The organism is Streptomyces sp. NRRL S-1022, assembly GCF_000720135.1.
GTDB lineage: Bacteria > Actinomycetota > Actinomycetes > Streptomycetales > Streptomycetaceae > Streptomyces.
Window position 1 is genome coordinate 1 of the sequence record NZ_JOIU01000040.1, and the last position, 53,350, is coordinate 53,350.

Below are 53,350 nucleotides of genomic sequence, written 5' to 3' on the forward strand. Positions count from 1 at the left end.
CAGCTCGCCGACCGGCTCGGCGAAGCCGATGAAGTCGGCCGGGATCAGCTTGGTGCCCTGGTGGATCAACTGGTAGTAGGCGTGCTGCCCGTTGGTGCCCGGGGTGCCCCAGACGACCGGGCCGGTCTGCCACTCCACCGGGGTGCCGTCGCGCTGCACCGACTTGCCGTTGGACTCCATGTCGAGCTGCTGGAGGTAGGCGGTGAACTTGGAGAGGTAGTGGCTGTACGGCAGCACCGCGTGGGTCTGGGCGTCGTGGAAGTTGCCGTACCAGATGCCCAGCAGCTCTTGGACGCCACGATGAACAGCGTCTGAGCCGGGTCCAGGTCGCGGATCGCCTCGTGCAGGTCGGCGCCGTCCACGTTCGACACGAACCGGAACGTCAACTCCCGTGCGGTGAACGGGCGCAGCGCCTCGTAGGCCATCGCGGGGCCGAGGTCGGAGCCGCCGATGCCGATGTTGACGACGTTCCTGATGCGCCGGCCGGTGTGGCCGGTCCACTCGCCGGAGCGGACCCGCTCGGCGAAGCCGGCCATCTTGGCGAGCACGGCGTGCACCTTCGGCACCACGTTCTCGCCGTCGACCTCGACCACTGCGTCCCGCGGGGCACGCAGCGCGGTGTGCAGCACGGCCCGGTCCTCGGTGAGGTTGATCCGCTCCCCGCGGAACATGGCGTCACGCAGCGTGAACACGCCGGTGGCGGCGGCGAGTTCCCGCAGCAGGGCCAGGGTCTCGTCGGTGATCAGGTGCTTGCTGTAGTCGATGTGCAGGTCGCCGACCCGCACGACGTACCGTTCGGCGCGGCCGGGGTCCGACGCGAACAGCTCGCGCAGCTGCGGCCGGCCCTGGGCGCGGTGGCCGGCGAGCGCGGTCCACTCGGGACGGTGGGTGAGCTTCGGGGACTTGGCCATGTCAGGCGTTCTCCTTGGCGGCCTCGCCCTGCAGGGCGATGGCGTACATCTCGTCGGCGTCGAGGCGGCGCAGCTCCTCGGCGATCAGTTCGGAGGTGGGGCGGACCTTCAGCGCGAGGGTGCGCGGCGGCTGGCCCGGCAGGGTCAGCGTGGCCAGCGGGCCCTCGGGGCGGTCGACGACGATGTCGCCGTTCGGGGTGGAGAGGCGGACGGCCGTCACGAACGGGCCGGGGCTCTGCACCCGCTCCACCGGGACGCCCAGACGGGCCTGGAGCCAGCGGGCGAGCAGCTCGGCGCTGGGGTTGTCGGTCTCGGCCTCGACGGCCGCCGAGGCCACCTTCACCCGGGCCTGGTCCAGGGCCGCGGCCAGCATCGACCGCCACAGGGTCAGCCGGGTCCAGGCGAGGTCGGTGTCGCCGGGCGCGTAGGTGCGGGCCCGGGCGTTCAGCACCTCCAGCGGCCGCTCGACGGCGTACAGGTCGGTGATCCGGCGCTGGGCGAGGGCGCCCAGCGGGTCCTCGGCGGGGGCCTCGGGGGCGTCCCCGGGCCACCACACGACCACCGGGGCGTCCGGCAGCAGCAGCGGCAGCACCACCGAGTCGGCGTGGTCGGACACCTCGCCGTAGGTGCGCAGCACGACCGTCTCGCCGGTGCCCGCCTCGGAGCCGACCCGGACCTCGGCGTCGAGCCGGGAGTGGGTGCGGTCGCGCAGGGTGCGGGCCTGGCGCCGGATGACGACCAGGGTGCGCGAGGGGTGCTCGTGCGAGGCATCCCCGGCCGCCTTCAGCGAGTCGTAGGCGTTCTCCTCGTCCGTGACGATGACCATCGTCAGGACCATGCCCACCGCGGGCGTGCCGATGGCGCGGCGGCCCTGCACCAACGCCTTGTTGATCTTGCTTGCCGTGGTGTCGGTCAGGTCGATCTTCATGGCCTGCGCCAGCTCCGTCCGTCTCGTGCGAGCATCTCGTCGGCTTCCCTCGGTCCCCAGCTGCCCGACGCGTACTGGGCCGGCCTGCCGTGCGCCGCCCAGTACTCCTCGATGGGGTCGAGGATCTTCCAGGACTCTTCCACTTCCTGGTGGCGGGGGAACAGGTTGGCGTCGCCGAGCAGTACGTCCAGGATGAGCCGCTCGTACGCCTCCGGGCTCGACTCGGTGAACGACTCGCCGTAGGCGAAGTCCATCGACACGTCCCGGATCTCCATCGAGGTGCCCGGCACCTTCGAGCCGAACCGCACGGTCATGCCCTCGTCCGGCTGGACGCGGACGACGATCGCGTTCTGGCCGAGCTCCTCGGTGGCGGTGGAGTCGAACGGGGAGTGCGGGGCCCGCTTGAAGACCACCGCGATCTCGGTGACCCGGCGGCCCAGCCGCTTGCCGGTGCGCAGGTAGAAGGGGACGCCCGCCCAGCGGCGGTTGTCGATGCCCAGCTTGATCGCGGCGAAGGTGTCGGTCTTCGACCTGGGGTCGATGCCGTCCTCCTCCAGGTAGCCGACGACCTTCTCGCCGCCCTGCCAGCCGGCGGCGTACTGGCCGCGCACGGTGTGCCGGCCCAGGTCCTCCGGCAGGCGCACCGACTTGAGCACCTTCAGCTTCTCGGTGAGCAGTGCCTCCGCGTCGAACGCGATCGGCTCCTCCATGGCGGTGAGCGCCATGAGCTGGAGCAGGTGGTTCTGGATGACGTCGCGGGCGGCGCCGATGCCGTCGTAGTAGCCGGCCCGGCCGCCGATGCCGATGTCCTCGGCCATGGTGATCTGCACGTGGTCGACGTACGACCGGTTCCAGATCGGTTCGTACATCTGGTTGGCGAAGCGCAGCGCCAGGATGTTCTGGACGGTCTCCTTGCCGAGGTAGTGGTCGATGCGGAACACCTGGTCCGGCTCGAACACCTCGTGCACGATCTTGTTCAGTGCGATGGCGCTGGCCAGGTCGTGGCCGAACGGCTTCTCGATGACCGCGCGGCGCCAGGAGCCCTGCGGCGGGGCGGCCAGGCCGTGCTTCTTCAGCTGCTGCACGACCTTCGGGAAGAACTTCGGCGGCACCGAGAGGTAGAAGGCGAAGTTGCCGCCGGTGCCGCGGGAGGCGTCCAGCTCGTCGACGGCGTCCTTGAGCTGCTTGAACGCGGTGTCGTCGTCGAAGTCGCCGGGGATGAACCGCATGCCCTCGGCGAGCTGCTGCCACACCTCCTCGCGGAACGGGGTGCGGGAGTGCTCGCGCACCGCGTCGTGCACGACCTGCGCGAAGTCCTGGTCCTCCCAGTCCCGCCGGGCGAACCCGACCAGGGAGAAGCCCGGCGGCAGCAGACCGCGGTTGGCCAGGTCGTAGACGGCCGGCATCAGCTTCTTGCGGGACAGGTCACCGGTGACTCCGAAGATGACCAGGCCCGAGGGACCGGCGATCCGGGGGAGCCGGCGGTCGCGGGCGTCCCGCAGCGGGTTCTCCCAGCCGGCGGCCGGGGCCACCGGCACCCGGACCGTCTGCGGTGCGGACTCCCGGTCGGGTGCGTTGTCGGTCATCGGGCGTCAACTCCCTTGCTCTTCAGGGACGTCGCCACGGCGTCCAGGAGGTCCTGCCAGGCCACCTCGAACTTGGCGACACCCTCGTCCTCCAGCTGCCGGACGACCTCGTCGTAGCCGATGCCGAGCCGTTCGAGGGCGGCCAGGTCCGCGCGGGCCTGCGCATAGCCGCCGGTCACCGTGTCACCGGTGATCTCGCCGTGGTCGGCGACCGCGTTCAGCGTGGCCTCGGGCATCGTGTTGACGGTGCCCGGTGCGACCAGTTCGTCCACGTACAGGGTGTCCTTGTACGCGGGATCCTTCACCCCGGTGGACGCCCACAGCGGACGCTGCTTGTTCGCCCGGTCGCCGGCGAGCGCCAGCCAGCGGCCGGAGGCGAAGACCTCCTCGTACGCCTCGTAGGCCAGCCGGGCGTTGGCGAGGGCCGCGCGGCCCTTGAGGGCGAGTGCCTCGCCCGTGCCGAGGGCGGTCAGCCGCTTGTCGATCTCGGAGTCCACGCGGGAGACGAAGAAGGACGCCACCGAGTGGATCGTGGACAGGTCGATGCCCCGCTCACGGGCCTTCTCCAGACCGGCCAGGTAGGCGTCCATGACCGCGCGGTAGCGCTCCAGGGAGAAGATCAGGGTCACGTTGACGCTGATGCCGAGGCCGATGACCTCGGTGATGGCCGGCAGGCCCGCCTCGGTCGCCGGGATCTTGATCATCACATTGGGGCGGTCGACCAGCCAGGCCAGCTGCTTGGCCTCGGCGACCGTCGCCTCGGTGTGGTGGGCCAGCCGGGGGTCGACCTCGATGGAGACCCGGCCGTCGCGGCCATCGGTGGCGGTGTATACGGGATCCAGTATGTCGGCGGCAGCCCGCACGTCGGCGGTCGTCATCATCCGCACCGCCTCCTCGACCGTCACCCCGCGCACCGCGAGGTCGGCCAGCTGCTCCTCGTAGCCCTCTCCGGAGCCGATGGCGGCCTGGAAGATGGACGGGTTGGTGGTGACACCGACGGCGCTGCCGCTCGCCACCAGCTCGGCGAGGCCGCCCGAGGTGATCCGCTTGCGGGACAGGTCGTCCAGCCAGATCGACACGCCCTCGTCGGCGAGGCGCTTGAGGGCTCCCGGGGTCGCGATTGCTTCGGTCACTGTGATCATCTTTCTTTCGCGTCGGTGGGGACGTCGGTGTCAGGCGCGCGCGGCGGCGAGCGACTCGCGGGCCGCCGCGGCGACGTTCTCGGGGGTGAAGCCGAACTCGGCGAAGAGGGTCCCGGCGTCCGCGGAGGCACCGAAGTGCTCCAGCGAGACGATGCGTCCCGCGTCGCCCACGAACCGGTACCAGGTCAGACCGATCCCGGCCTCGACGGCGACCCGGGCCTTCACGGCCGGCGGCAGCACCCGCTCGCGGTAGGCGCGCGGCTGCTCCTCGAACCACTCCACGGACGGCATGGACACCACCCGGGTGCCGGTCCCCTCGGCCTCCAGCCGCTCCCGCGCGGCCACGGCCAGCTGCACCTCGGAACCCGTCGCGATGATGATCACCTCCGGGACCTCGGTCGAGGACTCGCGCAGGACGTAGCCGCCCTTGGCCGCGTCCTCGTTCGGCGCGTACACCGGCACGCCCTGGCGGGTGAGCGCGAGCCCGTGCGGGGCGGGGTGCGTGGCGTGCCTCTTCAGGATCTCGGCCCAGGCGATCGCGGTCTCGTTGGCGTCCGCCGGGCGGACGACGTTCAGACCGGGGATGGCGCGCAGCGAGGCCAGGTGCTCGACCGGCTGGTGGGTGGGGCCGTCCTCGCCGAGGCCGATGGAGTCGTGCGTCCACACGTACGTCACCGGCAGCTGCATCAGCGCCGACATCCGCACGGCGTTGCGCATGTAGTCGGAGAAGACGAGGAAGGTGCCGCCGTAGACGCGGGTGTTGCCGTGCAGGGCGATGCCGTTCATCTCCGCGGCCATGGAGAACTCGCGGATCCCGAAGTGCACGGTACGGCCGTACGGGTCGGCCTCCGGCAGCGGGTTGCCCGCCGGCAGGAAGGAGCTGGTCTTGTCGATGGTGGTGTTGTTCGAGCCGGCCAGGTCGGCGGAGCCGCCCCACAGCTCGGGCAGCACCGGGCCGAGTGCCTGGAGGACCTTGCCCGAGGCGGCGCGGGTGGCGACCGACTTGCCCTCCTCGAAGACCGGGATGCCTTGCTCCCAGCCCGCGGGCAGCTCGCCCTTGCTCACGCGGTCGAACAGCTCGGCCCGCTCCGGCTGGGCGGCGCGCCACTCGGCGATCCGCTTGTCCCAGGCGGCGTGCGCCTCGGCGCCCCGGTCCAGGGCCCGCCGGGTGTGCTCCAGGACCTCGTCGGCGACCTCGAAGGTCCGCTCCGGGTCGAAGCCGAGCAGGCGCTTGGTGGCGGCGATCTCCTCCTCGCCGAGCGCGGAGCCGTGGGAGGCCTCGGTGTTCCGGGCGTTCGGGGCAGGCCAGGCGATGATCGTGCGCATCGCGATGATCGACGGCCGCCCGGTCTCGGCCTGGGCCGCCTTCAGCGCCCGGTACAGGGCGGGGGCGTCGATGTCGCCCTCGGCGGTGGGCTCGACGCGCTGGACGTGCCAGCCGTAGGCCTCGTACCGGCCCAGCACGTCCTCGGAGAACGCGGTCGCGGTGTCGCCCTCGATGGAGATGTGGTTGTCGTCGTAGAGGAAGACCAGGTTGCCGAGCTTCTGGTGGCCGGCGAGGGAGGAGGCCTCGGCGGAGACGCCCTCCTCCAGGTCGCCGTCGGAGACGATCGCCCAGATCGTGTGGTCGAACGGGGAGGTGCCCGCGGGGGCGGCGGGGTCGAACAGGCCGCGTTCGTAGCGGGCGGCCATCGCCATGCCCACGGCGTTGGCGACGCCCTGGCCGAGCGGGCCGGTGGTGGTCTCCACGCCGGCGGTGTGCCCGTACTCGGGGTGGCCCGGCGTCTTCGAGCCGTGGGTGCGGAACGCCTTCAGGTCGTCCAGCTCCAGCTCGTACCCGGCGAGGTACAGCTGCGTGTAGAGGGTCAGCGAGGTGTGGCCGGGGGAGAGGACGAACCGGTCACGGCCGGCCCACTCGGGATCGGCCGGGTCGTGTCGCATCACCTTCTGAAAGATCGTGTACGCGGCGGGGGCCAGGCTCATCGCGGTGCCCGGGTGTCCATTGCCCACCTTCTGCACCGCGTCGGCCGCCAGAATCCGGGCCGTGTCCACGGCACGCCGGTCCAGGTCGGTCCACTCGAAGCCGTCGGAAGTCTGTGTCCTCATCTTCAAGAAATCCTCGTTCAGTGCGCAGTGGCCAGCCGGACGCGTTCAAACTTAAAAGTCTGACTTTTTCGAAGAAAGGTCGGGGTGTGTCAGCCTGTGGTGAATCTGGGACAGTGATCGCGGAACAGGGACGGCACGAAAAGGACATGGCAGCCATAAGAGACGAAGCCGAGGGTGACGGGATCAGAACCTTCCCCTTCCCGGCCGAACTGGCCGTCGGCGGCGTGGGCATGCAGATCGGACCCATGGGCACCGAGCGCCGCTGGCACGCCGACGCCCCCCTGCACCGTGTCCACCGCATCGACTTCCACGTGGTCATGCTCTTCACCGACGGCCCCGTACGACACATGATCGACTTCGCCGAGTACGAGGCCGACGCCGGCGACCTGCTGTGGATCCGCCCCGGACAGGTCCACCGGTTCTCCCGCGGATCCGTGTACCGCGGAACCGTGCTGACCATGCAGCCCGGCTTCCTGCCCCGCGCCACCGTCGAGGCCACCGGCCTGTACCGCTACGACCTGCCACCGCTGCTGCACCCCGCCCCGGCCCAGCTCACCGCACTCAGGTCGGCCCTCGACCAGCTGCGCCGCGAGTACGAGGACACCGCCACACTCCCGCTCAGCCTGCACACGGCCGTCCTGCGGCACACCCTGACCGCCTGTCTGCTGCGCCTGGCCCATCTCGCCGCCAGCTCGGCCGAGACCTCCGAGCCGGCCGCCGACAGCACCTTCACCCGCTTCCGGGACGCCGTCGAGCAGGGCTTCGCCACCAACCACAGCGTCAGCGCCTACGCCGACGCCCTCGGGTACTCCCGCCGCACCCTGGTCCGCGCCGTCCGCGCGGCCACCGGCGAGACCCCCAAGGGCTTCATCGACAAGCGTGTCGTCCTGGAGGCCAAACGCCTCCTCGCCCACACCGATCTGCCCATCGGCCGCGTCGGGGCGGCCGTCGGCTTCCCCGACGCGGCGAACTTCTCCAAGTTCTTCCACCTGCACACCGGCCACACGCCGGTGGCCTTCCGGGCGGAACTGCGCTAGACCGCACCGGCCGGTCCCGCCGGCCCGTCGGCCAGCCACGGCATCCGGCGCACCAGCGTGTCCCGCATCCGGGTCAGCGCCTCGATCCGCTCCCCCAGTTCGGCCACCCGGCGCGCGCCCACCTCGTAGTGGCCCGCGCAGGACTCGGCGTACGCGAACACCTCCGGCAGGTCGCTGTCGAGGTACCGGACGAAGGACTTGACGTTCTCCACCGTGAACCCGGACACGAGCAGGTCCCGCACGTTGCGGACCCGGACGACGGCCTCCGGCCCGTACACCCGGTACCCGGCCGCGGTCCGCCGGCACTCCAGCAGGCCCTCCTCCTCGTAGTAGCGCAGGGTACGGGTCGTCGTGCCCGTCGCGGAGGCGAGTTCACCGATCAGCATCACGGTCGCCCTCAACACCCAGGCGGACCACGGTCTTCCCGGTGTACCGGCCGCGCACCAGGTCGGTCAGCGCGGCCGGGGCGCTGCGCAGGCCGTCGACCACCGTCTCGTCGTACACGATCGAGCCGTCCCGCAGCCAGCCGCGGAACCGCTCCCCGAACTCCGCTGCCCGGTCGAGGTGTTCGCGGATCGTGAAGCCGCGCAGGGTCAGCCGCTTGGCGATGATCCGCATGGTGTCCCCGGGCCCGGGATCGGGCCGGCCCGTGGACTGCCGGTGCAGCGCTCCGCACAGGGCGATCCGGCCGTGCGGGTTCATCACCTCGATCGCGGCCCGCAGCTGCTCGCCGCCGACGTTGTCGAAGTAGACGTCGATGCCGTCGGGCGCGGCCTCGCGGAGCCGGTCCAGGACCGGGCCGTCGTGGTGGTCGAAGGCCGCGTCGAAGCCGAGCCGTCCGGTCAGATGCGCCGTCTTCGCCGCCGAGCCGGCGCTGCCGATCACCCGCCGGGCCCCCGACAGCCGGGCGATCTGCCCGGCCAGGGAGCCGATCGCGCCGGCCGCGCTGGAGACGAACACCGTGTCGCCGGGCCTCAGTCGGGCCACCTCCAGCAGGCCCACGTAGGCGACGAGCCCGAAGCCGAGGTGCAGGGACGGGCTCGGGTAGGCGTCCCGGTCGACCCGCCGGAACGCCTCCGCCCCGGCCACCGCGTACTCCCGCCAGCCGAGCCGGTGCACCACCAGGTCCCCCGGCGAGAGCGAGGGATGCGCGGAGAGAAGGACCTCACCGACCGCGTCCCCGTGCATCGGCGCGCCGATCTCGTAGCGCGGCAGCGGCAACCGGGCCTCTTCCGCCATCAGCAGCAGCATGCCCGGGTCGAGGGAGAGGAACAGGTTGCGGACGAGGACCTGGCCGGGCGCCGGATCCGGTACGGCCACCTCGGCGATCTCCATGTCGCCGGGGGCGGGCAGCCCGTGCGGGCGGGCGGCGAGGCGGGCCTCAAGTCCGGTGCGGGCAGGGGCAGGGGTCGGTGTGGACGTCATGGCGGCGACGCTAAGGGTTGACGTATGCGTGAAGGTCAACTCCCCGGCGCCGCCGCCCGGTCGCCGGTCAGTGCCCGAAGTCGAACCAGTTCACGTTCACGAAGTCGGCCGGCTGGCCGCTGGTGAAGGTGAGGTAGACGTCGTGCGTGCCGGTCACCGCGCCGATGTTGGCCGGGACCGTCCGCCAGGACTGCCAGCCCCCGGTGTTCCCGACGGCGAAGCTGCCGACGGGCGCGTTGGCACGGCTGTCCAGGCGCACCTCGACCAGCCCGCTGACCCCGCCCGCGGCACCGCTCGCCACCCGCGCGTAGAACTGCCTGGCCGCCGAGGAACCGAAGTCGACGCCCTTGTACAGCGCCCAGTCGCCGTTCGCGAGGGAGCCGATGTCCTGGCCGCCGCCGGTGTCCGTGGTGGCCTCCGGGACGACACCGGACTGGCTGTCGTAGGACTCCGCCTGGATGGCGCTGTAGGCGTTCCGGTTGCCGGTCGGCGGGGGAGTGGTGGTGCCGCCGGAGGACTGCAGGACCTGCACGTAGTCGACGGTCAACGGGTGTCCGGGCTCCGTGCCGGCGTCCGGGCCGCCGCCGAACGCGTCGGGGAAGCCGCCGCCCATCGCGACGTTCAGGATGAGGAAGTAGCCGTGGTTGGTGGCGTTGGCCCAGGTGGCCGCGTCGACCTGGTTCGCCCGCACGGTGTGGAAGCCGACGCCGTCGAGGTAGAAGCGGATCTCCTCGGGGCTGGTCGAGCGGTCCCACTCCATCGCGTAGGTGTGGAAGCCGCCCTGACAGGTGGTGCCGGTGCAGGAGGTGGAGTTGCCGATGCCGGTGGTCTCGTTGCACGGGCCGCCCGGGTTGGTGCCGCAGTGCATCGTGGCCCAGTCGGTGTTCAGGCCCTGGACGTTCTCCATGACGTCCAGCTCGCCGATGCCCGGCCAGTTCCAGTAGTTGCCGCGGAACGGCGCGCCGAGCATCCAGAACGCCGGCCAGTAGCCCTTGGCGGCCGCACCGGTGACGGCGGGCAGCTGGATCCGGGCCTGCACCCGCAGCTTCCCGCCGGCCGGGGGCTGGAAGTCGGTGCGGTTGGTCTCGATCCGGCCCGAGGTCCAGTGGCCCGAGGCGTCGCGGCGCGGGGTGATGAGCAGGTTGCCGTTGCCGTCCAGCGCGACGTTGTCCGTGCTCGACGTCATCGTCTCGACCTCGCCGGTGCCCCAGTTGGCGGCGCCGCCCGGGTAGGACGTCCCGGTGTCGTACCGCCAGTCGGCGGTGTTGACGCCGGAGCCGGCCGCGCCGTTGAAGTCGTCCACGAAGACCTGCGTCCAGCCGGACGGCGGGGTGGGCGCGGAGGCGCTGGCGGGCGCGGTGGCGGCGGTGGCGACGGCCGCGGCCAGGCCGAGTGCGGCGGCGACGGCGACCAGCGCGCGCCGCAGGGGGCGGGGTCTGGGTGTGCCGGAGGTTGTGCTCATGGGGGGCCTTTCGGGTACGGGGAGTGTGCGGGGGTGTGAGAGCGCTCCCATGAGTGCTTGAGAGCGCTCTCAGGTGCCGCCAATGTGCTCTCCGGGCCCGAGACCGTCAAGACTTGAAACAGAGAAAGTCCTTGCGGGGCGGGGGAGTTCATCGGGTGAAGTCGACCGTATGGGGTCGTCCGCCCGTATGTGGTCGCCCGTATGCGGTCTTCCTTATGCGGTCGTCCGTATCCAGTGGCCTGCATTCGGTCGTCCGTATCCGGTCGCCTGTATCCGGGCAGATGGCGCCGGCGGGTCGCGCGCGGGCCGCGCGGGCTGCCGGCCGGTGTCGTGCCGGTGCTCCTCGTGGGACGGAGGTCTGCGGTCTGCTAGAAGGGTGCAGGCGCGGAAGGAAGGTGTGGGTGTGAAGCTGACGATTCTGGGTGGCGGGGGGTTCCGGGTTCCCCTTGTGTACGGCGCGCTGCTGACCGACCGTGCCGCGGGGCGGGTCACGGAAGTCGTTCTGCAGGATCCGGACGACCGCCGACTGTATGCGGTAACCCGTGTACTGGCGGAACAGTCCGCCGGTGTCCCCGACGCCCCGGCGGTGACCGCCACCACCGATCTGGACGAGGCCCTGCGGGGCGCCGACTTCGTCTTCTCCGCGATCCGCGTCGGCGGCCTGGAGGGCCGGGCGGACGACGAACGGGTCGCGCTCGCGGAAGGCGTGCTGGGCCAGGAGACCGTCGGCGCGGGCGGGATCGCCTACGGTCTGCGCACGGTCCCCGTCGCCGTCGACATCGCCCGCCGCGTGGGCCGCCTCGCCCCGGACGCCTGGGTCATCAACTTCACCAACCCGGCCGGCCTGGTCACCGAGGCCATGTCCCGTCACCTCGGCGACCGCGTCATCGGCATCTGCGACTCCCCGGTCGGCCTGGGCCGCCGTATCGCCCGCGTCCTCGGCGCCGACCCGAAGGAGGCCTTCGTCGACTACGTCGGCCTCAACCACCTCGGCTGGGTGCGCGCCCTGCGGGTCGCCGGGCGCGACGAACTGCCGCGCCTGCTGGGCGATCCCGCGCTGCTCGGCTCCTTCGAGGAGGGCCGGCTGTTCGGCGCCGACTGGCTGCGCTCGCTCGGCGCGGTGCCCAACGAGTACCTGCACTACTACTACTTCAACCGGGAGACCGTCCGCGCCTACCAGGAGGCCGGGAAGACCCGCGGCGCCTTCCTGCGGGACCAGCAGGCCCGCTTCTACGCGGAGGCGGCCGGCCCCGGCGTCTCCGCCCTGCGCGCCTGGGACCGCACCCGCGCCGAGCGCGAGGCGACGTACATGGCCGAGAACCGGGAGAGCGCCGGCGCGGGCGAACGCGAGGCCGAGGACCTGTCCGGCGGGTACGAGCAGGTCGCCCTGGCCCTGATGCGGGCCATCGCCCGGGACGAGCGCGCCACCCTGATCCTCAACGTCCGCAACCGCTCCACCCTCCCGGTCCTCGACGCCGACGCGGTGATCGAGGTCCCGTGCCTGGTCGACGCGAACGGTGCCCACCCGCTCGCCGCCGGCCCGCTGCCCGGGCACGCCACCGGCCTGGTGTGCTCGGTCAAGGCCGTCGAGCGCGAGGTGCTCGCCGCCGCCGAGTCGGGGTCCCGGGCGACCGCCGTGAAGGCCTTCGCGCTGCACCCGCTCGTCGACTCGGTCACCGTGGCCCGCAGGCTGGTCGAGCGCTACACCGAGGTCCATCCGGGCCTGGCGTACCTGGCGTAGCCGCGCGGGGCCGCTCCGCCGGGCGGCCCCGCGCCGAGCTTCCGGCGACGGTCGGCCGGTGAAGCCGGCCGTGAGGCACGGGCACGGGCAGGGGCAGGAACAGGGGCAGGGGTGGAGGCGGGGACAGGAGTAGGGGCAGGGGCCCGGGCGGCGGGCCGGGGCGGGCCCGCGGCCGGCCGGTGGCCTAGAGCGGCAGGACCTCACCCGCCGTGGCGGCCCGTACCGGCGCCGGCACGGCGGGCAGCAGCACCCCGGACTCCGCCCGCTGCCGCGGGAGCGCCGCGGGCACCAGCGGGCGCGGCCCCGACACCACGGTGTAGTCCTCACCGAGGAACGGCGGCTCGATCGTGCCGGGGTCCTCGCCCAGCGCCAGCCGTACCGCCGCCCACGGCGCGTTCACCCCGCAGAGCGACAGCTGGTGCAGGCCTCCGGCGGGCCTCGTGTTGACGTCCAGCAGCACCGGACGGTCGCCGAGCATCCGGAACTGGATGTTGGACAGGTGGTGCAGCCCGAAGCCCTCCGCGATCAGCCGGGCCGGCGCCAGCCACCGCTCGTCCAGGGTGAAGCCCCGGCGGCGGCCGTTCTTGGTGCGTCCCACCGCGAGCCGCACCCGGTTGTCCGGCCCGGTCAGGCAGTCGACGGACACCTCGGGCTGCTCCAGACGGGGCATCACCAGCCAGTCCACGGGCTCCTCGGCCCGCCGCAGCGCGTCCACGACCAGGTCCAGCTGGACGTACGGGCCCGGGAAACCGTTCAGGTGCGCCAGCGAGAAGGGCGCCCGGGTGACCATCCGGAAGCCGGCCCCGCCCGCGCCGGAGGCCGGCTTGAAGCAGGGCCGGTACCCGGACGCCTCCAACTCCTCGACGGCGGAAACGAGTTCGTCCGCGTTTCGGACCCGGTGCCACGGCGGCACCGGAACGCCCACGGAGCGCACCGCCTCGTACGCGGTCGCCTTGTCCTCGAAGACGGCGATCGCCTCGGGCGTCGGCGCTAGCAGGGCCGTACCCGCCGCCGCGAACTCGGCGCGGTGCGCCACGATCGCGGCCTGGTGCAGCCGGGGCACGAACACGTCGATGCCGCGCCGGACGCACTGGTCGAGGGCGTACTCGGCGTACGCGGCCGGCGACAGGCCCTCCGGCTCCAAGCCGGCGGTGTCGGCGGCGGCCAGCACGGGGGAGTCCGGGTCGCCGTGCGTGGCGTGGATCTCCACCGCGCGGCCGCCGGGATTTCTCCGCAGCTGATCCATGAAGAACACGTTCTCCGCGTACGTGCGGTTGAGCCAGACGCGTACGCGAGAGAGCATGCAGGCCGCCTTTCGGGGGGCGTGCGGGCAGGGCGGAGCGGGCCCGTGCCCGGGCAGGGGGGAGGAAGGGTCACCGAATGGCCCCGTGAAAAAGGGGAGTTGAGGGCCCTGGTGTCGGGGTGATCATACGGCTTTCGAAGGCCCCCTCATGCAACGCGGGGATCACGGATTCCGGGGGACGCGGCCCCTTCGTCGACGCGCGGCACCGGCCCGGCGGGAAGCTGACACGCGGACAGGTTGCTCTTGTCCAGGGACCGGTCGATGTGTTCTTGTTGTGTCATCGGATGATCGGAAGGGGCGCGCAGGTGGAGTCGACGGCCGGGGCCGGACAGCTGCTGGCCATCAGCGACCTGCACATCAGCTATCCGGACAACCGCGCCCTGGTCGAGGAGATGCGTCCGCACAGCGACGAGGACTGGCTGATCGTCGTCGGTGACGTCGCGGAGACCGTCGCCGACATCCGCTGGGCCCTCGGCACCCTCGCCGGCCGCTTCCGCAAGGTGCTGTGGGCACCGGGCAACCACGAGCTGTGGACCCATCCGAGCGACCCGGTCACCCTGCGCGGCGCCGCCCGCTACGACCACCTGGTCGAGGTCTGCCGGGAACTGGGCGTCGTCACGCCCGAGGACCCCTACCCGGTGTGGCACGGCGCCGGCGGCCCGGTCGCCGTCGCCCCCCTCTTCCTGCTGTACGACTACTCGTACCTCCCGGCCGGCAGCACCACCAAGGCGGAGGGCCTGGCCTACGCCGAGAGCACCGGCATCATCTGCAACGACGAGTTCCTGCTGCATCCCGACCCCTACCCGAGCCGCGAGGCGTGGTGCCGGGCCCGGGTCGCCGAGACCGAGCGCAGGCTCGCCGAGCTGCCCGCGGACCTGCCGACCGTGCTGGCCGGCCACTGGCCGCTGCACCGGCACCCCACCGAGGTGCTCTGGCACCCCGAGTTCGCCATGTGGTGCGGCACCACGCTGACCGCCGACTGGCACCGCCGCTTCCGCGTCGCCACCATGGTCTACGGCCATCTGCACATCCCCCGCACCACCTGGCACGACGGAGTCCGCTTCCTGGAGGTCTCCGTCGGCTATCCCCGCGAGTGGCGCAAGCGCCCGGACCCGCCGGGAAGGCTGCGCCGTGTCCTGCCGATGGAGGTCGACGCAGGTGATCGAGGAGCTGCTCCCGGAGTCGGTCGTGGCCGTGGAGGCACGGGCTGACGACCCGCTGTGGGACGCCCCGCTCTACCCGGCCGAGGAACCGCTCGTGGCCCGCTCGGTGGCCAAGCGGCGGCGCGAGTTCGCCGCCGTGCGCGGCTGCGCCCGGCGCGCCATGGAGAAGCTCGGCGTGCCGCCGCAGCCTGTCCTGACCGGTGAACGCGGCGCCCCGCGCTGGCCGGACGGGCTGGCCGGCAGCATGACCCACTGCGACGGCTACTGCGCCGCCGCCCTGGTCCGCGCCACCGACCTGGCCTCCCTCGGCATCGACGCCGAACCCCACGGGCCGCTCCCGGAGGGTGTCGGCGCCTCCGTCTTCCTGCCCGCCGAGGCCACCCGGCTCGACGGGCTGGCCGCGCGGTGGCCCACCGTGCACTGGGACCGCCTCCTGTTCAGCGCCAAGGAGTCCGTCTACAAGGCGTGGTTCCCGCTCACCCGTATGTGGCTGGACTTCTCCGAGGCCGACATCACCGTGCAGCCGGACGCCGACGGCGCACCGTACGGCACCCTGCGCGCCGTACTCCTGGTCCCCGGCCCCCTCGTCGGCGGCCGGCGGCTCCAGGTCTTCGAGGGCCGGTGGGCCGTGCGGGAGGGCGTGGTGGCCACGTCCGTGGTCATACCGCACGCCGGGGCCGAGCCGCCGCGGCCCTGACCCCCGCGGCCGGCCCGCCACGGCCCTGACCCCCACGGCCGTACCGGCGCGGCGGCCCTGACGCCCCGCCGTGCCCGGCCCCCGCACCGGTGCGGCTCCTGGTGCCCCCGCGCCGACGGTTCCCGTGCCCCCGTGCCGGTGCGGCTCCTGGTGGGCGCGTCCCGCCGCCGGGACGGCCGCCGCCGTCGCGGTGCCGTCCCGGTGACGTCGACGTGACAGCGGCGGCGGTGGCACGGAACCGGCCCGACGGCTCCCGGTGCTCAGGCCGGCGGCGGGCACCACTCGCGCAGGAGCCGGAAGAACGCCTCCTCGTTGCCCGTCAGCCCCGCCCGGGCCAGCGCCTGCTCCGCCTCGGCGAGCACGGCGGGCGGGACGACGGCGGGCCGGTCCGCGTCCGGCGGCCCGTCGAAGGCTGCGCGCACCGTATGCAGCAGCCGCAGGTAGGCCTGGACGGCGGTACGCTCACGGTCGGTCAGTACGGCGGTGGGCATCGGTCGGCTCTCCCCGAGTAGGCGTCACGGTCACGCGCTCTGCGGCGCACCCCCCAGCTTGCCGCCCACCACTGACAACGCCGTCCGGCTCCGCGCCGGTTAGCCCGCTTAGCCGAGGCCGAACCGCCCCGGACCAGCGGCCGGACGCGGAAGAAACGGTTCACTGCCGGCGCACCTGCCGGCAGCGGGACGGTGCCGCTCCGGCGCACGGCGGCGCGGCGGACACCCCCGGGCCGGGCGGTCCCGGTCAGCCGTGCTGGCCCGGGTACCCCAGCGACGCCTCGATGCGGCCCGCCACGCCGTCCCGGTGCACCGGCACCCGCAGCGCCGAACCCGCAAGCCACGTGCGGCACTTGCTGCCCAGCAGCAGACCGAAGGTCTCGGCGTCCCGCTCCTCCGCGAGGTCGAAACGGGTCCGGGCCGCGACCCGCTGCACCGCCGCCTGCAACGCCACCTGGTCGGTGTCGTCGCCGCGCAGCAGCCGCGTCGCCGCGCCGACCCCCTCCACATGCAGCCCGCAGTGGTCGGCCTGCATGTGCCACAGCTCATGACCGAGGATCACCAACTGGTGGTCGGGAGCGGTGCGTTCCTCCACCACCACGACGTCCCGGTCGGTCAGGTCCAGCCACAGCCCGCTGGCCGTGCCGGGCGGGAAGGCGGCCGTACGGAAGTGCACCGGACGGCCGCGGCGCCGGCTCATCGCCGCGCACAGCGCCCGGTACAGCTCGTCCGGCGGCGCGGGCGCGGGCAGGTCCAGCCCGCCCACCAGCTCGTTGCACAGCCGGCGCATGTCCCTGCCGATGCCCACAGTCCTCCCCCGGCTCACGACTCGGGCCGCTTGACGCTCTCCAGGAGCATGTCGAGCCACTCGGCGACCTTGTCCCGGTGCTGGTCGGTGGGCAACTGCGCGGCCCGCCAGGCGATTCCGCGCACGCCGTGGTCCTGCAGCAGCCGCTCCAGCGGATCCTCCGTGGCCGCGGCGGCGGCCCGCTCCCGGTCGGCGAGCTTCTGCAGCAGTTCCTGCTCGGTGCGCTGCAGCGCACCCGCCAGCGCCTCGGGATCCTCCGCGGTGAGGAAGCCGGCGTGCACCCGGAAGAAGCGCTGCAGCGCGTCGCAGTGCTCCATGGTGGGCCGCCGGTCGCCGTTGATGAGGGCGCCGGCCTGCTGCCGGGACATCCCGGCGCCGTCGGCGATCTCCTGCTGGGTGTAGCGGCGTCCGCCCGGCTTCAGCCGGGTGCGGCGCAGCAGGTCCAGGCGCTGCAGGAAACGGGCCTGGACGTCCGGCTCACCCGCGGGACGGCCGCTCAGCAGGGCCCTGACCACCGGCTCCGGCACCCCGCAGGCGATGGAGAGCCGCCCGACGTCGAAGACCTCGGCGTGCGGCACACCGAGGCGGTCGGCGAGCGCGGTGACGCGGGCGACGACGGCCGGCAGCTGGGCGGTCGCCGAGGCGCCCGGATCCTCGTAGCCATCCGTCACCGACAGAACTCCTACGTCTCTAGAGGGCTTCAGATGCGTCCGTGCTTCTCACGAGCGATCGCCGTGAACTTCCCGGAGAGTAGCCGGTGTCTCGAACTCACATCCAGGTGTCGCCACAACTGTGGCGAATTTCAGCCGTCAACCGGCATGAAATGCCACGATAGTTGACACGGCTCTCGCCGGGGCAGCAGGATCGCATCGCCGCGAGAAAGGCCGCAGAGGCAAGAGGGGTGACCTCCCGATGGCACATCAGGCAGGAGGGCAGCGGCCGGCACCGCGGCCCGTCCCCGAGACCTGCGAGACCCAGGCGTACCTTCAGGACTACGGAGCGCTGCTGGAATACCTGGCCTGCCCGTCGCTGGTCGTCGACCGCCACTGGAACGTGGTCATGGCCAACAGCGCGTTCGAGACACTTTTCTGCGGCGTGCGCCCCCACCCGACGGCCATGCCAGGGGAGAACTTCCTGCGTTTCGTGCTGTTCCACCCCGACGCGGGCGAGGTCCTCGGCGAGCACGAACCCGGCTGGTGCCTGCCCATGCTGGCCCAGGTCCGCTCCGCCCTGGAGACCCACGGCCACGACCACGAACTGCAGGCGGTGCGCCGGGAGATCGCCCAGGACCCGATCATGGAGGCCGCCTACCGGCAGGGCCTGCCGCACTGGATCCGCGCCGTCGGCGAGGCCGCCACCCGCCTCGACGGCGCGGTGCGCCTCCTGCACCACCCGGACCCGCGCCGCGGGCGCACCGAGTGCCGCATCGTCGAGGAGTCGCCGCAGCCGCTGCTGGACCTCGGCTACCGGCGCCTGACGATGATCCTGCGCGACCCCCGCCGGGCCGTCGCGCCGGTCCGCCGCCCGCGCCGCCCGCGCGGCGCCGCCTCCCACCTGACGGTCGTCCCGTCCCCCGGGAACTGACCCGGCACCGTCGGCGTTCAGGTCGCCGGCGGCGCCGGGCCGGCCTCTTCTCGGCCGTGTCGCCCAACGCAAGCCGTTTGCGTGACTTGCGTTAACCTTGCGGGCATGACGCGACGACTTGCGGAAGTGGCGAAAAAGGTCGGGGTCAGCGAGGCCACGGTCAGCCGGGTGCTCAACGGCAAGCCCGGAGTCTCCGACGCCACCCGGCAGGCGGTGCTCACGGCCCTCGACGTCCTCGGCTACGAGCGCCCCACCCAGCTGCGCGGCGAACGCGCCCGGCTCGTCGGCCTCGTCCTGCCCGAGCTGCAGAACCCCATCTTCCCCGCCTTCGCCGAGGTCATCGGCGGCGCCCTCGCGCAGCTCGGACTGACCCCGGTGCTGTGCACCCAGACCAAGGGCGGGGTGTCCGAGGCGGACTACGTCGAACTGCTCCTCCAGCAGCAGGTCTCCGGCGTCGTGTTCGCCGGCGGCCTGTACGCCCAGGCCGACGCGCCGCACGGCCACTACCGGCTGCTGGCCGAGCGCAACATCCCCGTCGTGCTGGTCAACGCGGCCATCGACGACCTCGGCTTCCCGGCCGTGTCCTGCGACGACGCCGTCGCCGTCGAGCAGGCCTGGCGGCACCTGGCCTCCCTCGGCCACGAACGCATCGGCCTCGTCCTCGGCCCCCGCGACCACGTCCCCTCGGCGCGCAAACTGGCCGCCGCCCGGGCCGTCGCCGGCGATCTGCCGGAGGAGTCCGTCGCGCGGGCCATGTTCTCCCTCGAAGGCGGTCACGCCGCCGCCTCCCGGCTGATCGACCGGGGGATCACCGGCATCATCTGCGCCTCCGACCCGCTGGCGCTCGGCGCCGTCCGGGCGGCCCGCCGCAAGGGGTACGCCGTCCCGGACCGGATCTCCGTCGTCGGCTACGACGACTCGGCGTTCATGAACTGCACCGAGCCCCCGCTGACCACCGTCCGCCAGCCCATCGAGGCCATGGGACGCGCGGCCGTGGAACTGCTGCACGCGCAGATCGGGGGGAGTGCCGTACCCGCCGAGGAGCTGCTGTTCGAACCGGAACTGGTGGTGCGCGGTTCCACCGCGCAAGCCCCGCGCGACTGAACCCCAGAAGATCCAGCTCGCTGTCGAATAATTACAGACTCTGCGCGACATCTTGCGGACCACTGTCCGTGGTGCTTGAGTGTGCGGCGCCCACCGCACCTGCCACGAGTGCCACGAGGGGTCCACCGATGACCAGCACCGGGTTCCGCCGTACCGCCGTCGCGATCGGCGTCTGTTCCTCGCTCGCCCTCGCCGCCACCGCCTGCGGCTCCGGCGACGACGGCTCGGCGGGCGGCAAGACCCGCATCACCGTCAACTGCGAGCCGCCCAGGAGCGCCAAGGCCGACCGCCGCTTCTTCGAGGAGGACATCGCCGCCTTCGAGGAGGACCACCCGGACATCGACGTCGTCGCCCACGACGCCTTCCCCTGCCAGGACCCGAAGACCTTCGACGCCAAACTCGCCGGCGGCCAGATGGAGGACGTGTTCTACACCTACTTCACCGACGCCCGGCACGTGGTCGACGTCCGCCAGGCCGCCGACCTCACCCCGTACCTCACCGAACTGAAGAGCTACGACAGCATCCAGAAACAGCTGCGGGACATCTACACCGTGGACGGGAAGGTATACGGGATACCGCGTACCGGATACTCCATGGGGCTGCTCTACAACCGGGCCCTCTTCCGCAAGGCCGGCCTGGATCCCGACAAGCCCCCGGCGACCTGGGACGAGGTCCGCGCCGACGCCAGGCGGATCGCCGCCCTCGGCGACGGCACCGTCGGCTACGCCGACTACAGCGCCCAGAACCAGGGCGGCTGGCACTTCACCGCCGAGCTGTACTCCCAGGGCGGCGACGTCGTCACCGCCGACGGAACCAAGGCCACCATCGACACCCCCGAAGGCCACGCCGTCCTGCGCACCCTGCACGACATGCGGTGGACCGACGACTCGATGGGCAGCAAGCAGCTCCTCGTCATCAACGACGTCCAGCAGATGATGGGCTCCGGCAGACTCGGCATGTACCTCGCCGCCCCCGACAACATCCCGATCCTGGTCAAGGAGAAGGGCGGCAACTACCAGGACCTCGCCCTCGCCCCCATGCCCGGCGGCAAGGGCACCCTCATCGGCGGCGACGGCTACATGGTCAGCAAGAAGGCCACACCCGCCCAGATCCGCGCCGCCCTCAAGTGGCTCGACCACATGTTCCTCGCCCCCGGCAAGGGCTTCCTCGGCGACTACGCGCGCGCCAGGAAGAACGGCGCCCCCGTCGGCCTGCCCGAGCCGCGCCTGTTCACCGGCGCCGCCGACGCCGCCGACCAGCGCATCAAGGAGGCCAACGCCAACGTCCCGGTGCGCAACTACCAGGCGTTCCTCGACGGCAGCCGCACACTCCGGCTGAAGACGGAACCGCCGCACGCCCAGCAGATCTACTCCGTCCTCGACGCCGCCGTCTCCGCCGTCCTCACCCGCAAGGACGCCGACATCGACCAGCTCCTCAAGGACGCGTCCGACAAGATCGACAGCATCCTGGCCCGGAGCTGACCGCCATGACGAAGACGGCGCACCCGGCCGAACGGCACCCCGTGGCGCACACCGCCGTCCCGCCGGCCCCGACACCGCCCCCGGCGGACACCCGCCGGCGCCGCCGCCTGACCGACCAGCTCCGGGCCTACGCCTTCCTCCTCGGCGGACTGCTCTGCTTCGCCCTGTTCTCCTGGTACCCGGCGATCCGCGCCGTCGTCATCGCCTTCCAGACCTACACACCGGGCTCCCCGCCCGCCTGGGCCGGTACCGCCAACTTCACCCGCGTCCTGCACGACCCCGAGTTCACGGCCGCCTGGCGCAACACCCTCACCTTCACCCTGCTGGCCCTCCTCCTCGGCTTCGCCGTCCCCTTCCTCCTCGCCCTCGTCCTCAACGAACTACGGCACGCCAAGGCCTTCTTCCGGATCGTGGTCTACCTGCCGGTGATGATCCCGCCGGTGGTCAGCGCCCTGCTGTGGAAGTGGTTCTACGACCCCGGGACCGGCCTCGCCAACGAGACGCTGCGCCTGCTGCACCTGCCCACCTCGAACTGGTCCAACGGCACCGGCACCGCCCTCGTCTCCCTCGTGATCGTGGCCACCTGGGCCAACATGGGCGGCACCGTCCTCATCTACCTCGCCGCCCTGCAGTCCATCCCCGGCGAGCTGTACGAGGCGGCCGAACTCGACGGCGCGAACCTCCTCCAGCGCGTCCGGCACATCACCGTCCCGCAGACCCGTTTCGTGCTCCTCATGCTGATGCTCCTTCAGATCATCGCCACCATGCAGGTGTTCACCGAACCGTTCGTCATCACCGGCGGCGGACCCGAGAACGCCACGGTCACCGTCCTGTACCTCATCTACAAGTACGCCTTCCTCTACAACGACTTCGGCGGCGCCTGCGCCCTGAGCGTCATGCTCCTGCTGCTGCTCGGCGCCTTCTCCGCCGCCTACCTGCGGCTCACCCGCTCCGAGGGGGACGCATGACCACCGGCACCCGCACCCTCGTCTCCCCGGCCACCCTCGCCCGCCCGCGCGGAAAGGCCCTCTACTGGACGGTGTTCACGGCCGTCGTCGTCCTCTTCACGCTCGCCTTCCTCTTCCCCGTCTACTGGATGGTGACCGGCGCCCTGAAGTCCCCGGACGAGGTGACCCGGACCCCGCCCACACTGCTGCCCGAGCACTGGCACCTCACCGGCTACACCGACGCGTGGAACCTGATGGAGCTCCCGCGGCACCTCGGGAACACGGTCGTCCAGGCCGCCGGCGCCTGGGCCTGCCAACTCGTGCTCTGCACGGCCGCCGCCTACTCCCTGTCCCGGCTGAAGCCCGCCTTCGGCAAGGCCGTCCTCGGCGGCATCCTCGCCACCCTCATGGTCCCGGCACAGGCCCTGGTCGTCCCCAAGTACCTCACCGTCGCCGACCTGCCGCTGATCCACACCAGCCTGCTCGACGACCCCCTCGCCGTCTGGCTGCCTGCCGCCGCCAACGCCTTCAACCTCTACCTGCTCAAACGGTTCTTCGACCAGCTGCCCCGCGATGTCCTTCAGGCCGCCGCGATCGACGGCGCCGGCCCGCTGCGGATCCTGTGGTCCGTCGTCCTGCCCATGTCCCGGCCGGTCCTCGGCGTGGTCTCCATCTTCGCGCTGGTCGCCGTCTGGCAGGACTTCCTGTGGCCGCTGATGGTCTTCTCCGACACCGGCCGGCAGCCGATCAGCGTGGCCCTGGTCCAGCTGTCGCAGAACATCCAGCTCACCGTGCTCATCGCCGCGATGGTGATCGCCAGCATCCCGATGGTGGCGCTGTTCCTCGTCTTCCAGCGGCACATCATCGCCGGGATCAGCGCGGGCAGCACCAAGGGCTGACGCCGCCGCCCCCTCCACAGAAAGGCACGCCCCGTGGGACAGCCCAGCCATGCCCGGAAAGACCCTGACTGGTGGCGCTCGGCCGTCATCTACCAGGTGTACGTCCGCAGCTTCGCCGATGGCGACGGCGACGGCACCGGCGACCTCGCGGGCGTCCGCTCCCGGCTGCCGTACCTGGCCGGACTCGGCGTCGACGCCCTCTGGTTCACCCCCTGGTACCTGTCACCCCTCAGGGACGGCGGCTACGACGTCGCCGACTACCGCACCATCGACCCCGCCTTCGGCACCCTCGCCGAAGCCGAGAAACTCATCGCCGAGGCCCGCGAGCTGGGCATCCGGACCATCGTCGACATCGTGCCCAACCACGTCTCCGACCAGCACCCCTGGTTCCGGGCCGCACGCGCCGCCGGACCCGGCAGCCCCGAACGCGACCTCTTCCACTTCCGCCCCGGCCGCGGCCGGCACGGCGAACTCCCCCCGAACGACTGGCCGTCACAGTTCGCCGGCTCCACCGAACCGGTATGGACCCGCCTGCCCGACGGCGACTGGTACCTCCACCTGTTCACCCCCGAACAACCCGACCTCAACTGGGCCCACCCGGCCGTCCACCGGGAACACGAGGACATCCTGCGCTTCTGGTTCGAGCGGGGCGTCGCCGGCGTCCGCATCGACTCCGCCGCCCTGCTCGCCAAGGACCCCGGCCTCCCCGACCTCGCCGCACACCCCGGACCGCACCCCTTCCTCGACCGCGACGAACTCCACACCGTCTACCGCTCCTGGCGGCGCGTGGCCGACGAGTACGACGCCGTCTTCGTCGGCGAGGTCTGGCTCCCCGACCCCGAACGCTTCGCCCGCTACCTCCGCCCCGACGAACTCCACACCGCCTTCAACTTCTCCTTCCTCACCTGCCCCTGGGACGCCGGCCGGCTGCGCGCCTCGATCGACACCACCCTCGCCGAACACGCCCCCGTCGGCGCCCCGGCCACCTGGGTGCTGTGCAACCACGACGTCACCCGCACGGTCACCCGGTACGGCCGCGAAGACACCGCCTTCGACTTCGCCACCAAGGCCTTCGGCACGCCGACGGACCTGGCACTGGGAACACGCAGGGCACGGGCCGCGGCGCTGCTGTCGCTGGCACTGCCCGGGTCGGTGTACGTCTACCAGGGGGAGGAACTGGGGCTGCCGGAGGCCGAGATACCGGTCGACCGCATACAGGATCCGATGTACTTCCGATCGCAGGGAACCGACCCCGGCCGTGACGGCTGCCGGGTGCCGCTGCCGTGGGTCGACGGTATGCCGTATGCGGGATTCGGTTCACACGAGGAGCCGTGGCTGCCGCAGCCGGTCGACTGGCGATCGTATGCAGTCGACCGTCAACTACGGGACCCCGACTCCATGCTCACCCTCTACCGCCAGGCCATCGCCCTGCGCCCCCAGTTCGGCGACGGCCCCCTGACCTGGCTGCCCGCCCCCGACGACGTGCTCGCCTTCTCCCGCGCGGACGGCGCGCTGTGCGTGGTCAACCTCGCGGCCACGCCCGCCCGCCTCCCCGCGCACTCCCGGCTCCTGCTCACGAGCGGCCCACTGGACGACGCGGGCCGGCTGCCGCAGGACACGGCGGCCTGGCTGCGCGCCTGAGCCGCATCCGTACGCACCTTGCTATCCCACGCACCCCCACCACGAAGGGATCAGCACATGCACAGCAGCACCGCCAGACATGTCAGGCGCATACCGGCGACCGGGGCGGTCGTCGCCCTCGCCGCCGGCATGCTCGTCGCCGTCGCCCCGGCCGCCCACGCGGCGGCCGGCGCCACGCTGCCCTTCACCTCCGTGGAGGCCGAGTCGGCGGCGAGCACGGGTACGCGCATCGGCCCGGACTACACGCAGGGCAGCCTCGCCTCGGAGGCCTCCGGCCGGCAGGCCGTGCGGCTCGCCGCCGGGCAGCGGGTGGAGTTCACCGTGCCGCGTGCCGCCAATGCGCTGAATGTTGCATACAGTGTCCCGGACGGTCAGTCCGGGGCGCTGAACGTGTACGTCAACGGCACCCGGCTCGCCAGGACCCTCCCGGTGACCTCCAAGTACTCGTACATCGACACCGGCTGGATCACCGGCGCCAAGACGCACCACTTCTTCGACAACACCCGCCTGCTGCTCGGGCAGAACGTCCAGGCCGGTGACAAGGTCGCCGTCGAGGCGGCCGGCGTCCCGGTGACCGTCGACGTCGCCGACTTCGAGCAGGTCGCCCCGGCCGCCACCCAGCCCGCCGGTTCGGTCTCCGTCGTCTCCAAGGGCGCCGACCCCAGCGGCGGCGGCGACTCCACCCAGGCGTTCCGCGACGCCATCGCCGCGGCCCAGGGCGGCACCGTGTGGATCCCGCCGGGCGACTACCGGATCACGTCCTCCCTGAACGGCGTGCAGAACGTGACCCTCCAGGGCGCCGGCAGCTGGTACTCGGTCGTGCACACCTCCCGCTTCATCGACCAGTCCTCCTCGGCCGGGAAGGTCCACGTCCAGGACTTCGCGGTCGTCGGCGAGGTCACCGAACGCGTCGACTCCAGCCCCGACAACTTCGTCAACGGCTCCCTCGGACCCGACTCGTCGGTCTCCGGCATGTGGATCCAGCACCTGAAGGTCGGCCTGTGGCTCACGGGCAACAACGACAACCTGGTGGTGGAGAACAGCCGCATCCTCGACACCACCGCCGACGGCCTCAACCTCAACGGCAGCGCGAAGGGTGTGCGGGTCCGCAACAACTTCCTGCGCAACCAGGGCGACGACTCCCTCGCCATGTGGTCGCTGTACTCCCCGGACACCGGCTCCAGCTTCGAGAACAACACCATCTCGCAGCCCAACCTCGCCAACGGCATCGCCGTCTACGGCGGCACCGACATCGCCGTTCGCAACAACCTGGTCTCCGACACCAACGCCCTCGGCAGCGGCATCGCCATCTCCAACCAGAAGTTCCTCGACCCCTTCCACCCCCTCGCCGGCACCATCACGGTCGCCGGCAACACGCTGGTGCGCACCGGCGCGATGAACCCCAACTGGAACCACCCGATGGGCGCCCTGCGCGTCGACTCCTACGACAGCGCCATCGACGCGACCGTGAACATCACCGACACGACGATCACCGACAGCCCGTACAGTGCCTTCGAGTTCGTCTCCGGCGGCGGGCACGGCTACCCGGTGCGGAACGTCAACGTCTCCGGCGCGACCGTACGGAACACCGGTACGGTCGTCGTCCAGGCGGAGGCGCAGGGCGCGGCCGCCTTCAGGAACGTCACCGCCACCCAGACCGGCGCGGCCGGCGTCTACAACTGCCCCTACCCGGCGAACTCCGGCTCCTTCACCCTCGCCGACGGCGGCGGCAACTCCGGATGGAACAGCACGTGGTCGGACTGCTCCACCTGGCCGCAGCCCGGGCAGGGCAACCCCGACCCCGACCCCGGCCGGAACCTCGCCAAGGGCCGTCCGGCCACCGCGACCGGCTCCCAGGACGTCTACACGCCGGGCAAGGCGGTCGACGGTGACGCGAACAGCTACTGGGAGTCCGCCAACAACGCCTTCCCGCAGTCCTGGACGGTCGACCTCGGCTCGTCCTACGCGGTGCGCCGCCTGGTGCTGAAGCTGCCGCCGTCCGCCGCCTGGGGCGCCCGTACGCAGACCGTCACGGTGCTCGGCAGCACCGACGGCTCCGGTTACTCGACCGTCGTCGGTGCCCAGGGCTACCGCTTCGACCCGGCCACCGGCAACTCCGCGACCGTGTCCCTGCCCGCCGGCACGAACCTGCGCTATCTCCGCCTGACCGTCAGTGCCAACACGGGCTGGCCGGCGGGTCAGTTCAGCGAGGTGGAGGCCTATCTGACATCCTGAGGCCACTCGTGGCCGTGCCCCGGTGCGGACGCGCCGGGGCACGGCCACGCGGACGAGAAGCGGCGGGCCGCCCGCCGCCGGGCGCGCGGCACCGCACGGACCGCCGAGTTTCATATGGGCGCCACCAGACCCTTCCCTGACGTTTGCTGCTCTTGGAACACTCGCTCCGCGCAGATTCCGTCACCTGACGGCATCTGGTACGTCAGGATGAGAGGACCCTCACCCATGCCCGAAGTCAACCGGCGGCGGTTCCTGCAACTCGCCGGCGCCACGACGGCGTTCACGGCACTGTCCGGCAGCATCCAGCGCGCGGCCGCGCTGCCCGCCCACTACCGCACCGGATCGGTCGACGATGTCGAGCACATCGTCGTCCTGATGCAGGAGAACCGTTCCTTCGATCACTACTTCGGCTCGCTCCGAGGGGTACGCGGCTTCGGCGACCCCCGCCCGGTCACCCAGAACGGCAGGTCGGTCTGGAAACAGTCCGACGGTACGAAGGACGTCCTGCCGTTCCACCCCGACGCCGACGACCTGGGACTGGCCTTCATCCAGGACCTCCCGCACGGCTGGAACGACGGCCACACCGCGTTCAACGGCGGCAAGTACGACAAGTGGGTGCCTGCCAAGTCCGCGACGACGATGGCGTACCTGACCCGCGACGACATCCCCTTCCACTACGCGCTCGCGGACGCCTTCACCATCTGCGACGCGTACCACTGCTCGCTCATCGGCTCCACCGACCCCAACCGCTACTACATGTGGACGGGTTACACCGGCAACGACGGCACGGGCGGCGGCCCTGTCCTCGGCAACGACGAGAAGGGGTACGGCTGGACCACGTACCCCGAACGCCTGGAGCAGGCCGGGGTCTCCTGGAAGATCTACCAGGACGTCGGCGACGGTCTCGACGCAGGCGGCGGCTGGGGCTGGATCAACGACGCCTACCGCGGCAACTACGGCGACAACTCGCTCCTCTACTTCAACCGGTACCGCACCGCCGGTCCCGGCGACCCCCTGTACGACAAGGCCCGCACCGGCACCGACGCCCGCAAGGGCGAAGGCTTCTTCGACCAGCTCAAAGCCGACGTCCAGGCGGACCGGCTGCCCCAGGTCTCCTGGATCGTCGCCCCCGAAGCCTTCACCGAACACCCCAACTGGCCCGCGAACTACGGCGCCTGGTACGTCTCCCAGGTCCTGGACGCGCTCACCGCCAACCCCGACGTGTGGGGGAAGACCGCGCTGTTCATCACCTACGACGAGAACGACGGCTTCTTCGACCACGTCATCCCGCCCTACCCGCCCGCCTCCGCCGCCCAGGGCAAGTCGACGGTCGACCCCGCGCCGGACCTGTTCAAGGGCGACGCCGGCCACGTCGCCGGCCCCTACGGACTCGGCCAGCGGGTGCCGATGCTGGTCGTCTCCCCGTGGAGCAAGGGCGGCTACGTCTGCTCCGAGACCCTCGACCACACCTCGATCATCCGGTTCATCGAGCGGCGCTTCGGTGTCCGGGAGCCGAACATCTCGCCCTGGCGGCGCACCGTCTGCGGCGACCTGACCAGCGCCTTCGACTTCTCCCGCAAGGACATCGCGCCCGTCGCCCTGCCCGCCACGGCCGGCTACCTCCCGAAGGACCACGACCGCCACCCCGACTACGTGCCCAAGCCGCCCGCCAACCCGTCGCTGCCCCGGCAGGAGCCCGGCAGCCGGCCCACCCGCCCGCTGAAGTACGTCCCGGTGGTGGACGGTTCGGCGGACACCGCGGCCGGGAAGTTCACGCTCACGTTCGCCTCGGGCGCGTACGCGGGCGCGGCCTTCCTCGTCACGTCCAACAGCCGCACCGACGGCCCCTGGACCTACACCACGCAGGCCGGCAAGACGCTCTCGGACACCTGGAACTCGGTCTACTCCGGCGGCAGCTACGACCTCGCCGTGCACGGCCCCAACGGCTTCCTGCGCGTCTTCAAGGGCCGCAACAAGGTCGCCGGGTGCGAGGTCACGGCCCGGCACGCGGGGGACGACATCGAGCTCACCTTCACCAACAAGGGCTCCGGCACCGCGAAGCTGAAGCTGGCCGACGGTTACGGCGGCACCCCGGTCACGGTGACGGTGCGCCCCGGCGCGACCGTACGGCACACCGTCGCCCTCGCGGCGAGCAAGCGCTGGTACGACCTGACCGTCACCTCCGACGCCGACCCCGCCTTCCTGCGCGGCTTCGCCGGTCACGTGGAGAACGGGCTGCCCGGCGTCAGCGACCCGGCGATCGTCACGGCGTGAACGAGCGATGAACACCGCTCCGTGCGGGCTGGTCAGGTACCGGTCACAGCAGGGTAGTGTGCCCCGGTGACCACGCAATCGAACACTCCTGCAGGCTGGTACCCGGATCCGCACGGGGCGACGCAGACCCTCCGCTACTGGGACGGCTCGCAGTGGACCGAGCACACCAATCCGGCCCAGCAGCCGGCCGGGCAGGTTCCGCCGCAGCAGGCCCCCTTCCCGCAGCAGCAGGCCGGCGACGCCAGGGTGCAGCGCCAGGTCCAGCAGCAGGCCGGCGTCACGGCGGGCGGCCCCGGTGGCGGCACCCTCTTCACCGAGCCCGTCCTGGTCGTGAACCAGAAGGCCAAGCTGATCGAGCTGACCAACGAGTACAAGGTCATGGATCAGAGCGGCCGCGAGATCGGGTCGGTCACCCAGGTCGGGCAGGGCGTACTGCGCAAGATCCTGCGCTTCGTCTCCAGCCTCGACCAGTTCCTCACCCACAAGCTGGAGATCCGCGACGCCTACGGCCAGCCGCTGCTGCTGCTGACCCGGCCCGCGAAGATCTTCAAGTCGCGGGTCGTCGTCACCCGCCCGGACGGCTCACCGGTCGGCGAGATCGTCCAGAAGAACATGATCGGCAAGATCAACTTCGCGATGACGGCGAACGGCCAGCAGGTCGGCGCGATCAAGGCGGAGAACTGGCGGGCCTGGAACTTCGCCATCGTCGACCACGCGGACAACGAGGTCGCCCGGATCACCAAGACCTGGGAAGGCCTCGCCAAGACCCTGTTCACCACCGCGGACAACTACGTCCTGCAGATCCACTACCAGCTGCCCGAACCGCTGCTGAGCCTCGTGGTGGCCACCGCGCTCACCGTGGACACCGCCCTCAAGCAGGACGCGCGCGGCTGGGGGTGACCAGCGAGGACCGGTAGCCCCGGGGCGAGTACGGCGACGGCGGCCGGTACGCGGATGTCTCCGCGCACCGGCCGCCGCCGTATGCCGTCGGCTGTATAAGGTCTGCCGTCTGCCGTCTGCCGTCTGCCGCATTCCGTATGCCGTATGCCGTATGCCGTATCTCGTATGTCGTATGTCGCATTCCGTCTGCAGATCACAGCGCCGTGAGATGCCCCGGCTGCTCCGGCTGCCGGGGCGCCAGCGCAGGCTCGGCCGCCGCCGACCCCGGCTCCAGCGCCAGCACCGCGGCCACCGGATGCTCGTCGTGCCCGCCGTACTCCCCGGGCCCTTGCGACCGCCCGGCGCGGCCGGCACCGCCGCCGTCCTGCGGGGCCGCCCGGGTGAGCAGCACGACCCCCCACGCCGCCAGCCCCGCTCCCGCCATGGCCAGGAGTACCCCCGCCGCACCGCCCTGCAGGCCCTGGCCCAGCAGGGTGAGGCCGATGACCGCGGCGGTGATCGGGTTGGCGAGGGTGACGACGGCCAGGGGGGCGCCGAGGCCGCCGCGGTAGGCGGTCTGGGACAGCAGGAGTCCGCCGACGGCGAAGCCGGCGACGAGGACGGCGACCACGATCACCTCGGTGCCGAGGGCCGGGCCGGTGCGGTCGGTGGCTGCCACGGTGACCGTCTGGGTGAGGGCGGAGGCGACGCCGGAGGCGAAGCCGGACGCGGTCGCGTGCCGGAGGCCCGGCCGGGCGCCGGGCCGGGTCAGCAGGCCGATGGCGGTGGCCGTCGTACCGGCGACGGCCAGGGCCTCGGGCAGGGACAGGACCCGGGCGGGTGCCGGCCCGGAGGCGGTGATCAGCAGGGCGGCGAGTCCGAGCAGGGTGAGTGCCGTGCCGCGCCACTCCGCGGTGCTGACCCGCCGTCCGGCCGCCCGCGCGCCGAGCGGCACGGCGGCGACCAGGGTGAGTGCGCCGAGGGGCTGTACGACGGTCAGCGGGCCGTACTTCAGGGCGATGACGTGCAGGAGTGCGGCGGCGGCGTTGAGGCCGACCGCCGACCACCAGGCGCCGGTGCCCAGCAGCCGCAGCAAGCCGGTGCCGGTGTCGGCGCCGCGTGCGGCGAGGCGTTCCTGGGCGACGGCGGCGAGGGCGTAGGCGACGGCGGAGACGAGGGACAGGCCGAGGGCGGTCAGGGCGGCGGTGCTCATCGGCCCGCTCCCGCCAGGACGGGCTCGGGTGTGATCAGCCGGCCGGTGCCGAGCCCTGCCGTGGTGGCGGTGCGCTGCGGCCGGTGGACGGCGGCGAGGGCGAGGCCGAGCATGGCGGTGGCGACGATCGCGTCGAGCCAGTAGTGGTTGGCCGTGCCGACGATCACCAGCAGGGTGATCAGGGGGTGCAGCAGCCAGAGCCAGCGCCATCGGGACCGGGTGGCGGCGATCAGGCCGATCGCGAGCATCAGCGCCCAGCCGAAGTGCAGCGAGGGCATGGCCGCGAACTGGTTGGAGAGGTGGTCGCTGGACGGGGGGCCGTACACGGAGGGGCCGTAGACGCGGCCGGTGTCGATGAGGCCGGTGGCCGGCAGCATCCGGGGCGGGGCCAGCGGGAAGGTGAACGGCAGGACGAGGGCGGCGCTGGTGACGGCGGCGAGGACCCGGCGGGCCCAGACGTAGTGGGCGGGCCGCCGCAGGTAGAGCCAGACGAGGAAGGCGAGGGTCGCGGGGAAGTGGACGGTGGCGTAGTAGGTGTTCGCCACGTGGACGAGGGTGTCGCCGTGCAGCAGTGCGGACTGCACGGTGGTCTCGTCGGGGAGGTGCGCGGTCCGTTCCAGGTGCCACACGCGGCGGGCGTTGCGGTACGCCTCGCCGGTGTGGCCGGCGGCCAGCTGCCGGCCGAGCTTGTAGACGAGGAAGAGTCCTGCGACCAGCAGGAACTCACGTATCAGAGGCGGCCGTGCCGGTGCTTCCGGCTCGGTGTCCGTCTCCGCAGGCTCGGTTCGGGCGTTCATCCCCCGGCCCCTTCGCTGACGGTGGTGCGGTGGTGGTGCGTGCGTCCCGGTCGGTCCGGTACTGATCGATACGTTGCCGTACCGATACGCCAGTGTACCGATACGGCTGAGTACCGGTACACTGGCGTATCGATTGATGTGCGACACACTGGGAATCAGGCACGAGTGAGGGGAAGCACCGCATGACGTCGCAGGCCGCGGACGGACCGGACACGGTCGTCGCCTCGCGCCGCTCCAAGATCACGCCGGAGCGTGAACGGGAGTTCTTCGACGCCGTGCTGGACCAGATCCGCGAATGCGGCTACGACTCCGTCACCATGGAGGGCATCGCCGCCACCACCCGGTGCAGCAAGTCCACGCTCTACCGGCAGTGGAAGACCAAGCCGCAGTTCGTCGCGGCGGCGCTGCGCGCCAACCGCCGGGTGAAGTTCGCCGGCATCGACACCGGATCACTCGCCGAGGACCTGCGCCAGGCCGCGCGGGCCGCGGGCGACTGGTCCGGCAAGGACACCCGGCTGCTGCAGGCGCTGGGCCACGCGGTGACGGCCGACCAGGAGCTGGCCCGGGCGCTGCGCGAGGCGCTGGTGGACCCGGAGATCGCCGCGCTGGAGGAGATCCTCGCCCGGGGTGTGGCCCGGGGCGAGGTCCGGGCGGGCCACCCGGCGCTGGAGTACATCCCCGCCATGATGTTCGGCGTCCTGCGCGTACGGCCGGTGCTCACCGGCCAGTACGCCGACTCCGACTACCTGGCCCGGTTCGTGGAGGCCGCCGTGCTGCCCGCGCTCGGACTGGCATGAGGCGGCCGAGACAGCCGATATGAGACCCAGGCCGCCGTCCACGGGATGACTGGACGGCGACCTGCCCGCGCCGCACCGTGGGGACGGGGGCGGCGCGCACCCCCGGCCGGGTGGGGTTCCTCTTGAGCGGAGGGGAATCCCACCCGGCCGATCGTGTTCCGGGGGCCGGTCTCAGACGTTCTGGCCGTTCCCGCCGCCGGAGGAGACCTTGATCCCCTTGAGGATCTCGTCGATGACGGACAGTTCCTGCCCGGCGTCGATGCCGAAGCGGACGACCACGATCTGCCGGGCGTCGTTGGGGGAGGGGAAGGCGACCGACTCGACGTAGCCGTCGGCGCCCTTGCTGGTGACCGCCTTCCAGCGCACCAGGTAGCCCTTCTGCCCGGCCACCGTCACCGCCTGGGAGGCCAGTTGGCGGTGCGAGGTGATGCTGCCGTAGGTGGTGCCGCCGTAGGACTGCTCGGCGTTGGCCGCGATGTCCGCCTTGGCGACCTCCTCGGCCGTGTGGCCCTTCGCCTTCAGCACCGGCGCCGGAGCGGAGTAGGCGCCGCCCGCGGTGCACGTCTGGGCCGTGTCGCCCGGGCACTTGTAGGAGGTGCCGGAGGTCACCTGCGCGCCGATGCCGATCGCCTGCCCGGTCCAGCCGTGCGGCACCGGCAGGCTGATCCCGTTGACCGGGTCCGCCACCGAGCCGCCGCCCTCGACCTTCGGCGCCTCGGACCGCTGCGGGGAGGGCGAGGCCCCGCCGGAGCCGTCCGGGGCGCCGGGCCCGCCGGACACTCCGCCGTGTCCGCCGTCCTGCCCGCCGCCCGGGCCCTGCCGCGAGCCCGCCCGGTCGCCGCCGCCGTCGCTGTCACCCTTGGCGAGGACGTACACGCCCACCCCGACGCACGCCAGGACGGCGGCCGTCACCGTGACGGCTATGCCCGTACGCAGTCCGCGCCGGGGCGGGGCCGGCGGCTGCGCGGGATAGCCCGGGTAGCCCGGATAGCCAGGGTGTTCCGGGTGGGCGCCGTACCCCGCGGGGGCCGAAGGGGCCGGGCCGGCCGGCTGCGGGCCGTGCGCCGGCGGCTGTCCCGGGGGACCCCAGGAGGCGGCCGTGCCGGCGGGACGGGTGCGGTCCGTCCAGGCCTTGCCGTCCCACCAGCGCTCGGTGGGCGGACCGTCGTTCTGCTGCCCGGGGTCGGGGTACCAGCCGGGAGGAGTCACCTGCGTCATGCCCCCACCGTATGAGGCGACGGTGAAAGTCGGATGAGAGGATCGGCGGCCCGTGTGCGGACCGCGGCATTCCGCCCGGTTTGCCGCCCCGGCCGCGGCCTTGTTGACACTCCGTCCGCTGGTCGGGCAGGCGCGCGCGTCGCCTGACCGCACCCTCTTTCACCCGCGTGGGCAACAGGTGCCGCGACCGGCCACCGCGGACCCCGCCGGACGGCTACGCTCAGGCTCTGTACGTCATTCGGGCGACCCGGGGAGGTAACGGGATGACGGAGGGACGGCCGTCGGCGGCCGGCTCGGCTCCCCTGTGGGAGCGGGACGCCGAGATCGCCACCGTCGCGCAGGCACTCGACGTCCTGTGCGCGGACCAGTCGTCCGCGGGCAGCCTGCTGGTCCTGCGCGGCGAGGCCGGACTCGGCAAGACCGCGCTGCTGGCCGAGATCCGCCGCACCGCCGAACGCCGCGGCTGCGCCGTCTGGTCCGCCCGCGGCGCCGAGACCCTGAGATCGGTCCCGTTCCACGTCGTACGGCAGTTGCTCCAGCCGGCGCTGCTGTCCTTACTCCCCGAGGAGGCCCGCGAGTACCTCGGCGACTGGTACGACATCGCCGGCCCCGCCCTCGGCATAGCCGAACCGCAAGGGGACAACGCCGACCCGCAGTACGTGTGCGACGGACTCGTCGCCGCGGTGCGCCGGCTCGCCCGCCGCGAATGGCCGCTGGTACTCCTCATCGACGACGCCCACTGGGCCGACCAGGAGACCCTGCGCTGGCTCGCCGCGTTCGCCACACGCCTGGACGACCTGTCCGTCCTCGTCGTGGTCGCCCGCCGTCCGGGCGAGGCCGACGGCGACAGCGCCCGCCTGCTCGACGAGGTGGCCGCCGCCGCGGGCCGCCCCGTCCACAACCTGAGCGCCCTCACCCCGGACGCCACCGCCGGGCTGACCCGCGCCACCCTCGGCCGGCACGCCGACGATCCGTTCTGCCGCGAGGTCTGGGCCGTCACCGGCGGCAACCCGTACGACACCGTCGAACTCCTCGCCAAGGTCCAGGACAGCGAACTCCAGCCGGCCGAGGCGCAGGCGGCGGAACTGCGCGCGCTCAACCGCGCGGCCCGCGGCGGCGGACTGGTCGACCGGCTCAAGGGCCTCGGCCTGGAGGCCACCCGGTTCGCGTGGGCCGCCGCCATCCTCGGCACCGGCATCACCGTCGACATGGTCGCCCGCCTCGCCACCATGAACGACGAACTCGCCCGGCAATGCGCCGAGCTGCTGTGCAACGCCCGCATCCTCACCGAACCCCAGCCGGCCGCCGGCCCCGAACCGGCCGGCGACGAGCTGGAGTTCGTCCACCCGCTCATCGCCACCGCCGTCTACAACTCCATCCCGCCCGGCGTGTGCACGGCCATGCACGGCGTCGCCGCGCAGATCATCACCGAGCTGGGCCGGGGCGCCGCCGAGGCCGCCCGGCACCTGCTCAAGGTGCACCCGGACGACGACGAGGAACTCGTCGAGCAGCTGCGCGAGGCCGCCCGCGAGCACCTCGCCGTCGGCGCGCCCGACGCGGCCCGCCGCTGCCTGGAACGCGCGCTCCAGGAGCCGCCCCGCCCCGAGGTGCACGCGCACGTCCTCTACGAACTGGGCTGCGCCGCCCTGCTGACCAGCCCCGCCGTCACCATCGACCATCTGCAGAGCGCGCTCGGCATGCCCGGCCTGGACGGGGACGACCGGGTCGACGCCGTCGTCCGCCTCTCCCAGGCGCTGCTCCACAACGACCAGCTGGAGGAGGCCGTCCGCACGGTCGAGGCCGAAGCCGCCCGGCACGAGGCCGGCCCCGTGCGGATGCGGCTGCAGGCGTTCCAGTTCATGTGGGAGGGCATCCACGGCGAGATCGTCTCCCCGGCCCGCTCCCGGCGCCTCGCCGAACTGGCGAGCACCTGCTCCGGCCGTGACAACGCCGAACGCACCCTGCTGATCCTGCGCGGCTTCGACGCGATGACCCACGGCGAGAGCGCCGACGAGGTCCTCGAACTGTGCGACCGCGCCCTCGTCAACGGCCGGCTCGCGCCCGGACTCGGCTGGACCGACCCCGAGTGGGGCATGGAGCTGCTGATGATGCTCGGCAGCGCGTACGCCTACACCGACCGGCTCGACCGGGCCGAGAGCCTGTTCGCCGAGGCCCGCCGTGTCTACACCACGGCCGGCTGGCGCGGCGGCCACCTCTCCCTGGCCAACGCCTTCCTCGGGCTCGCCTACCGCAGGCAGGGCCGGCTCCGCGACGCCGAGTCCGCCCTCCGCGAGGCCCTGGTCCTCGCCGAACGCGTCGGCCGCCGCCTGCCGCTGTACTGGTCGGCCAGCTGCGGACTGGTCGACACCCTGCTGGCCCGGGGCCGGGTGGAGGAGGCCTGGTCGGTCGCCGAACAGTACGGCTTCGCGCCGCCCTACCCGTCCACCATCGTGCTGCCCGACATCCGCTCGGTACGCGGCCGGCTGCTCCTCGCCGTCGGCCGCACCGAGGAGGGCATCAACGAACTGGAGTCCGCCGAGAAGACCGCCGCCTCCCGCGGCGGCCACAACCCGGTCCTCGCCCCCTGGTCCATCGAACTGGCCAAGGCCCTCGCCGAGCAGGACCCGGGCCGGGCCGCCCAACTCGTGGCCGACGCCCGCCGGCAGGCCGAGCGGTTCGGCACGGACACCGCCATCGGCGAGGCCCTGCGCTGCGCCGCCGCCCTGGAAACGGGCCGGCGCGCGGTCCAGCTCGCCGCCCGCGCCGTCACCTACCTGGAGGCCTCGCCCTGCCAGTACGAACACGCGGCGGCCCGCATCGAGTACGGCATCGCCGCCGGCTCGGCCGCGGAACTGGGCCGGGGTCTGGACCTGGCCCGGGCCTGCGGGGCGGAGGGATTGGTGGCACAGGCTCGGGAGGTGCTGGAGACGGGGCGGGATCTGCGGTAGACGGGCGACTCTATACGGGTGCGTGTGTACGCCGTCCTGTAGACGGTCGCCGGTATGCAGTCGCCTGAAGACAGACGCGGGTGGATCGCATACCGCTGTCTGCATACGACCGCCTGCGCGCCGTCGTCTGTAGGCGATCGCCTGCATACGACCGCCTGCGTATTCGGTCGGCCGTACATCGCATACCGTCGTCGGCACCCGATCCCGCCAGGCCGTGTGCCCGTGCCCAGGTGCCCCCATGCGCGCACCGGGCGTCGCTGGTCATGGGTTCAGTGAGGATGCGGGCGGGTACCCGGCCGCCACCGCATCGGGACGCAGGACGCATCCGCACGGGACCAAGGGAGCGCGACCTCATGAAGGCAGTCACCTGGCAGGGGAGACGGGACGTACGGGTCGAGGACGTGCCCGACCCGCGGATCGAGGAACCCACCGACGCCGTCATCCGTATCACGTCCACCGGACTGTGTGGCTCCGACCTCCACCTTTACGAGGTGCTCACCCCGTTCATGACGCCGGGGGACATCCTCGGCCACGAGCCCATGGGCATCGTCGAGGAGGTCGGCCCGGCCGTGCCGGACCTCGCGGTGGGGGACCGGGTCGTGGTGCCGTTCCAGATCGCCTGCGGCAACTGCTGGATGTGCCTGACCGGGCTGCCCACCCAGTGCGAGACCACCCAGCTCACCGGCGAGGGCATGGGTGCCCCGATCTTCGGCTACAGCCGCCTCTACGGTGCCGTGCCGGGTGCCCAGGCCGAGTATCTGCGTGTCCCGCAGGCCCAGTTCGGTCCGATCAAGGTGCCCGAGGGTCCGCCGGACGACCGGTTCGTCTACCTGTCCGACGTGCTGCCCACCGCCTGGCAGGCCGTGGAGTACGCGGCGGTGCCGCCCGGCGGCACCCTGGCGGTCCTCGGCCTCGGTCCGATCGGGGACATGGCCTGCCGGATCGCCCTGGCCCGCGGCGCCGAGCGGGTCTTCGGCGTCGATCTGGTGCCCGAGCGGCTGGCCCGGGCGCAGCGGCGCGGGGTCGAGACGTACGACCTCAGGACCTTCGACGACGAGAAGACGCTGGTCCAGGCCATCCGGGACGAGACGGGCGGCCGGGGTCCGGACGCCGTGATCGACGCGGTCGGCACCGAGGCGCACGGCAGCGCCGCCGCCAAGCTCGCCCAGACGGCCACCGCGCTGATGCCCCGCAAGCTGAGCGCGCCGCTCGCGGAACGCTTCAGCGTCGACCGGCTCGGCGCCCTGTACATGGCCATCGACCTGGTCCGGCGCGGCGGCACGATCTCGCTCAGCGGTGTCTACGGCGGTATGGCCGACCCGATGCCGATGCTCACCCTGTTCGACAAGCAGATCCAGATGCGCATGGGCCAGGCGAACGTCCGCCGCTGGACCGACCTGATCCTGCCCTACCTGACGGACGAGGACACCCTGGGCGTCGACGACTTCGCCACGCACCGGGTGCCGCTGGCGCACGCACCGCACGCGTACGAGATGTTCCAGCGCAAGCAGGACGGCGCTGTCAAGATCCTCATGCAGCCGTAGGCGGGCTGCCGGCTCAGCCGGGGTCCTTCTCGCCGAGGATCTCCGCCAGGTCGTAGCGCACCGGCTCCTCCAGCTGGGCGTAGGTGCAGCTCTCCGGTGTACGGTCCGGCCGCCAGCGGCGGAAGCGGGCCGTGTGCCGGAACCGCTGCCCGTTCTCCATGTGGTCGTACGCGACCTCGGCCACCCGGTCCGGCCGCAGCGGCACCCAGGACAGGTCCTTCTTGCCGGACCAGCGGCTCGGCGCGCCCGGCAGCCGGGCCGTCTCGTGCGCGGCCTCGTCCGTCCAGGCGGCCCACGGGTGCCCGGAGACGTCGTCCATGCGCAGCGGCGCCAGTTCCTCGACCAGTTCGGCCCGCTTCTTCATGGCGAACGCGGCGGACACGCCGACGTGCTGGAGCCGGCCGTCCCCGTCGTACAGCCCGAGCAGCAGTGAGCCGACCACCGGGCCGCTCTTGTGGAAGCGGTACCCGGCGACGACGACGTCCGCGGTGCGCTCGTGCTTGATCTTGAACATGGCCCGTTCGTCCTGCAGGTAGGGCAGGGTGAGCGGTTTGGCGACGACTCCGTCCAGGCCGGCGCCCTCGAACCGCTCGAACCACTGCCGGGCCACCTCGATGTCGGTCGTGGAGGGCGCCAGGTGCACCGGCGGGGTCGTCCCGGCGAGGGCCCGGTCGAGCAGGGCGCGGCGGTCGGTCAGCGGTACGTCGAGCAGGGCGTGGTCGTCCAGGGCCAGCAGGTCGAAGGCGACGTAGGAGGCCGGGGTCTTCTCGGCGAGCATCCGTACCCGGGAGGCCGCCGGGTGGATCCGTTCGGTGAGCGCGTCGAAGTCCAGCCGGCCGCCACGGGCGATCACGATCTCCCCGTCCAGGACGCACCGCTCGGGCACCCGCTCCGCCAGCGCCGCGACCAGCTCGGGGAAGTACCTGGTCAGGGGCTTACCGGTGCGGCTTCCCAGCTCGACCTCGGGGCCGTCCCGGAACACGATCGACCGGAAGCCGTCCCACTTCGCCTCGTAGTGCATGTCCGGCGGGATCTTCGCCACCGACTTGGCGAGCATCGGCTTCACGGGCGGCATGACGGGGAGATCCATGCATCAGATTCTGCTCGCATACATACGGGTTCGCCCGGTATGCGAGGTGTGGGGGGTGCGCCTACCGTGGCCGCATGGGTGATGCGGTGGAGCTTGAGGTGGCCGGCCGGACCGTACGGCTGTCCAGCCCGGACAAGGTGTTCTTCCCGGAGCGCGGTTTCACCAAGCTGGACCTCGCCCGCTACTACGCCTCCGTGGGCCCCGGCATCCTGCGCGCCCTGCGCAACCGCCCCACCACCCTGGAGCGCTACCCGGACGGCGTCGGCGGCGAGTGGTTCTTCCAGAAGCGGGCCCCCAAGGGCATGCCCGACTGGATCCCGACCGCCCACATCACCTTCCCCAGCGGGCGCAGCGCCGACGAGATGTGCCCCATGGAGGAGGCCGCCGTGGTGTGGGCCGCCCAGTACGGCACCCTCACCTTCCACCCCTGGCCGGTGCGCGCCACCGACGTCGACCACCCCGACGAACTGCGCATCGACCTCGACCCGCAGCCCGGCACCGACTACGCCGACGCGGCCCGCGCCGCCCACGAACTGCGCGCGGTCCTGGAGGAGTTCGGCGGGCTGCGCGGCTGGCCGAAGACCTCCGGCGGCCGGGGCCTGCACGTCTTCGTCCCCATCGAACCGCGGTGGACCTTCACCCAGGTGCGCCGCGCGGCGATCGCGGTGGGCCGGGAGATGGAACGCCGGATGCCCGACCGGGTGACGATCAAGTGGTGGAAGGAGGAACGCGGGCGCCGGATCTTCATCGACTACAACCAGACGGCGAGGGACCGCACCATCGCCTCCGCCTATTCGGTACGTCCCCGTCCGCACGCCCCCGTCTCGGCGCCGCTGCGCTGGGAGGAGGTCGGCGTGGCCGAGCCCCGGGACTTCGACCTCGCCACCATGCCGGCCCGGTTCGCCGAACTCGGTGACGTGCACGCCGGCATGGACGATCACGCGCACTCGCTGGAGGCGTTGCTGGAACTGGCCCGCCGCGACGAGCACGACCACGGCCTGGGCGACCTGCCGTACCCGCCGGAGTACCCGAAGATGCCCGGCGAGCCCAAGCGGGTCCAGCCGAGCCGGGCCCGGCGCGAACCCTGACGGCGCGGCCTCGGGCCGCTCGGCGGCCAGGACCGGGTGACCGTGTGCCGGCGCGCAGGGGGCCGGAGGCCGTACCCGGCCTCCGGCCCCGGTCTGTGGCCCTGCGCGGCGGCCCCGATCCCGCTCTCGCCCGGCACGCGTTCCGGGGGGCGGGGCGGCGGGGCCCCGGAAGCGGACGGCCCGGTCTGCGTGCGCCGGGCCGTCCGCTTCCGGTCGCTCCGGGCACCGGCCGGCCGGGCGGGCGCGCGGCTATCCTGATCGCCACCCGCCGAGGAGGAGTCCCGAAGTGACCGAGGCAGTGTCGCGTCCCACGCTGGAGGCCGTGGCCGCGCGGGCCGGCGTGTCCCGGGCCACCGTGTCCCGCGTGGTCAACGGCGGCGACGGGGTCCGCGAACCCCTGGCCGAGCGGGTCCGGCGGGCCGTGGAGGAACTGGGCTACGTGCCCAACCAGGCGGCACGCAGCCTCGTCACCCGACGCCACGACGCCGTCGCGGTCGTCATCGCCGAGCCCGAGGCCCGGGTCTTCGCCGACCCCTTCTTCGCGCTCCAGCTGCGCGGCATCAGCAAGGAGCTGACGGCGCACGACAACCAGCTCGTGCTGCTGCTCACCGAGGGCCGCGCCGACCACGCGCGCGTGGCCCGGTACCTCGCCGGCGGCCATGTCGACGGCGCGCTCGTCTTCTCCCTGCACCTGGAGGACCCGCTGCCCGGTCTGATCCGTGCCGCCGGCGTGCCCACCGTGTTCGGGGGACGGCCGCACTGGGGCCGGGGCGCGCGGGCCGAGGACCCGGGCGTGGTGTACGTCGACTGCGACAACCGGGGCGGGGCGCGCGTGGCCGTACGACACCTGCTGGACCTCGGCCGCCGGCGCGTCGCGCACCTCACCGGTGCGCTGGACCAGACGTCGGCGGTGGACCGGCTCGACGGCTACCGGGACGAAATGGCCGACGTGCTGGGCGAGAGCGACCCCCGGCTGGTGGTGGAGAGCGACTTCACCCCGTCCGGCGGCGAACGCGCCATGCGGGAACTCCTGGAGCGCTGCCCGGACGTCGACGCCGTGTTCGCCGCCAACGACCTGACCGCGCTGGGCGCGCTGCGGGTGCTGCGGGAGAGCGGCCGGCGGGTGCCCGAGGACGTGGCCGTGGTCGGCTTCGACGACATGCTGCCGGTCACCGAGCAGGCCGACCCGCCCCTGACCACGGTCCGTCAGGACATCGAGGAGATGGGCCGGCTGATGGCCCGCCTGCTGCTGCGGGGCCTGTCCGACGGCCGGGGCCGGGAGCGTGCGGTGGCCGGCGGCCCGGGCGCACCGGCGACGGGAGTGGTCCTGCCGACGACGCTGATACGCCGCGCCTCCGCGTGACCGCGGCCCGGGCGCGCGGCGCGTGACCGTGGCCCGGGCGCGCGGGGCCGGGGGGCAGCCCTGCGCCGGGATCAGCCCTGCGCGGGCTCGCTTCTGATCACCGCGAAGCGGACCCCGTACGGATCGGCCAGCTTGGCCATGCGGCCCACGCCCTCCAGGGTCGTCGCGGGCATCCGCACCGTCCCGCCGAGCCGCTGCGCCTGTTCCACCACGGCGTCGGTGTCCGTCACCTCGAAGTACGGCAGCCAGTACGCGCCCGCCTCCTGCTCGTCCGGGGCGTCCGCCAGCGGCACCATCCCGCCGAACATCTCGCCCTCCCCGGCGCCCTCCGCGTTGACGCAGGTGTACGTGCCGCCCGGGAAGGGCACCCCGGACGTCTCCAGGCCGAGCACCCGCCGGTAGAACGCGGCGGCCGCCGCGATGTCCGGCGTGTACAGCTCGGTCCAGCACAGCGCGCCCGGTTCGCCCGCCACGTCCACGCCCCGGGTCCGTCCCGGCTGCCAGATGCCGAAGCGCACGCCCGCCTGGTCGGCGAGGACCGCCATGCGGCCCTGGCCCATCACGTCCGTCGGCTGGAACAGCACTCTGCCGTGGGCCTGTTCGGCCGCCTCTGCGGTGGCCTGGGCGTCGTCGCTGCGGAAGTACACCGTCCAGGCCGGGGGTCCCTGTCCGGGGCCGGTCTGCATGCCGCCCGCCACCGTCCGTCCGTCCAGCTGGAAGAAGCCGTACCCGCCGGCGTCCGGCCCCGCCGACCGGAACTCCCAGCCGAACAGGCCGCCGTAGAAGGAGGTGGCGCCGTCGATGTCGGGGCTGCCGACGTCGATCCAGTTGGGCGCGCCGTTGACGAAACGGGTGGTGAGCATCTCGGCCCTCCTCGCAGGGGGTCCCCGTCCTGTGCACTGCCGAGTCTGGCACCGCCCACTGACAAGCGCCGCCGGAGCCGCGCGACGCACCGTACCGCCCCCGCGCCCGCCCAGGGTGACGGCGGGCGTCCGCCGGGTTTTCGTCCCGGACCCGCGCGCCGCCGTGCGCGCGGGTGGCCCGGGGCAGCATCATCGGGGCGGCCGCCGGTCCCGGGGCGTGCCGTTGAGCCGGCGTTGATCGAACGTTTTTCTGCGTGCGGCAGGCTCCTGGCCATGCACTTCGAAACCATCACCGCGGCCGGAACCATCACCCCGGCCGACGACACCTGGCAGGCGCAGGCCCTGTGCGCGCAGACAGGGCCGGACTTCTTCTTCCCCGACCCCGGCAGCTCGGTGCGCGAGGCGAAGCGCATCTGCGGCATGTGCGAGCTGCGCCCGGCCTGTCTGGAGTACGCGCTGGCCAACGACGAGCGGTTCGGCGTCTGGGGCGGCCTGTCGGAGAAGGAACGCCTGGCCCTGCGCCGCACCGCCCGCTGACACCACCGCGCCAGGCACCACCCGCTGGCACCATCGCAGGCACCGCCGGCAGGCGTCACTGCGCCTCGCACCGCCCGTAGGCACGCCACGCCAGGGACCGCCCGCAGGCGCCGGCCGCCGGCCGAGGGAACCGTGCGCCCCGCGCGCGGGATGTCAGCCCGCGGCGCGTGCCGCCATCCGCGCCTTGCGCGCGGCCAGCTTCTCATCGAACTTCGCGGCCTCCGCGTCCAGCCCGCCCATGTACAGACCGAGCTCTTCCTGGGCCCGGAGCCCCTCGGGGCCGAGGCCGTCGATCTCCATGACCTTCAGGAAGCGCAGCACCGGCTGGAGCACGTCGTCGTGGTGGATGCGCAGGTTGTAGACCTCGCCGATCGCCATCTGCGCGGCGGCCCGCTCGAAGCCGGGGATGCCGTGCCCGGGCATGCGGAAGTTCACGACGACGTCCCGCACCGCCTGCATGGTCAGGTCGGGGGCCAGCTCGAAGGCGGCCTTGAGCAGGTTGCGGTAGAAGACCATGTGCAGGTTCTCGTCGGTCGCGATGCGGGCCAGCATGCGGTCGCAGACCGGGTCGCCGGACTGGTGGCCGGTGTTGCGGTGCGAGATCCGCGTGGCGAGTTCCTGGAAGGCGACGTAGGCGATCGAGTGCAGCACCGAGTGCCGGTTGTCGGACTCGAAGCCCTCGCTCATGTGCGACATGCGGAACTGTTCCAGCTTGTCCGGGTCCACCGCGCGGGAGGCCAGCAGGTAGTCCCGCATCACGATGCCGTGCCGGCCCTCTTCGGCCGTCCAGCGGTGCACCCAGGTGCCCCAGGCGCCCTCGCGGCCGAAGAGCGTGGCGATCTCGTGGTGGTAGCTGGGCAGGTTGTCCTCGGTCAGCAGGTTGACCACGAGGGCGGTCCGGCCGATCTCCGTCACCTTGGACTGGTTCTTGTCCCAGGCCTCGCCGTCCTCGAACAGGCCCGGGAAGTTGCGGCCGTCGCTCCACGGCACGTACTCGTGCGGCATCCAGTCCTTGGCGATCTGCAGATGCCGGTTCAGTTCCTTCTCGACCACTTCCTCCAGGGCGTACAGCAGCCGCGTGTCGGTCCAGACGGACGGGCTGTCGAGGTGGGGGGAGGTGGTCGTCACGGGAGCTCCAGGGGGACGCCGAACAGGGGAAGGGGGGGTCCGGCGAGCGGTGCCGGAGAACCTACGTGATCGTAGGCTACGAAGCCGTAGGTTACGAAGCCGTAGATTAAGGCTGCTGTAAAGAATCGCTGATCAGCATGCCCGCCCGGGCCTCGGCAGGGTGCCGGACGGCCCCGGGACCCGCAGGTCCCGGGGCCGTCCGAGTGTCCCGTTCCCCCGGTCAGGCGTACAGCTCCCGCAACCGGACCGAGAGGCACGTCACACAGCCCTCCAGCTTCTCGAACTCGCTGATGTCGACCGTCACCACGTCGTGGCCGAGATCGGTCAGCAGCTCCGCGGTCCTCGGTGCGCTCGCCGCCATCAGCAGCTTGCCGCCGCCGAGCAGCACCACGTGCGCGCCGGACTCCTCCGGCACCGACAGGAAGCCCGGGAACAGCGACGGCCGGTCGATCTTCGGGATGTGCCCGATCACCGTGCCGTCGGGCAGCGCGGTCACCGCCGACTTCAGGTGCAGCACCCGGCTCACGGGCACGGCCACCACACGGGCGCCCAGCGGTTCGAAGGCCGCCCGCAGCTGCTGCACGCCGGCCGCGTTGGTCCGCCCGCCGCGGCCGACGTACACGGTGTCGCCGACCTTCAGGACGTCACCGCCGTCCAGCGTGCCCGGCTCCCATATCCAGTTCACCGAGCAGCCGAGGCGGGCCACGGCCTCCTCGACGCCGGCGGTCTCCGCCCGCCGGGACTCGGCGCCGGGCCGGGTGATCAGCGCCACGTTCCTGAACATGACGACGGTGTCCTCGACGAACACCGCGTCGGGGCAGTCGTCGGCCGGTTCGACCTCGACCGTCTCCCAGCCGTGCGTGCGCAGGGCCTCGACGTAGGTGTCCCACTGTTCGGCGGCCAGCCCGGCGTCGACCTTCTCCCGCTCGATGTGCGTGACCAGGCCGTCGGCGAGGCGGGGGCCGGGGCGGCGGACGAGGGCCTTCTTGCTGGGCACGACGGGCCTTTCGAATCGGTCGGTGCGGTGGTGCGGTGGTGCGGTGTCCGGCGCCGCCGAGCACGAGGGCGCCGGTCCGTCATCATGCAGGGCGCTGTGGCCAGGACAAAACCCTCGTTGCCGGGCCGTGTCGCTCCCGGGACCCCGCCGGCCGGTCAGGCCGGGTCCGCGAGCGCCCCGGGCGTCGTCTCCGTCAGCACCCCTCCCTCCATCAGCAGCCAGCGCGTGATCCCGATCGACTCCAGGAACGGCAGGTCGTGTCCGGCGACGATCAGCGCCCCCTCGTACGACTCCAGGGCCGTGGTCAGCTGCCGGACGCTGGCCATGTCGAGGTTGTTGGTCGGCTCGTCGAGCAGCAGCAACTGGGGTGCGGGCTCGGCGAGCATCAGCGCGGCCAGGGCCGCCCGGAAACGCTCGCCTCCCGACAGGGTGCCCGCCTCCTGGTCGGCCCGCGCGCCCCGGAACAGGAAGCGGGCCAGACGGGCCCGGATCCGGTTGCCGGTGGCGCCCGGCGCGAACCGGGCCACGTTCTCGGCGACCGACAAGGCGTCGTCCAGCACGTCCAGCCGCTGGGGCAGGAAACGCAGCGGGACGTGCGCCGTGACCGTGCCGGCCAGTGGCGCCAGCTCGCCGGCGACCGTGCGCAGCAGCGTCGTCTTGCCGGAGCCGTTGCGGCCGACCAGCGCGATCCGTTCGGGGCCGCGCAGGTCCAGGACGCCCCGCACGCGCGCGTGGCAGGCCGTCTCCAGGTTTTCCAGGGTGAGCACCTGTCGGCCGGGCGGCACGGCCGTGTACGGCAGCTCGACGCGGATCTCGTCGTCGTCCCGTACGGCCTCCACCGCCTCGCCGAGCCGCTCCCGGGCCTCCGCGAGCCGCTCCTGGTGCATGATGCGGTGCTTGCCCGCGGACTCCTGGGCGGCGCGTTTGCGCGCCCCCATGACGATCTTCGGTTCGCGTTTGCTGTCCCACATCTTCTGGCCGTACCGCTTGCGGCGGGCCAGCTTGACCTGGGCGTCGGCCAGTTCGCGCCGCTGCTTGCGGACATCGGCCTCGGCGGCGCGCACCATGCGCTCGGCCGCCTCCTGCTCGACGGCCAGCGCCGCCTCGTAGGCCGAGAAGTTGCCGCCGTACCAGGTGACCTCCCCGGAATGCAGCTCCGCGATCTGGTCGACCAGGTCGAGCAGTTCCCGGTCGTGGCTGACCACGACCAGGACGCCCGGCCAGGAGGCGACGGCCTGGTACAGCCGCCGGCGCGCGTACAGGTCGAGGTTGTTGGTGGGCTCGTCCAGCAGCAGGACGTCGGGGCGGCGCAGCAGCAGCGCGGCGAGCCGCAGCAGCACCGACTCGCCGCCGGAGACCTCGCCGGCGGTGCGGTCCAGGCCGATGTGGCCGAGGCCGAGTTCGCCGAGGGTGGCCAGGGCGCGTTCCTCGACGTCCCAGTCGTCGCCGAGGGTCTCGAAGTGCTCCTCGGCGACGTCGCCCGCCTCGATGGCGTGCAGCGCGGCCCGCTGCCCGGCGATGCCGAGGGCCTGGTCGACGCGGAGTCCGGTGTCGAGGGTGACGTTCTGCGGGAGGTGACCGATCTCGCCGGCCGCCCGGACGGTGCCGTCGGCCGGGACGAGTTCCCCGGCGAGCAGCTTGAGCAGGGTCGACTTGCCCGATCCGTTGACGCCGACGAGGCCGGTCCTGCCGGGGCCGAAGGAGACGTCCAGGCCGTCGAGGACGGCGGTGCCGTCGGGCCAGGCGAAGGACAGGGAATGAGCGGTGAGGGAAGCTGACATGGGGCGCCTCGCGAGGGGTGTGAGCGTTCGGACGGACGCGTGTCGGGACACCGCGAGGCGGAAACCGAAGGGCCGGGCACCAAGGGCCGTGAAAGGAGGGCCTGTGCCGGGGGGACGGCTCGGACGCCGAGGTCGTACGCCGCGCACACCTCACCGGTGCGACACGGTGTCCCGGGACCTCAGACGAGCAACGTCCTTCTCCAATCGACGGCAACAGAACCGTCGTACACCGTAGGAGGGCGCCGGAGGGGGTGTCAACGCAATTGAGACGCCGGCCCCTCACGCGCGCGGGACGCCCGGGCGGGGCCGGTCAGCAGGCGTCCCGCATCAGCTCGGCCAGGTCGTGGTCCAGGTCCAGCTGGAGGTGCTCCAGGCCCACCGGGACCAGGTCCCCGGCCGCCTCCAGGAACCGCCGTATCTCGCCGGAGCGCACATGCACGACCGCGGTGCCCTCCGGGGCGTGGAACTCCAGCACCGTGCGGTCGTACCCGTACGGGCGGACCCGGACGTCACCCTGGCCCTCGGGGCCCTGCAGCCCGGCCATGAGCAGTTCGCGCGAGAAGGTCCAGCACACGTCGACGCCCTCCAGGGTGGCCGGGGCCGGGAAGGTCATGCGGACGGCGAACGGGTCGCGCCGGTCGTAGCGCAGCGTCGCGGGAATGCTCGGCATACGCGGTGCGGCGGCGACGAGTCGGGCCTCTACGGGCTGCTCGATGACGGTGGACAACGCCTTGCTCCCTCGTGACGGCTGGACTGCGCCCGGACGTGCGGCACCCGGCACCGGAAGAGACGACGGAATCGGCCGATGCGTGCACACGGGGAACGAGTGACCTCGGTCACCGCGTTCATGCACGGGGAACGCACGGCTGTTCCCTTTCATCAGCTTCATCAGCCGTCGCGTGCGGCCCGGCAGGCCCTCTGGACGGGGCGGGGGCGGTGAGTTAGCTTCGCCCGCCATGAGGCGTTCGGGGAGCACGCGGCACAGGGGACGGACGAGCCGGCTGGTGGCGGCGGCAGCGGCGTGCGGGGCGGTGCTGGCCGTCGTGACGGCCCCGCAGGCCGGGGCCCGCCCGCTCGGGCAGGACGGTGCCGGTCCGGCGGCCACGTCGGCGGCCGGCTCCGGCCGGGGAGGCACGCACGGGGCGGCGAAGGACCCCGAAGGCTCGCACGGGGCGGCGAAGGACCCCGGAGGCGTGCACGGGGCGGCGAAGGTGCTCGGAGGCGTGCACTGGGTGGCGAAGGACCCCGGTACGCCGCAGGTCCGCTTCCGCGGGCTGGCTGCCGTCGACCGGCGCACCGCCTGGCTGGCCGGCACCGGCGGCACGGTGCTGCGCACCACGGACGGCGGCACGAGCTGGCGGAACGTCTCTCCGCCGGGCGCGGCCGACGCGCAGTTCCGGGACGTGACCGCGTTCGACGCGCGGCGCGCGGTGGTGCTGGCCATCGGCGAGGGCGAGGCGTCCCGTGTCTACCGCACCGACGACGGCGGCACCACCTGGACGGAGTCCTTCCGCAACACCGACCCGCAGGCGTTCTACGACTGCCTCACCTTCTTCGACCGCCGGCACGGCCTCGCCCTGAGCGACCCCGTGGACGGGAGGTTCCGCCTGCTGTCCACCGCCGACGGCGGGCGCTCCTGGCGCGTGCTGCCCTCCGCCGGCATGCCGCCCGCACTGGCGGGCGAGGCGGGCTTCGCCGCGAGCGGCCAGTGCCTGGTCGCCTCCGGCCCGCGCGACGTCTGGCTGGCCACCGGCGGCGGCGCCCGCGCGCGCGTGCTGCACTCCGCCGACCGCGGACTGACCTGGACGGCCGCCGACACGCCGGTCCCCGCGGGCGATCCGGCGAAGGGCGTCTTCGCGCTCGCCTTCCGTGACCGCACCCACGGCATCGCGGTCGGCGGCGACTACCGCCCCGGCCGGCCCTCGCCGGACTCCGCCGCGGTCACCGCCGACGGCGGCCGCACCTGGCGGCCCGCCGATACCCCGCCGCCCGCCTACCGCTCGGGGGCCGCCTGGCTCCCGCACAGCCGTACCGCCGCGCTGGCCGTCGGCCCGGCCGGCACCGACCTGACCACCGACGGCGGCCGCAGCTGGCGCACCGTCGACACCGGCTCCTACGACACGGTGGCCTGCACCCCCGACCTCGGCTGCTGGGCGGCCGGCGAACGGGGCCGGGTGGCACGGCTGGAACGGTGAGGACGGTGAGGTAAGCGCGCGGAAGACGGGTACTCGTTCCCCGTCGCGAAGGAAAGGAGCGATCATGCCAGCCGGTTCCAGCCCCAAGCGCGAGCGCCAGTACGAGCACATCAAGGAGAGCGCGCAGGACCGGGGCGAGAGCGCCGAGCGCGCCAAGGAGATCGCCGCACGGACGGTGAACAAGGAACGCGCCCGCTCCGGCGAGTCCAAGACCGCCAGCCGCAGCTCGACGCAGGACATGTCGTCGTCCAAGCGCGGCGGTCAGCGGTCGGGCAACCGGACCGGGCCGCAGGGCCCGACGCGCGACCAGTTGTACAACGAGGCGAAGCAGCGCGGCATCGAAGGCCGTTCGCACATGAACAAGGACGAGCTGCGGCGCGCCCTGGACAAGAAGGGCTGACGGCCCCGGGCCCGTCACGCCCCGCGACGCGGAGGATCACCCCGCCGTCGCGGGGCTTTTCGCGTCCCTGGGCCCGGAAAAGCCCATGTCGTACTGCTCCTCCGGCCACGCCACGCGGTCCGGCGAGACGGCGTCCGCGGCGTCGGGCGGCGCGGTGCAGGTCAGCTCCGGTACGGACATGATCACGAGTCTGCCCCCGCCGGTCCGGGGGGTACGGCGGGCCCGTAGAGTCACCCGGCATGACGATCGTCGGCGTACCCGCGGGCTGGCCCGCGACGGAGGAGGAGGCCCGCGCCGTCCAGGAGGAACTGCGTGGACGGGTGGTGCTGGACGAGCCCGGGCCACCGCCCGGGACGGGCCGGGTCACGGGGGTCGACGTCGCCTACGACGACGAGCTGGACCTCGTCGCGGCGGCCGCCGTCGTGCTGGACGCCGCCACCCTGGACGTCGTCGCCGAGGCGACGGCCGTCGGCCGGGTCTCCTTCCCGTACGTGCCCGGACTCCTCGCCTTCCGGGAGATCCCCACCGTCCGCGCCGCCCTGGAACGGCTGCCCTGCCCGCCCGGACTGGTGGTGTGCGACGGCTACGGCCTGGCCCACCCGCGCCGCTTCGGTCTAGCGAGCCACCTGGGTGTGCTCACCGGCCTGCCGGCCATCGGCGTCGCCAAGAACCCGTTCACGTTCACCTACGACGACCCCGGGACGGCGCGGGGCCGGTCCGCGCCGCTGCTCGCCGGCACCGAGGAGGTCGGGCGGGCACTGCGCACCCGGGAGGGCGTCAAGCCGGTGTTCGTCTCGGTGGGCCACCGGGTGAGCCTCGGCACCGCCGTGGCGCACACCCTGGCGCTGACTCCGCGGTTCCGGCTGCCGGAGACCACCCGGCGGGCGGACGCCCTGTGCCGCCGGGCCCTGCGTGAGGCGGTCCGGGGCCCGGCCGGTTCCTGACGCGGGCCGCCCGCCCGGGCAGCGCGGAAACGCGCTCCGGCTCACCCGCCCGGGCGGCAGGCCGCCGGTCAGCGCCGGGCCGCCACCCGGAAGGTGAGGCCCGCGGCGCGCAGCCGTCCGGTCAGGGCGTCGCCCATCGCCTGCACCGGGGTGACCTGGCCGGCCGTGTCCGGGAGGTCGTCGAAGGCCAGGCACAGGGCCGCCTCGGCGAACATCTTCGCCGTCTCGTCGTAGCCCGGGTCGCCGCCCGCGACCTCGGTGAACACGCGCCGGCCACCGCCCTCGCCGACGAACCGCACCGAGAACCAGCTCTTCGCCCGCTTCTGCGCGCTGGGCCCGTCGCCCGGCTCCAGCCGGGCCGACAGCCAGCGCCGCGCGGGCGGCAGCTGGGCCGCGGCCGCCAGCGCGCCGACGGCGGCGACCCCGCCGACGGCGACCGGCAGCCGCCGCACCGCGGCGTAGTGCCGGTACCGGAAGTCCGGGCCGTACCGCTCCAGGGCCCGCGCCGAACGGCGCACGATCTGCGGGTCGATGGTGGGCAGCGGCAGCGCCCACGCGCCGACCTCCGAGGCGAACCTCGGCGGGCCCGCGGGCGCCGTCACCCGGCGGCCCGGCAGCCGCGGCTCGTGCCGGGCCCGGTCGCGGGCGGCGGCCAGCATCCGCCGCCCGCGGGCCATCTGGTTCAGCGCCGAGGCGAGCGTGCCGCCGGAGAAGGCCGCGTCGGCGGTCACATAGCCGTCCACGGTCAGCGGCACCCCCTCGGGGAGCTGACGGACCGTGAAGTACACGCCCAGGTCGTGCGGCACGGAGTCGAAGCCGCAGGCGTGCACCAGACGGGCGCCCGTCTCCCGCGCGCGTGCGTCGTGCCGGACGTACATCAGGTCCACGAACTCGGGCTCGCCGGTCAGGTCCAGGTAGTCGGTGCCGGTGTCGGCGCAGGCGGCGACGAGTTCCGCGCCGTGCAGCACGTACGGCCCCACGGTCGAGGCGACCACGCGCGCGTGCCCGGCGAGGGCGCGCAGGGTGGCCGGTTCGGCGGCGTCGGCCCGCAGGACACCGACGTCCGCGCCGCCGGGCAGGCTCGCGCGCAGCTCCTCCAGCCGCCGTTCGTCGCGGCCGGCGACCGCCCAGCGCAGGCCCTGCGGCGCGTGCCCGGCGAGGTAGTGGGCGGTGAGCGTGCCGACGAAGCCCGTGGCTCCGAAGAGCACCAGGTCGTACGGCCGGTCCGTCCTGCTCATCCTGCTCATGACACCCCTCGGGTTCGTACGGCCGCCGCGCAGCCCGCGCCGCTGTCGGTGGCCGAGGCTAGCGTGAGGGGGAGCGGAGCCCGACGACCAGCCCGGAGGCAGCGGTGGCCGTAGCCGGATATGCCCTGAAGAAACGGGAGACGGTGCCCGCCTCCCGGCGTCCTGGTCACCCGTCCGGGTGATGACGGGCGTGCCGGGCACTTGGCTAAGCGCTTGCTCGTTCAGGTCTTGTGTCCGGTGGAACGCGTTCCTAGCATCACCGGTGTTACATCAGTTGTGTCACACACGCGCTTGGGGGCTGGACGCATGACAACGGCAGGGACGCCGCCGACGCCGGGCAACGGCCCGCTGTCCGGCGTGCGCGTGGTCGAGCTGGCCGGCATCGGGCCGGGCCCGTTCGCCGCCATGCTGCTGGCCGACCTCGGCGCCGACGTGGTCAGGGTGGACCGCCCGGGCGGGCCGGGCCTCGCGATCGACCCCGCGCACGACGTCACCAACCGCAACAAACGCTCGGTCCTGGTCGACCTGAAGGCACCGGACGGCCCCGCGCGCGTCCTGGACCTCGCCGAGCGCGCCGACATCCTCGTCGAGGGCTACCGCCCCGGCGTCGCCGAGCGGCTCGGCGTCGGCCCCGGGGACTGCCACGCCCGCAACCCCCGCCTGGTCTACGGCCGCATGACCGGCTGGGGCCAGGACGGCCCGCTCGCCCGGCGCGCCGGACACGACATCGCCTACATCGCGCTCACCGGCACCCTCGGCATGATCGGCCGCCCGGACGAGCCCCCGGCGGTGCCCGCCAACCTCCTCGGAGACTACGCGGGCGGCTCGCTCTACCTGGTCGTCGGCGTCCTCGCCGCCCTGCACCACGCCCGCGCCACCGGCACCGGCCAGGTGGTCGACGCGGCCATCGTGGACGGCACGGCCCACCTGTCCGCGATGATCCACGGCATGCTCGCCGCCGGCGGCTGGCAGGACCGGCGCGCCGCCAACCTCCTGGACGGCGGCTGCCCGTACTACGGCACCTACGAGACCGCCGACGGACGGTACATGGCGGTCGGCGCCCTGGAGGGCAAGTTCTACGAGGAGTTCCTGCACCTGCTCGGCCTGGACGACCTGGTCCCCGCCCGCAAGGACTGGACCCGCTGGGGCGAGCTGCGCGAACGGATCGCCACCGCCTTCGCCGCCCGCACCCGGGACGAGTGGACCGCCGTGTTCGAGGGCTCCGACGCCTGCGTGGCGCCCGTGCTCGGCCTGCGCGAGGCCCCGTACCACCCGCACCTGGCCGCCCGCGGCACCTTCACCGACCACGGCGGCATCACCCAGCCCGCCCCCGCCCCCCGCTTCTCCGCCACCCCC

The 53,350-nt window shown here is 72.8% G+C and carries 45 protein-coding genes and 1 pseudogene; 23 read left to right on the forward strand and 23 right to left on the reverse strand.

All coding sequences use genetic code 11. The annotated features are described in order from the left end of the window. From IG05_RS46100 to tkt, 5 genes and pseudogenes are all read right to left on the reverse strand, one after another. Nucleotides 1-911 (reverse strand): annotated as a pseudogene (locus IG05_RS46100) (hypothetical protein); the annotation flags it as partial. A 1-nt stretch (nucleotide 912) separates the two neighbouring features. Continuing rightward, entirely contained in the window at nucleotides 913-1,839 is a 927-nt protein-coding gene (gene opcA, locus IG05_RS0137815; RefSeq protein WP_030348646.1) for a glucose-6-phosphate dehydrogenase assembly protein OpcA, read from the reverse strand. Next, the gene (gene zwf, locus IG05_RS0137820; protein WP_030348647.1) at nucleotides 1,836-3,425 is read right to left on the reverse strand and encodes a glucose-6-phosphate dehydrogenase; all 1,590 of its coding nucleotides are present in this window, start codon (nucleotides 3,423-3,425) and stop codon (nucleotides 1,836-1,838) included. The genes opcA and zwf overlap by 4 nt, the downstream gene beginning before the upstream one ends. Continuing rightward, nucleotides 3,422-4,567 (reverse strand): transaldolase, encoded by a 1,146-nt coding sequence (tal, locus tag IG05_RS0137825; protein ID WP_030348648.1) that lies wholly within the window; start codon nucleotides 4,565-4,567, stop codon nucleotides 3,422-3,424. Before tal ends, zwf begins: the two co-directional genes overlap by 4 nt. Before the next feature lie 30 nt (nucleotides 4,568-4,597). Beyond that, a complete protein-coding gene (gene tkt, locus IG05_RS0137830) occupies nucleotides 4,598-6,673 on the reverse strand; it encodes a transketolase (protein ID WP_030348649.1) in 2,076 nt (691 codons plus the stop codon). Between the two features lie 146 nt (nucleotides 6,674-6,819). Here tkt and IG05_RS0137835 point away from each other — a divergent pair, with 146 nt between their 5' ends. Beyond that, nucleotides 6,820-7,710, forward strand: coding sequence for a helix-turn-helix domain-containing protein (locus tag IG05_RS0137835; protein WP_030348650.1), 891 nt, complete (start codon nucleotides 6,820-6,822; stop codon nucleotides 7,708-7,710). Here IG05_RS0137835 and IG05_RS0137840 read toward each other — a convergent pair. The 3 genes from IG05_RS0137840 to IG05_RS0137850 all read right to left on the reverse strand — a co-directional run bounded on the left by IG05_RS0137840 (nucleotide 7,707) and on the right by IG05_RS0137850 (nucleotide 10,597). After that, nucleotides 7,707-8,096, reverse strand: a complete 390-nt coding sequence (locus IG05_RS0137840) for a MerR family transcriptional regulator (RefSeq protein ID WP_030348651.1) — start codon at nucleotides 8,094-8,096, stop codon at nucleotides 7,707-7,709. The genes IG05_RS0137835 and IG05_RS0137840 overlap by 4 nt on opposite strands. Then, the gene (locus IG05_RS0137845; protein ID WP_030348652.1) at nucleotides 8,083-9,135 is read right to left on the reverse strand and encodes an NADP-dependent oxidoreductase; all 1,053 of its coding nucleotides are present in this window, start codon (nucleotides 9,133-9,135) and stop codon (nucleotides 8,083-8,085) included. The genes IG05_RS0137840 and IG05_RS0137845 overlap by 14 nt, the downstream gene beginning before the upstream one ends. A 67-nt stretch (nucleotides 9,136-9,202) precedes the next feature. Continuing rightward, the gene (locus tag IG05_RS0137850) at nucleotides 9,203-10,597 is read right to left on the reverse strand and encodes a glycoside hydrolase family 16 protein (RefSeq protein ID WP_030348653.1); all 1,395 of its coding nucleotides are present in this window, start codon (nucleotides 10,595-10,597) and stop codon (nucleotides 9,203-9,205) included. A 403-nt stretch (nucleotides 10,598-11,000) separates the two neighbouring features. Between IG05_RS0137850 and IG05_RS0137855 the strand changes: the two genes are divergently transcribed. Next, nucleotides 11,001-12,338: a 6-phospho-beta-glucosidase gene (locus IG05_RS0137855; protein ID WP_030348654.1), complete on the forward strand. Its 1,338-nt coding sequence runs from the start codon at nucleotides 11,001-11,003 to the stop codon at nucleotides 12,336-12,338. Between the two features lie 184 nt (nucleotides 12,339-12,522). Here the strand turns inward: IG05_RS0137855 and IG05_RS0137860 are convergent, their stop codons facing one another. After that, the gene (locus IG05_RS0137860) at nucleotides 12,523-13,641 is read right to left on the reverse strand and encodes an ATP-grasp domain-containing protein (RefSeq protein ID WP_030348655.1); all 1,119 of its coding nucleotides are present in this window, start codon (nucleotides 13,639-13,641) and stop codon (nucleotides 12,523-12,525) included. Nucleotides 13,642-13,946: 305 nt separating this feature from the next. Between IG05_RS0137860 and IG05_RS0137865 the strand changes: the two genes are divergently transcribed. Beyond that, the gene (locus IG05_RS0137865; RefSeq protein ID WP_030348656.1) at nucleotides 13,947-14,852 is read left to right on the forward strand and encodes a metallophosphoesterase family protein; all 906 of its coding nucleotides are present in this window, start codon (nucleotides 13,947-13,949) and stop codon (nucleotides 14,850-14,852) included. Next, nucleotides 14,800-15,501 carry a 4'-phosphopantetheinyl transferase family protein gene (locus tag IG05_RS0137870; protein ID WP_030348657.1) on the forward strand — a complete coding sequence of 234 codons (702 nt, stop codon included), beginning with the start codon at nucleotides 14,800-14,802 and terminating at the stop codon, nucleotides 15,499-15,501. Before IG05_RS0137865 ends, IG05_RS0137870 begins: the two co-directional genes overlap by 53 nt. A 260-nt stretch (nucleotides 15,502-15,761) precedes the next feature. Here IG05_RS0137870 and IG05_RS0137875 read toward each other — a convergent pair whose 3' ends face one another. The 3 genes from IG05_RS0137875 to IG05_RS0137885 all read right to left on the reverse strand — a co-directional run bounded on the left by IG05_RS0137875 (nucleotide 15,762) and on the right by IG05_RS0137885 (nucleotide 17,471). Beyond that, the gene (locus IG05_RS0137875) at nucleotides 15,762-15,992 is read right to left on the reverse strand and encodes a hypothetical protein (protein WP_030348658.1); all 231 of its coding nucleotides are present in this window, start codon (nucleotides 15,990-15,992) and stop codon (nucleotides 15,762-15,764) included. Between the two features lie 247 nt (nucleotides 15,993-16,239). After that, nucleotides 16,240-16,800, reverse strand: a complete 561-nt coding sequence (locus IG05_RS0137880; protein ID WP_030348659.1) for a hypothetical protein — start codon at nucleotides 16,798-16,800, stop codon at nucleotides 16,240-16,242. A 14-nt stretch (nucleotides 16,801-16,814) separates the two neighbouring features. After that, the gene (locus tag IG05_RS0137885) at nucleotides 16,815-17,471 is read right to left on the reverse strand and encodes a helix-turn-helix domain-containing protein (protein WP_030348660.1); all 657 of its coding nucleotides are present in this window, start codon (nucleotides 17,469-17,471) and stop codon (nucleotides 16,815-16,817) included. A 241-nt stretch (nucleotides 17,472-17,712) separates the two neighbouring features. Here IG05_RS0137885 and IG05_RS0137890 point away from each other — a divergent pair, with 241 nt between their 5' ends. The 9 genes from IG05_RS0137890 to IG05_RS0137930 all read left to right on the forward strand — a co-directional run bounded on the left by IG05_RS0137890 (nucleotide 17,713) and on the right by IG05_RS0137930 (nucleotide 29,865). Further along, nucleotides 17,713-18,384: a hypothetical protein gene (locus tag IG05_RS0137890; RefSeq protein WP_030348661.1), complete on the forward strand. Its 672-nt coding sequence runs from the start codon at nucleotides 17,713-17,715 to the stop codon at nucleotides 18,382-18,384. 105 nt (nucleotides 18,385-18,489) lie between these two features. Next, on the forward strand, nucleotides 18,490-19,488 hold the full coding sequence (locus IG05_RS0137895; protein WP_199808457.1) for a LacI family DNA-binding transcriptional regulator: 999 nt from the start codon (nucleotides 18,490-18,492) through the stop codon (nucleotides 19,486-19,488). A gap of 128 nt (nucleotides 19,489-19,616) precedes the next feature. After that, nucleotides 19,617-20,969: an ABC transporter substrate-binding protein gene (locus IG05_RS0137900; RefSeq protein ID WP_030348663.1), complete on the forward strand. Its 1,353-nt coding sequence runs from the start codon at nucleotides 19,617-19,619 to the stop codon at nucleotides 20,967-20,969. Nucleotides 20,970-20,974: 5 nt separating this feature from the next. After that, nucleotides 20,975-21,937, forward strand: a complete 963-nt coding sequence (locus IG05_RS0137905; protein WP_030348664.1) for a carbohydrate ABC transporter permease — start codon at nucleotides 20,975-20,977, stop codon at nucleotides 21,935-21,937. Continuing rightward, nucleotides 21,934-22,815, forward strand: a complete 882-nt coding sequence (locus tag IG05_RS0137910; RefSeq protein WP_030348665.1) for a carbohydrate ABC transporter permease — start codon at nucleotides 21,934-21,936, stop codon at nucleotides 22,813-22,815. The genes IG05_RS0137905 and IG05_RS0137910 overlap by 4 nt, the downstream gene beginning before the upstream one ends. Before the next feature lie 33 nt (nucleotides 22,816-22,848). Continuing rightward, nucleotides 22,849-24,456 carry a glycoside hydrolase family 13 protein gene (locus IG05_RS0137915; RefSeq protein ID WP_030348666.1) on the forward strand — a complete coding sequence of 536 codons (1,608 nt, stop codon included), beginning with the start codon at nucleotides 22,849-22,851 and terminating at the stop codon, nucleotides 24,454-24,456. Nucleotides 24,457-24,513: 57 nt separating this feature from the next. Then, a complete protein-coding gene (locus IG05_RS0137920; protein WP_030348667.1) occupies nucleotides 24,514-26,691 on the forward strand; it encodes a discoidin domain-containing protein in 2,178 nt (725 codons plus the stop codon). A gap of 225 nt (nucleotides 26,692-26,916) precedes the next feature. Further along, nucleotides 26,917-28,965, forward strand: a complete 2,049-nt coding sequence (locus IG05_RS0137925) for a phosphocholine-specific phospholipase C (protein WP_030348668.1) — start codon at nucleotides 26,917-26,919, stop codon at nucleotides 28,963-28,965. Between the two features lie 66 nt (nucleotides 28,966-29,031). Then, nucleotides 29,032-29,865, forward strand: a complete 834-nt coding sequence (locus IG05_RS0137930) for a phospholipid scramblase-related protein (protein ID WP_030348669.1) — start codon at nucleotides 29,032-29,034, stop codon at nucleotides 29,863-29,865. Nucleotides 29,866-30,058: 193 nt separating this feature from the next. On the opposite strand, the gene IG05_RS0137935 is transcribed toward IG05_RS0137930, so the two are convergent. Together IG05_RS0137935 and IG05_RS0137940 are read right to left on the reverse strand one after the other, a co-directional pair. Then, on the reverse strand, nucleotides 30,059-31,057 hold the full coding sequence (locus tag IG05_RS0137935; protein ID WP_030348670.1) for a hypothetical protein: 999 nt from the start codon (nucleotides 31,055-31,057) through the stop codon (nucleotides 30,059-30,061). Next, nucleotides 31,054-31,854 (reverse strand): phosphatase PAP2 family protein, encoded by an 801-nt coding sequence (locus IG05_RS0137940; RefSeq protein ID WP_030348671.1) that lies wholly within the window; start codon nucleotides 31,852-31,854, stop codon nucleotides 31,054-31,056. The genes IG05_RS0137935 and IG05_RS0137940 overlap by 4 nt, the downstream gene beginning before the upstream one ends. Nucleotides 31,855-32,036: 182 nt before the next feature. Here IG05_RS0137940 and IG05_RS0137945 point away from each other — a divergent pair, with 182 nt between their 5' ends. Then, nucleotides 32,037-32,651, forward strand: coding sequence for a TetR/AcrR family transcriptional regulator (locus tag IG05_RS0137945; protein ID WP_030348672.1), 615 nt, complete (start codon nucleotides 32,037-32,039; stop codon nucleotides 32,649-32,651). Between the two features lie 171 nt (nucleotides 32,652-32,822). Here the strand turns inward: IG05_RS0137945 and IG05_RS0137950 are convergent, their stop codons facing one another. Then, nucleotides 32,823-33,869, reverse strand: coding sequence for a DUF2510 domain-containing protein (locus IG05_RS0137950; protein ID WP_030348673.1), 1,047 nt, complete (start codon nucleotides 33,867-33,869; stop codon nucleotides 32,823-32,825). 263 nt (nucleotides 33,870-34,132) lie between these two features. Here IG05_RS0137950 and IG05_RS0137955 point away from each other — a divergent pair, with 263 nt between their 5' ends. Both IG05_RS0137955 and IG05_RS0137960 read left to right on the forward strand, forming a co-directional pair. Beyond that, nucleotides 34,133-36,817: an ATP-binding protein gene (locus IG05_RS0137955; RefSeq protein ID WP_030348674.1), complete on the forward strand. Its 2,685-nt coding sequence runs from the start codon at nucleotides 34,133-34,135 to the stop codon at nucleotides 36,815-36,817. 353 nt (nucleotides 36,818-37,170) lie between these two features. After that, nucleotides 37,171-38,361, forward strand: coding sequence for a zinc-dependent alcohol dehydrogenase (locus tag IG05_RS0137960; RefSeq protein ID WP_030348675.1), 1,191 nt, complete (start codon nucleotides 37,171-37,173; stop codon nucleotides 38,359-38,361). Between the two features lie 13 nt (nucleotides 38,362-38,374). On the opposite strand, the gene IG05_RS0137965 is transcribed toward IG05_RS0137960, so the two are convergent. Continuing rightward, complete coding sequence (locus tag IG05_RS0137965; protein ID WP_030348676.1) at nucleotides 38,375-39,451, reverse strand: ATP-dependent DNA ligase; 1,077 nt, start codon at nucleotides 39,449-39,451, stop codon at nucleotides 38,375-38,377. A gap of 74 nt (nucleotides 39,452-39,525) precedes the next feature. Between IG05_RS0137965 and ligD the strand changes: the two genes are divergently transcribed. Both ligD and IG05_RS0137975 read left to right on the forward strand, forming a co-directional pair. Then, nucleotides 39,526-40,539, forward strand: a complete 1,014-nt coding sequence (gene ligD / locus IG05_RS0137970) for a non-homologous end-joining DNA ligase (RefSeq protein ID WP_030348677.1) — start codon at nucleotides 39,526-39,528, stop codon at nucleotides 40,537-40,539. A gap of 286 nt (nucleotides 40,540-40,825) precedes the next feature. Beyond that, on the forward strand, nucleotides 40,826-41,902 hold the full coding sequence (locus IG05_RS0137975) for a LacI family DNA-binding transcriptional regulator (RefSeq protein WP_030348678.1): 1,077 nt from the start codon (nucleotides 40,826-40,828) through the stop codon (nucleotides 41,900-41,902). 71 nt (nucleotides 41,903-41,973) lie between these two features. Here IG05_RS0137975 and IG05_RS0137980 read toward each other — a convergent pair whose 3' ends face one another. Beyond that, nucleotides 41,974-42,765: a VOC family protein gene (locus tag IG05_RS0137980; RefSeq protein WP_030348679.1), complete on the reverse strand. Its 792-nt coding sequence runs from the start codon at nucleotides 42,763-42,765 to the stop codon at nucleotides 41,974-41,976. 273 nt (nucleotides 42,766-43,038) lie between these two features. Here IG05_RS0137980 and IG05_RS0137985 point away from each other — a divergent pair, with 273 nt between their 5' ends. Next, complete coding sequence (locus IG05_RS0137985; RefSeq protein ID WP_030348680.1) at nucleotides 43,039-43,302, forward strand: WhiB family transcriptional regulator; 264 nt, start codon at nucleotides 43,039-43,041, stop codon at nucleotides 43,300-43,302. A gap of 153 nt (nucleotides 43,303-43,455) precedes the next feature. Here the strand turns inward: IG05_RS0137985 and IG05_RS0137990 are convergent, their stop codons facing one another. The 4 genes from IG05_RS0137990 to IG05_RS0138005 all read right to left on the reverse strand — a co-directional run bounded on the left by IG05_RS0137990 (nucleotide 43,456) and on the right by IG05_RS0138005 (nucleotide 47,935). Then, complete coding sequence (locus tag IG05_RS0137990; RefSeq protein WP_030348681.1) at nucleotides 43,456-44,430, reverse strand: acyl-ACP desaturase; 975 nt, start codon at nucleotides 44,428-44,430, stop codon at nucleotides 43,456-43,458. Nucleotides 44,431-44,650: 220 nt separating this feature from the next. Continuing rightward, entirely contained in the window at nucleotides 44,651-45,427 is a 777-nt protein-coding gene (ddaH, locus tag IG05_RS0137995; RefSeq protein WP_030348682.1) for a dimethylargininase, read from the reverse strand. A 155-nt stretch (nucleotides 45,428-45,582) separates the two neighbouring features. Next, entirely contained in the window at nucleotides 45,583-47,208 is a 1,626-nt protein-coding gene (locus IG05_RS0138000) for an ABC-F family ATP-binding cassette domain-containing protein (protein ID WP_030348683.1), read from the reverse strand. 310 nt (nucleotides 47,209-47,518) lie between these two features. Continuing rightward, nucleotides 47,519-47,935 carry an SsgA family sporulation/cell division regulator gene (locus tag IG05_RS0138005; protein WP_030348684.1) on the reverse strand — a complete coding sequence of 139 codons (417 nt, stop codon included), beginning with the start codon at nucleotides 47,933-47,935 and terminating at the stop codon, nucleotides 47,519-47,521. 229 nt (nucleotides 47,936-48,164) lie between these two features. On the opposite strand from IG05_RS0138005, the gene IG05_RS0138010 reads away from it, so the two are divergent. Next, nucleotides 48,165-49,403 carry a WD40/YVTN/BNR-like repeat-containing protein gene (locus tag IG05_RS0138010; RefSeq protein ID WP_234336193.1) on the forward strand — a complete coding sequence of 413 codons (1,239 nt, stop codon included), beginning with the start codon at nucleotides 48,165-48,167 and terminating at the stop codon, nucleotides 49,401-49,403. A 64-nt stretch (nucleotides 49,404-49,467) separates the two neighbouring features. Next, a complete protein-coding gene (locus IG05_RS0138015) occupies nucleotides 49,468-49,803 on the forward strand; it encodes a hypothetical protein (RefSeq protein WP_030348686.1) in 336 nt (111 codons plus the stop codon). A 36-nt stretch (nucleotides 49,804-49,839) separates the two neighbouring features. Here the strand turns inward: IG05_RS0138015 and IG05_RS48625 are convergent, their stop codons facing one another. Then, entirely contained in the window at nucleotides 49,840-49,983 is a 144-nt protein-coding gene (locus IG05_RS48625; protein ID WP_199808458.1) for a hypothetical protein, read from the reverse strand. Nucleotides 49,984-50,042: 59 nt separating this feature from the next. On the opposite strand from IG05_RS48625, the gene IG05_RS0138025 reads away from it, so the two are divergent. Continuing rightward, nucleotides 50,043-50,747, forward strand: coding sequence for an endonuclease V (locus tag IG05_RS0138025; protein ID WP_030348687.1), 705 nt, complete (start codon nucleotides 50,043-50,045; stop codon nucleotides 50,745-50,747). Between the two features lie 68 nt (nucleotides 50,748-50,815). On the opposite strand, the gene IG05_RS0138030 is transcribed toward IG05_RS0138025, so the two are convergent. After that, nucleotides 50,816-51,994 (reverse strand): saccharopine dehydrogenase family protein, encoded by a 1,179-nt coding sequence (locus IG05_RS0138030; RefSeq protein WP_030348688.1) that lies wholly within the window; start codon nucleotides 51,992-51,994, stop codon nucleotides 50,816-50,818. A gap of 306 nt (nucleotides 51,995-52,300) precedes the next feature. Between IG05_RS0138030 and IG05_RS0138035 the strand changes: the two genes are divergently transcribed. After that, on the forward strand, nucleotides 52,301-53,350 hold a 1,050-nt coding region (locus IG05_RS0138035; protein WP_078894788.1), incomplete at its 3' end, for a CaiB/BaiF CoA transferase family protein.

Coding starts and splice junctions, on each gene's coding strand:
- IG05_RS0137945 (WP_030348672.1), top strand. CDS start 32,037: ATGACGTCGCAGGCCGCGGACGGACCGGACACGGTCGTCGCCTCGCGC.
- IG05_RS0137980 (WP_030348679.1), bottom strand. CDS start 42,765: ATGCTCACCACCCGTTTCGTCAACGGCGCGCCCAACTGGATCGACGTC.
- IG05_RS0137900 (WP_030348663.1), top strand. CDS start 19,617: ATGACCAGCACCGGGTTCCGCCGTACCGCCGTCGCGATCGGCGTCTGT.
- IG05_RS0137875 (WP_030348658.1), bottom strand. CDS start 15,992: ATGCCCACCGCCGTACTGACCGACCGTGAGCGTACCGCCGTCCAGGCC.
- IG05_RS0138010 (WP_234336193.1), top strand. CDS start 48,165: ATGAGGCGTTCGGGGAGCACGCGGCACAGGGGACGGACGAGCCGGCTG.
- tal (WP_030348648.1), bottom strand. CDS start 4,567: ATGATCACAGTGACCGAAGCAATCGCGACCCCGGGAGCCCTCAAGCGC.
- IG05_RS0137840 (WP_030348651.1), bottom strand. CDS start 8,096: ATGCTGATCGGTGAACTCGCCTCCGCGACGGGCACGACGACCCGTACC.
- IG05_RS0137910 (WP_030348665.1), top strand. CDS start 21,934: ATGACCACCGGCACCCGCACCCTCGTCTCCCCGGCCACCCTCGCCCGC.
- IG05_RS0137935 (WP_030348670.1), bottom strand. CDS start 31,057: ATGAGCACCGCCGCCCTGACCGCCCTCGGCCTGTCCCTCGTCTCCGCC.
- IG05_RS0137985 (WP_030348680.1), top strand. CDS start 43,039: ATGCACTTCGAAACCATCACCGCGGCCGGAACCATCACCCCGGCCGAC.
- IG05_RS0137960 (WP_030348675.1), top strand. CDS start 37,171: ATGAAGGCAGTCACCTGGCAGGGGAGACGGGACGTACGGGTCGAGGAC.
- IG05_RS0137890 (WP_030348661.1), top strand. CDS start 17,713: ATGGCACATCAGGCAGGAGGGCAGCGGCCGGCACCGCGGCCCGTCCCC.
- IG05_RS0137835 (WP_030348650.1), top strand. CDS start 6,820: ATGGCAGCCATAAGAGACGAAGCCGAGGGTGACGGGATCAGAACCTTC.
- IG05_RS48625 (WP_199808458.1), bottom strand. CDS start 49,983: ATGTCCGTACCGGAGCTGACCTGCACCGCGCCGCCCGACGCCGCGGAC.
- IG05_RS0137850 (WP_030348653.1), bottom strand. CDS start 10,597: ATGAGCACAACCTCCGGCACACCCAGACCCCGCCCCCTGCGGCGCGCG.
- IG05_RS0137950 (WP_030348673.1), bottom strand. CDS start 33,869: ATGACGCAGGTGACTCCTCCCGGCTGGTACCCCGACCCCGGGCAGCAG.
- IG05_RS0137920 (WP_030348667.1), top strand. CDS start 24,514: ATGCACAGCAGCACCGCCAGACATGTCAGGCGCATACCGGCGACCGGG.
- ligD (WP_030348677.1), top strand. CDS start 39,526: ATGGGTGATGCGGTGGAGCTTGAGGTGGCCGGCCGGACCGTACGGCTG.
- IG05_RS0137860 (WP_030348655.1), bottom strand. CDS start 13,641: ATGCTCTCTCGCGTACGCGTCTGGCTCAACCGCACGTACGCGGAGAAC.
- IG05_RS0137895 (WP_199808457.1), top strand. CDS start 18,490: ATGACGCGACGACTTGCGGAAGTGGCGAAAAAGGTCGGGGTCAGCGAG.
- zwf (WP_030348647.1), bottom strand. CDS start 3,425: ATGACCGACAACGCACCCGACCGGGAGTCCGCACCGCAGACGGTCCGG.
- IG05_RS0138030 (WP_030348688.1), bottom strand. CDS start 51,994: ATGAGCAGGATGAGCAGGACGGACCGGCCGTACGACCTGGTGCTCTTC.
- IG05_RS0138025 (WP_030348687.1), top strand. CDS start 50,043: ATGACGATCGTCGGCGTACCCGCGGGCTGGCCCGCGACGGAGGAGGAG.
- IG05_RS0137940 (WP_030348671.1), bottom strand. CDS start 31,854: ATGAACGCCCGAACCGAGCCTGCGGAGACGGACACCGAGCCGGAAGCA.
- IG05_RS0137955 (WP_030348674.1), top strand. CDS start 34,133: ATGACGGAGGGACGGCCGTCGGCGGCCGGCTCGGCTCCCCTGTGGGAG.
- IG05_RS0137905 (WP_030348664.1), top strand. CDS start 20,975: ATGACGAAGACGGCGCACCCGGCCGAACGGCACCCCGTGGCGCACACC.
- IG05_RS0138000 (WP_030348683.1), bottom strand. CDS start 47,208: ATGTCAGCTTCCCTCACCGCTCATTCCCTGTCCTTCGCCTGGCCCGAC.
- tkt (WP_030348649.1), bottom strand. CDS start 6,673: ATGAGGACACAGACTTCCGACGGCTTCGAGTGGACCGACCTGGACCGG.
- IG05_RS0138015 (WP_030348686.1), top strand. CDS start 49,468: ATGCCAGCCGGTTCCAGCCCCAAGCGCGAGCGCCAGTACGAGCACATC.
- opcA (WP_030348646.1), bottom strand. CDS start 1,839: ATGAAGATCGACCTGACCGACACCACGGCAAGCAAGATCAACAAGGCG.
- IG05_RS0137965 (WP_030348676.1), bottom strand. CDS start 39,451: ATGGATCTCCCCGTCATGCCGCCCGTGAAGCCGATGCTCGCCAAGTCG.
- IG05_RS0137845 (WP_030348652.1), bottom strand. CDS start 9,135: ATGACGTCCACACCGACCCCTGCCCCTGCCCGCACCGGACTTGAGGCC.
- IG05_RS0137925 (WP_030348668.1), top strand. CDS start 26,917: ATGCCCGAAGTCAACCGGCGGCGGTTCCTGCAACTCGCCGGCGCCACG.